The sequence below is a fragment of the Neorhizobium sp. JUb45 genome (assembly GCF_004343585.1).
Classification (GTDB): domain Bacteria; phylum Pseudomonadota; class Alphaproteobacteria; order Rhizobiales; family Rhizobiaceae; genus Neorhizobium.
The window spans coordinates 1,302,455-1,351,452 of sequence record NZ_SLYW01000001.1 but is presented as its reverse complement, the minus strand read 5'-3'; the positions used below and the strand labels follow the sequence as shown (position 1 = coordinate 1,351,452).

Sequence of the window (48,998 nt, the reverse complement as noted above, 5' to 3'; positions counted from 1 at the left end):
CTTCATCTGGCTGATCATCGACGCGTCCATGCCGCCGTATTTGGATCGCCATTTGTAAAAGGACGCCGTGCTCATTCCATGTTCCCGGCAAAGCTTGGGTACAGGAACACCGCCTTCTGCCTGGCGCAGGATGGCAAGGATTTGTGGTTCACTGAATCTGCTCGTCTTCATCAAAATCTCCTCGATCATAAAGCCCGAGAAAATTCTACTTTTGAAGTCCGTTATTCGGAGGGGGGATTACCAAACTGCCTATGTGGTACTACCTTGAGCTTCCAATCGAGGCTGGCGGGGTTTTAGGCAAATATGGCAGACAAGGGAAAGCAGCAAACTACCAATTGGTTGAACACCGCGTTTATTGCGTCCGGCATATATGTCGCTGGCTTCTTGATGTGGATCATCCCATCCGCGCCTTCCAATTTCTTTAGTCAACCAGAACCAAACGAAATAGGCGACTTCCTTGCGGGGCTTTTTGCGCCAGTCGCTTTCATCCTGCTCGCATGCGCCGTCGTAATGCAGCGCCAGGAACTGAAAGTCACGAGGGAAGAGCTTGCCGACAATCGTGAGGTTGTCGCAGAACAGCTAAAGCAGATACGTACCCAAACCTCGATGCTCGCTGATCAACAAGCCAAGGCTGAAGAAAGCGCCAGAAGGACCTATAAGCTAAACTTATATGACAAACGTTATGAACTGTATCTCGACTTCATAGCATTTGGCGAAAAACACGACAGCGCGCACTATATGAACGACGCTTATATGGAAATGCTCGACTTACATCAAAGATCGCTATTCATTTTCGATAAGGCGGTCTCGGATTGGTTCGGTGAGATTGCCGACGAGATTTACAATCACGAGCAATATCGAAACCAAGAGACATTCATTCAGACAACTGCGTCAGGTATAGAAGTGATGAAATTTCGTAGCGAGAAAGCGGAAAAAGAAATCAACTCGACGGAGGCGTGGCTATACGACCAATTTACGCTACTGGAAATTAGAGCGGAGAAGTTTGAGCCTTCCATGCGTGTCAGTGACGCATAAAACGTAAGCGGGCGTACGCAGTGAAACCACTAAGAGCCCGCGCTGAGAAATCTCAAATCTACTAGAACATCTATTACACGGCATGGGTTGGAAAGATATGGACCGTTCAATGTACGACGATCTGCCTGAAGATCATGAGAATGCCTTTGTCTATCTTGAACGACGTTTCAGAGAGCAGCTTGATGAGAGCTTGAAAGACAATGATCAAGGTAGCTTCGATGCATATGCTAAGCGGCGATATATGAGTGCCGTAAAAGCCGCAGCAACATCTCTCGACATTCCCGGCATAGCCGAATTTCCCATGCCTTCTAATGAGCGTGAGGTTTGGGCTGCGTTCGAAGATTTTGAAACAGACATTCTCAACCTGACTGTTCAGATTGAAATCAACCACGCTCGTAGACGCAAAAGATACAGTGTGGTTTTTGATGGCGCAGAACGAGAGCGTCTTCGACACTACATCGAACAGATCAGAGCAGTGGTCGAAAAATCCGACGCTCCGCAGGGGAAGCGCGATGCAATTTTTAAGAAGCTTGCCGACCTCACGCTCGAAATAGATCGCACTCGAACCCGGTATGAGGTTGTTGCCGACGCAGTTCTAAGCGTGGCGCGGCTAAGCGGTGACGTCGAACGTGAGGGATTAGAACCATGGTGGAAGTGGGTTAAGCTGATCTTTGGCGTAATTGACGACGCTAAAGATAAAGAACCGAAGCAAACGCTCCCTGCCCCAGAAGAGCGAAAACGCCTAGAAGCGCCTCGAAAGCAACTCCCCGCGCCCGAAAATAAGGGTTTTGAGAAATCATTTGACGATGACATCCCGTTTTGATGTCCAATCCAGCGCCTCATTGTTCGCCGCACTAAAATACAAACATAGAAAATCAAAATGAATAGCTTACAACAGTGGTACAATTACACTAATCCGAAACAGCGCATACTCATGTATACGGTATCTGGTTTTTTAGTACTTGCATGGGGTATCGGGCTGGTGCCGCTTGTCTTCCTTTTATATTTTCATTTCGGCAGCGAAAAGGAAGCCGTGGTCCATTACGATGACAACAACCCGCCGCCTAAAGGCTCGCCGGAGTACTATGATTGGGCGAACCGAGAAGGACGATGGGCTGATAGAAAATAGTTGCCGGACCTTGCACCCATCCGTCAACAACCACGTTTGCCGCGCCGCCGCTGGATCGCCCCGGAACTCTGTCCCGCCCGTTTTATCCATTATTATGAAATATCGAGCTTATTGCGAACCGATCGCAACTAGAATTCTGGCGACTCCATCGCTCACATTCCCCATTTGACGAGCGCGGTTTCTGCGGCTGGCTGGTCGTCTCGGATGCGCAATATCGTCTGTCTGGTCAGCCCGGTTTCCTTGGCGATAGCTGACGCCCCTGCCCCATTCGACAGCAGATCAATTACGGTCTGGAACTGATCGCGGCTGTAAGACGGCTTCTTGCCACGATACTTGGTCACATCGCCTTTGTTCGCCTCTATCCCGGCTCGCTGTGCTTCCTTGACGGCTTCGGCTTGCGCTTGGGCAGTCGCCGCCATGAACGCGATCAGCGCGTCTCTCACAGCCTTTTGGACAGGGTCTTTCGTTGCGCCATCAAACGTCATGTCGTTGATGACCGTGCGGATGATCACACCACGATTGATGAACGTCCGAATAGTGTCGGTGACGTCGTCATAGTTTCTGCCAAGCCGATCCACCCAACGGACGACAAGAGTGTCGCCGCGTCGAAGCATATCGAACAGTCGCTTGCCTTCTGTACGCTCAGCCAGTCGAGTGCTGACACCTGACACGCCATGGTCGGCGACTACTTTATCAATCACAAAGCCAGCCTTTTCAGCTTGGGTGCGTTGATGTGACAGGTCTTGTTCTGATGTTGAGACGCGAGCGTAAAGGATTGTTTGGGTCATAGCAGTCTGTCCGATTAGGTTCTGTCCACAGATAATCATGTCCGATGAACGAAAGCAACCCTTACGTACAGTTAAGTCGCCGCAATTGGACCGGATGCTAGATGTACGCTCGACTATGCCCGTACGGACAATGGGATGCGGCCAAGTCAGTATCGGTGGCCTTTCCCGCACGGCTTCATCTCCGCGCATGGCGCTGCACTCAAGCCGCCAGGTGACAGCCCGCCCCTACCCCCGGCTATAGTCCGCCGCCCACCCGAGGGCCGCCGGTCCACGTCCATACAAATTTTTGCCGCGCTGGAAGTTTGGCCACAAATTGCCCGGCCTCGCTGGCTTCCGAGGCTGCTTTCTGCTATGATCTAATTGCTGGAAAAACGTAGCGAAGTGAGCGCGCTGCCGCCGAGCCCGACAAGGGCGAACGTCAACCTACCGGCTCTGCCGAGCATCCCGCAGCAACCGGTATTGACCCAGCGAACCAATGAAATTTCGCCGCCTTCCGCCCGAATTGTTGGCCGAAAACCTTGCTATCCGGGGCCGTTTTTTCGCTCGCCCGTTCGAACGACATTGCCAACATCGCAATGACGAAACAGGCATCATCGTGGACGGCATCGCATCTCAGGCAGCTAATCAGAACGCGGCCCACGCAATCCAGCACCTCAAGTGGGTAGGCGGACAATCGCGATGGGTATTCGACATTCAGACGGCATTGGGAACCATCCTGCACCTGTCCGACCCCCGCCGCGAGACTTGGGAGTTACCCGACACACGGCCGACCCACGAGCTACTGGCTGCGGTTTATACGGCGCTCGGACACGCTATCCTATGGGGAACTTCAGATAGGCTTCTAGGTAAAATTGAGATCGAGCATTTGACTGAGGGCATGCTGGCCGCCGCGCGACTGGTCGAAGACATCGACAAAGAGAAATTCACCGGCGACCGATGCAAGGATGACCGCGCACGGGTGAAGTGTTTAATTCACTTCGCTCGGATTGCCGAACACCGCCAGGAAATCGCCAATCGCCGGCGTGATCGCGAACGCGGGATTTTCAAACAGACGTTTGGACCGGCTGAAGAAGCCGACATTTTCGGACCATCACCATGACCGGGGACGAGCCTCTTCAAGTCGCCATCTCCAATCTCGGTAACGCAGCCGAAGGCAACCAAGCTCCTTCTGCATGCGCTTATGCCCCACACGCCCTGATCGATCTCGCCAAGATTGGGACGCAGATCAGTCAGGCTGCCGGCCAGCAGCACTTCGACCCGGATGGAAACCCGCTATGATTGAAGCAGAACTCTTTGACGGAACGGTTCTGGAGTTCCCTGACGGGACACAGCAAGACGTCATCCTGCGGGTCGTTCGTCAGCAGACACAGCAGCGCCGGCAACCGGCCGCTGCAAGTGCCCCGACAGCGCCCGCGCCTGAACCTTCGTTGCAGGACATCATCAGCGGCACGCTCGGCATGAAGCCGTCGCCGATGAACGACCCCGCTGCGATCGAGAGCCCGGAGATGCGCAGCGACAGCACGAAGACGTGGGGCGATTACGGCGTTGACGCCGCATCGGCTGTCGGCGGTCTCGCGGACCAGACCGTTCGCGGCGTCGCCACCGGCTTCACGAACGTTCTCGGGCTGCCCGGCACGATCGGGCGCGGCATCAATTCGCTTGCCCGGTATGGCGCGGAGCAGGCCGGCGCGCCGGAAGCTGTCGTGAACGCAGCCGGCTATATCAACCCGGTCGGTCATCTGTGGCCTACCGGCGAGAACATGCAGCAGTTCGGCGACAGTGTGAACGAGGGGCTGGCCGGTATTCTCGGCATCGAGCCGCCGCGCACGGAGCCCGAGAACTTCCCGGAGCGTTTCGTCAACCGCGTCGGCGAAGAAGTCGGCGCGATGGCCTTGCCCGCTGCCGGCGTGATGGGCCTTGCCGCACGCAGAGGCTTGCCGGCGATCCGGGAAGGCAGCCGCATGTCGCGCATGTTCCTGGAACCCGCAGCGGTAAATCCGGCGAAATACGCGGCCAAGGAAACGGCTGTCGCCACCGGTGCCGGAACCGGCGCGGCTATCGCCAATTCGGCGGTTGACCGCGATACGACAGCCGGACAGTTCGCCGACGCGGGCGGTGCAATCACCGGCGCCACGCTGACGGGCATCGGCTCTTCTTTGGCCCGCAGCGGCGGCGAGTTGATCGGCGCGCTCTTCAATCGCAAGAACTATGTCGACGACGTGGTTCGCGATGCAGTCGTCGACCGGCTGGCGGAAGGCGCGGGACTTCAGACGGCCATCGGCCAAGCACCCGACACGGGCCCGTTGATCGAAGCCATAGAAGCAGGCCCACGCATCGGCCGTGTCGTTCCCGGCGTCGAAGAGACGCTGGCGGATCGCACCAAGAACCCCGGCATCGCGTCGCTGGAATACAGCCGGCAGACGGGGCCGAACTCGGGTCTGTTCAACACGCGCCGGCAGAACAACGCCGCCGCGATCGACGACACGCTGTCAGCCATGGCGCCGGAAGGATCGGCGTCGCAGCTCCGCAGCGAACTCGATCTGGAGCGCAATCGCCGCCTGATGGACGCCGACGTCATGGCGCGGAACGCAACCGACGACGCGGCCACGGCCGTCGCGCCGCTCACGCCAGCCGGAACGCCGGCTGCGCGCGGCAACACGATCCGTTCCGCGCTGGAGGAAGCACGCGAGAACGCCCGCGCGAGAACGGCTGACGCTTACGAAAACGCCAATGTATCGAACAACCGCATCGTTGCGAATGAGCTGGTCGACACGATCGACAATTCCATCTCTTATTTGACCGAAGCCGAACGCAATCTGCTGCCGGAAAGCCTGATCGACCGCGTCCGTCGCCTCGGCGGCGAGGAAGCAGCACCCGTCAATACCGGCATTCTCGACGCCAGCGGCAACCCAATCACACGCGCACCCGAACCGGCCGAGCCAATCCGCTTGAAGGAAGCGGCCGATCTGCGCACCGAACTGAACCGGCTGTCAGCAGCGGCCAGCGCGGACCCACGCGCCGAACGAGGCGGCCGCAACGCTGCTCGCGTCCTGTCCCAACTGTCGGACGATGTCGACGGCTTCATCATGCGCAGCCTGACGCCGGACGAGCGCGAGGCCTTGACGACGGCCCGCGGTGCGCGCTTCGACGAGGCGGAACGCTTCGGCCGGCAGGGCGATCCGGTTGCCTCGGCGCTTGCCCGCAACGAAGGCGGAATGCCTCGGATGCGCGATGAGAATGTCGCCCGGACCTTCACGAACACGCAGAACATGGACCGTCTGCTGGCGCAGGCCGACACGCCGGACGTGCGCAGCGCGATCCGAAATGAGCTGCTGTCAGGTGCCGATACGTCGCGGGCCGACCGGATCGAAGGCTTTGTCGCCGCCAACGGCGAACAGATCAATCGTTTCCCCGGTCTGCGCGACGAGCTGACCCGAGCAGCCGGCGCACGGACGGCGGAGGCCGACGCCACGGCTGCCCGCACCGGCCTTGAACGGGAGCTTGGCACGGCCGATCGCCGCGGCACCAGCACGGTCGGCAAATATCTGAATTACGGCGATGCGCAGTCGCCGCGCGCCATCCGCGAGGTCGTCAACGCTCCAGATCCGGCGAAGGCCGCTGACGAGCTGCTGAACTTCGTCGGCGATAGCCCGACAGCCGTCAGCGGCGCGCGCAAGACGTTTTGGGATTACATGGAAGGCCAGACGCGGCGCTCGGGCGAAACCACGGCAGGCACCGATGGTCGTCAGCCTTGGATGCCGAAGAACCTGAAACGCTTCCTCGACGATCCGAAGAACCGGGCCGTCGCGGATCGCTTCTATCGCGACAACCCGGAGCACATCGAGAACGTCCGCATCATCGCCGACGCGCTCCAGGGCCTCGACACCCGCAACGCTGGCCGTGTTCCGAACACGAGCGGCACGGCGCAGGGCGTTCTGCCCTCGGCTGAAACCATCGGCTCCCGCCTGTTCGCTTATCAGCGCGGTCAGGTCGGCGGAACGTGGTTGATCACCAGCCTTGCGGCGGTTGCCGGCCGGCGGGCGGTCAAGGGCGCGCGGGGCGAAGCGATCGAGCGGATGCTGGATCAGGCCCTGTTGAACCCGGACGACGCGGCGCTTCTGCTGCGCGACAACAATCCGGCGAACCGGGCGGCGCTCGCTCGCAAGGCGAAGCTGTGGTTCGGCAACGAAGCCAATACGATCATGAACGCCATGACCGGCGAAGAGAAGGACGACGAAACGATGGAGGCGATTGGTGGCCGCTGGCAGGCTAACCCAAGATTTTGATACTTAGACGGGCGCCGGCCGTGGGAACGGTTTTCCGGGACGGAGATCGCTAAATAGCCCTTCCTTCGGCGGCGGCGGTTAGCTTGCCTGATCTGTGCATATGAAGTAAGATTTCTGTGCTGGTAAATAGCGGACTCGAGCAACGCACCACCGCTTCAATCCGAAGCTAAGATCAACTTCTTCGCCCCTATCTCTCGTTCCACGATCGAGCTGCGCGAAGTTGTTTTGTGGTGCGATTTATGGCTCCGATAACGCCTCCGATGACGCCTTACAACCGTAGCTACTCCTTCGTGCACGGACCAATCCCAGGCATCCAGATCAACATCGAGCTGGATAACGTTGAACTGTCCGTGAATGAGACCATCGACGCGGTGAAAGACATCCGTCGATCCGACGGCGCGCTGAAGAACGGGATCGTGACCGTCGACAGCCTAGCTCCACCAGTTGCGGCCATGCTCGGAGCAAGTGCCGATGTCGATACGATTGCTTCAAATATCGGCAGCATCGTTGCAGTAGCCGGCATCGCTACCGAGATCGATGAACTTTACGGAGTTCGTGACAGCATTGTTAGCGTGGGCGTCGTCGCGGGTAGCGTGTCGGTAGTGGCTGCGGCATCGGTTAGCGTCGTCACAGTCGCGTCCAACATTGGTGCAATAAATTCGGTATACAACAATATTGCGGCGGTGCAGACGGCAGCGGCAAACGCGCAACTCGCGAAGGACTACGCGTCAAGGGCCGAGAATTCGGCTGTCGAGCCGGGCCTGTATTCGGCCTTTCATTGGGCGAAGAAGGCCGAAGGCTTTGCCGCTGTAGTTGATCCGACCAGCTATCTTCGAACAGATATCGCGCAGACGAAGACGCCAGCGCAGAAGGGCCAAGCCATCGCCAACATCGGCGGCGGCGTTCTTGCAGGCTTCCGAAACAAGATCATCAATGGTGATTTCGCCATCAATCAAAGAGGGACCTATCTTGGGTCTGCGACTGGCACACTGCGGTTTCTGTCTGACCGGTGGTCTACCGCAGCGGTTGGCTCCAGCGCCGAAATCGGATCGTTCCCGATACCGCCAGCGGATGTAGCCGCTGCTAGCGGTGGCGTGAATTATCACCGAGTGAATGTTGCGTCCGTAGTTGGGGCGGCAAACTGCGTTCTCGTTGGACAGCGGATAGAAGGCGTAAGGACGCTTGCCGGTAAAAAAGCGACTGTCACGTTCTATGCAAAAGCTGATGCAGCGAAGCCCATCGCTGTGGAATTCATCCAGTCCTTCGGAACGGGAGGATCACCATCGGCGCAATTCAACATTGCACCGCAGAAAGTTAGCCTCACGGCTTCATGGCAGAAATTCTCTCTTGTCTTTGATATCCCGCCCATAGCCAGCAAAACACTTGGTTCAGGCAATAATGATTTCTTGGGCCTGCAATTCTGGTTTGATGCTGGATCGTCGTATAATGACAGGTCAGGCAACCTTGGGCAGCAAAGCGGAAGCTTTGACATCACCCATGTGTCGGTTGTCGAAGGTGATGCCACGAAGGAAGATGACCCGTTCTCTTCGCGCCATATCCAGCAGGAACTGGCTCTGTGTCAAAGGTACGCTGGAGTTCGAGAAGTTAGCGGGCGTTTCCATGCGGATGCCGCGAACAGAATATATGAGTTTCCGTTTACCTACCAGCCGATGCGTGCAATTCCAACTGCAACAATCGTTGGTGCAGGCACTCCAGGCAATCTTGCAGCGCAGTTTATAGAGCGGGTAAGCCGATCTAGCGCGACATTCTCCCTCAGATCAGTCGGAGCTGGGGACACTTATGGGATCGGTTATGCCTATCTCTTTGACGCGGAGCTTTGACATGAACGTTATCGGCTACACCGAAAGCGGATTGATCCGCGTCATGTTTGAAGGGGAAGATGGCGAAAACATCGTTCCTGAGGACATGGGCAACCGCCACCGCCAGATGATTGCGGAGTGGGAAGCGGAAGGAAACACCATCCCGCCCTATGCGCCGCCCGCAATCGATCTCAACACCTACACGGCCACGAAACGTTGGGAGCGTGAGGTCGGCGGCATTGTCGTCGGCGGCCTCGATGTCGCAACCGACGACCGGTCGAAGATCATGATTTCCGGCGCTCGCATGAAGGCTGACAAGGATCCTGCCTTTACCGCGCAGTGGAAGTGCCCGGACGGAAGTTTCATCACTCTCGATGCCGCGACCATCATCCACGCCAGCGATGCGGTTCTTGACCACGTGAATGACTGCTTCTCGATCGAGGCCGATGTATTGGCCGCGATCGTCGACGGCTCGATCTCTACCTCGGCCGACGTAGATGCGGCCTTCGCCGTTCAGCTCTCACCTGAGAGTTTCCAAACCCGAATATAGCCCGGCTGCCGCAGACTCGGGATCAGGGGAAGAGTTTTTCGAACGCGAGACAGCTAGGTAGCGCGAATAATTTAGCTATCCCGCATTTCCCCACCTGTGCCCGCTGCCCTTCTGGAAGACGCCAGCGGGCTTTTCGTATCAGTATGTTGTAATTACAGTTTCCCGGGATATCTGTCGCGAAAAGCACGAGGACCACTTTGAGCAAAGACGTACCCGCTGAGACCTTAACGCGGCCACCAAACCGCAAGCCGCCAATCTGGCCTTGGGTTGTGGTGTTGATCCTCGTCATCGGCGGGATTTTGGTCCACCGCGAACTGACGTTGTTGTTTGACGACCTTCAGCGGACAGGCCGGGACTTGATCCAGCTTTTTGAGTGGCTGCTTTCGTTTTTCCCAGAAGCAGAGCGCGCGGGGCAGATCTAGCTGCCGTTTCCCTGCCTGCCATCGCACCACCGGTTGCCGACATTCGGCCAATGCTGCGCCAGCCCTTCATGGATCAGCACCTTGCCTGCGTCTCGACCGTCTGGAAGGATGACGCGAACCAGTGATCGACGGTCACTCGTTCGATCCTTCTTACCGTCGTCAATGATGCGATAGCCGCTGGCCATGAGCTGCTGCAGTCGGTGGGTCGCCTGCTTGCCGATCGCACGCTCTCGATCGCACTGGGCGCCCGATGTCTCCGGCGCATCAATATCCAGAAGGCGCATTTTCACGCCTCGCTGCCAAATGGTGTCGCCGTCCACGACGCAGGTGACCTTGCGGGCCGCTCGGTTTCCGCCAGAGCATGTGTCGATAGCCATGGCCGGTGTTGTTGCTGCCATCAGCATGGCAGCCGCAAGCAGCATGCGCATTCTCATTTAATCTTCCCCACCTGACCCGAGGCCTTAACCGGTTTCGGGTCTTTTTTTTTTATGGCAGACAAGACTCAACGATTACTCTCAGCAGTAATTTTCGCTGTCGCTATCTATCCAGGTGACGGCTTTCGCCCGCTTGAGTAACCAGAAAGCGGACTCCGCTAGCCGTAGGCTTTGAGCCTTGCTTGCAGGCGGTTCCAGCTTTTTTCGAGATCTGGAGCTAATGCGCTCCGACCTTACCGAGTTCACGCGCTTTCGCTTCATATCAGCCTCCGATAATACACGCAGCATTGTGCTATCGCAGTCTGAATTCAACTCTAAGACAGCTATATCGTTAAGCGGTAAGGTTAGCGCGAACGCATATCCAGTCTGTGCCCGCTGCTCTAATAAGGCGGCGGGTCTTTTTTCCGTTCAGAACAGCCGTTGATTTCCCATGCCCAGCAAACGTGGCGCTAGCCATTATTCATGATGCTGCGCGATTTTAGCGCATCCCCCTTGTTTTGGAGGGGAGCCCCAAATTTTGAATATGTTAATTTAGTTTAGCGTTGGTTGGGGGGGCGATTATGCGCAAAGTGGACAGGGTTGATCACGATCGCGGTCGGCGTATTCGTGCGGCACTAAAATCATTCAATTCTCACAAGATGATGAGTGTTGCCGCGGAATTGAATGTCAGCGCCGCAGCGTTGTCAAAATGGGTTCAGGGCCACCCCATGAGCGTTGACCATGCCTGCAGGCTGTCAGCATATCTGGGGGTCTCTCTGGATTGGATGCTCGCTGGGACTGTCTCCAAAGATAGCCCGCGCGCGCTGACTGGACTTGAACAAGATCTTATCGATCATCTCCGTGACCGGTCTCCGCAGGTTGCTGTTTTACTCAAAAATATCGTGCTCGAAATTCCAAAACATCAATAGGGGATGGCTATGCGTGGTGTTTGCGAAGACTTGACAGCGGTCAGAGAGCGCGCAGCGCGCCTCCGAGATAGCGAATTGCTCGTGTATCTCATTGAGATGGCGTTAGAGCAGGCGACCGAGCTTGCTCGATCTGAAGAGAAGAGGCAGTGTCCGCCTGTTTTTGCCGTTCGACCATCGCCTCAACCAGGCGTTTAGCATCACGTGGCGACGTGCCACGATCAAACTCGGCTCTCACTCTGGACATGATCAGCTTGTCTGGCGGCAACATCGTTTCTTCAGCGTCGCATAAAAATCTAGCCGAGTATATCAACAATCTGAACGAGTATGCTGACCACCGTAAGAGCGAAGCAGAACAGCAAGAGCGCCATGGTCAGCCAGTCGGTGCTCACAGCAATGATCCTTGTGGTTGTTCGATCGGCAGCAGTATGAGGCCATTTTCGGGTAGCGGACGCTGGAGGGCCTTGGCTTCTTCCCAAGGTGCTCGCATCCAGACATCGATTTCCTCCGCCGTCGTCAGGATCACCGGCATCGCCTTCGGGTGGATTGGCTTCACGACTGAGTTCGGATCACAGGTGAGGAAGCCGAACAGCTCGTGGGTGCCTTCGCGCGGCGTCTTTATAGAACCGCGCGTGCCGTCCCAGTCTGTCCAGATGCCGGCGAAGAAAGTTCGCTTCGCATTTATCGCTTCCGCGCCGGTCGCAGCCGATCGCCATTATCCGCCGCAGCTCAACGAATTCGGTCTTGTCGCCGAGCTTTTTCACGAGGGCTTTTCGATCGTATTCGCCGTATCGGTCGCACCGGTGGCAAACCATGTCGATTTTCTCGCCGCGAAAATCCTTGAGTGTCGGCAAGCTCACGAGGTAGCTTCCCTCGCGACTGCGGGTTGCAGACGCCATTCAGACGCGGGCGGGGAGCGTCCTTCAGCTTCCACGCGCTTGGTGAGAATAACGTCGGCCTTCCGCTTTGCAGCGCCGTAGCTCGGTGCGAGAACTGTGACGCGGCGCTTTCCTGCGGAGAAAACGAACCGCTTGTTTTCAGGTTTCACTCCGGTGGTGAACCCAGCGAAAAAGGCACGGCGGCAAACGGCTCTGTCCAGGCCCTCGCGCTCATCCGGGCGAAGACATGCCCACCAATTGTCGAATGCTGCTTCGTTTCGTTTTTGCATAGAGAACTCGATCGCGATGCTTTGTTCTCATTATGTTCCGTCTTGCGATAGAGTCAATCGGTCCCGTTTGAAGCCCGTGCATAAGGTAACCAAGTTTCGGAAGTGGCCTAGACTTTGCCTCCACTCCTTGCAATCATCGGGCGGGTAATAGTCGGGGGACTACACGTGAAATTTGTGACGACTGCGCGGCTCGGGGCTGCCGCATTGATGACGCTTGCGCTGGCCAGCTGTACAACAACGACGCCGGCCGATTTCCAGAAGAACCCGAAGGCGGTTCCGAAGGTCAGTCTTTGCCGTACTTTTCTGGAAAGCCCTGATCCGGTGTTCCGGCAACAGATCGCAGCAGAGCTGGAACGCCGCGGGATTGCATATTACGCCTGCCCGAAGATGGTTCAAGATCAGAACCAGGCGGGAGCAGTGTTGGCAGCCGTGGCGATCGGTGGCGCCGCTGTCGCTTACTGCTCAAACCATAACTGTGGAGGCGGCGGGGGCTACTACAATCCGCCGCCAACCTATCCAGGCAACTGCCGGTATTCTTGGCAGACAGCAGCCGACGGCACCCGCTGCGGCGACCGCAGCGCAGCGTCGCGTCCAGGTGGCTGGTAAGCAAAGCTGTAAAGGTGGAGCGGAGGTTTTCGGCCCCTTCCTTGCGCCGCACTGCCTGACGCATCATGCCCTCGCCTCCTTTTGAGGTTGGGGCATGATCGCCACGGCCTTGGAGCGAAATATGGCGAGAAGAACTTGGGTAGGTTGGGCCGTTGCGGGCGTAATGTTTTTGGGGTGGCTAGGCACCAATGACAAGGATAACGCCTCTACGTCAGCCCCGAAGCCCGCTGTTACTCCAACTCTACGTCAGATGTCGCCCAAGCCACAGATGCAGCCGCCAACTGCGTTGGATATTCCTGCATCTCAGCAGCCTCCCCCGTCGGTGACCGCACCCCACGCCCCTGCCCTTGAGCGGCTGTATACGACCGCGAACGTGCGAGTTCGATCTAGGCCTTCCGTCAGCGGGTCTATAATCGCCACTGTCCCGTCCGGGTCGGGGGTCGAGGCATCCACTGCTCAAGGTGAATGGCGGCGGGTGAAGTTCAGAACGTATGAGGGTTGGGTGAGCGGCGAGTTCTTGAGTTCGACGCCGCCGATTGCTCGAGAGAGCCGGCCCGGGCCGGCAACCCCCATCGCACCGCTTGTGCGCCAGTCGACCCCGAGTAGATCGGGCGAAGCGATGCGCGACCCATATGTGGGCACCTGCGATTGCCCGTACGACATGATGAGTAACGGGCGCCGTTGTGGAAATCGGTCAGCGTACAGCAAGCCCGGAGGTCGAAGCCCCCAGTGCTACTTCTAGCCAAGCCGGCATCGATGTCGATGGCTTTCCCAAGGGTGCAGACATTCGGGCGAAGTTCTTAGTCCGCAGGACCGTCCTCTGCGCTCTTGCAGACAAGGTGGAGAAAGGCGTATTCAAAGACGGGTTTCATCCGGCAACCGACAACGTCGGCAAGCCGATAGGAAGCATCTATGTCGATTATTCTGAGGGGGATGAGCTGATTTGATCGGCTCAAGTTGAATTATGATCCACGGAAACGCATCGATGCAAGCGGTTCAACAGGTACTCCGGAGGAAATTTCCGGACCTTGAGAATACCCCTGAAGGTCGGGAAAAGCTACAGGACACGGCTTTGTCTGTATTGCAGGAGCTGAGCGAGAACGGGCTGTCGATCGTTAATCGATCTGAAGCCGAGGCAATTCGTCGGTCGACGGGTGACAACACCTGAATTCCTGTCGCGCGACCTCGTCATGCGGCGACTGGCAAACGTTTTCGGTAATTTGTTTACTCACCGCCCCAAGGTATGGCTGGTTTGAGAAGTTTGGGTATAGGCAGGTTTCAAAAGATGCGGCGACCGAACGTAACTCAAATCGTCGCACTGACGAGCGTCGCATGGCTCGGACTTGCTTTGGCGCTAGCGCTTGTCTCGGGCTATCCTGAGGGATGCGATCAGGTTCTACCTTGTCTTGCTCTGAACGAGTGGGGTGACACCCTCGCTGGCGTTTTTGCGCCTCTTGCCTTCTTCTGGCTGGTGGCCGCCGTATTCATCCAATCGAAGGAATTGCAAGCTCAGCGCCTGGAGCTTCAAGCGACGCGCGATGAGATGCGCCACCAACGCAAGCTAATGGCTGCTCAGGCAGACGAGGCACGTAATCAGGCCGCATTCATCGGGGCGCAGACCGAGATTTTAGTCCGCCAAGACGCTGCCGCGCAAGGCGCGGCACGAAACGCGGATTTTGAGGGAGCTTTAGCTGATCTTGCAAACCTCGTCGACTTGAGGTGGAACGGCAAGAACTGGCTTTGGGGGACCGCTGAGAACGGAGAACGAGGACCGCTCAACTGGCGCACGACAAACAACGGTAGGGAAGAGATAATCCGCGATCTTACGCAGTTCTTGAGCAGGAAAACAGTGACGGGCCTTAAGTCGCCGTTCGGCATATCCTCACAAGAGTTGCAGGTCGCACGCGCAGTGCTGACCTACATTGACACAGCTTCGCAGGCAGCCGCGGACTGCAGCCCGCGACACGTCGCATTGCTAAGCCTTCTTGAAATCCCTACGCTCGTCAACGAGATCGAGCAGCTGATCGAGCAGACAGAAAGCATGATGCGCGACGTACCGTAGTGATCCTATTCCCCTCCAGGTTCCCACTGCACCGGCGATTGATGTCTGCAGACTGCAGCGGCGCATGGCTCCGCGCGGCTCAGGTCCACTGCGCCTGCAGTAATCATCCTCTTCTTGGCCGCGCCGTCAAGACGCCCCTTTTTGGCGCTTCATTTCCAGCACGACACCGGGCTTCCTCGGTCCGCAATAACTCGTCCAAGCCGACATGAGCTTCCGGCGCTTCTCCAATGCGTCGCCGCGCCGGTAAGCCCGCTCGGTCTCATCCCCAATGACATGCGCCAGCGCCGCTTCAGCAACTTCACGAGGGAAAGTGGTTTCTTCGCCCGCCCAATCCCGAAAAGACGACCGGAAGCCATGCACGGTGAAATCGATCTTCATCCGGCGCAGAAGCATGTCCATTGCCATGATCGACAGCGGCCGGCCTTCTTTCCACCCCGGGAAAACGAAAGCGCCAGGCCCGTCCTTGAGGCCAGCAAGCTCTGTAAGGATCTCGACAGCCCGAGGCGTCAGCGGGACGCGATGCTCACGGCCGGCCTTCATCCGTTCCGCCGGAATTATCCACACCGCCGCCTTCAAGTCGATCTCCCGCCACGTTGCGCCGAACGTCTCGCCGGTACGCGCGGCCGTCAGGATCGTGAACTCCAGGGCTCGCGCTGCCATCGCGTCACGCTCGCGCAGATCGGTGACGAACGCGGGAACATCCTCGTAGGGCATAGCCGCGTGGTGACCACGGGAAAGCTTCTTGCGTTTCGGCAGAAGGTTCGCCAAGTGCCCGCGCCACAGGGCCGGATTTTGCCCCGAGCGATGGCCTTTTGCGCTTGCGGCGTCCAGTACCCTCTCAATGCGGCCTCGCAATCGGCCGGCCGTCTCCGGCTTCGTGAGCCATATCGGCTTCAACACTTCCAGCACGTCGATGGTCGAAATCTCGTCGACCCGTTTCGGCCGCAGGGGCGCCGCGTATTCCTTCAGAGTCATTTTCCATTGGTCGAGGTGCTTCGCGTTTCTGAATTGCGGCGCCATCGCTGCGATAAAGGCGTCGGCTTCATCTCCGAACGTTGGGACGGCGACGGGTGCGCTGCTGTTCTTCGCTGCAATCGGATCGATGCCGGCCTGAAGGTTCGTCCGTGCCTCGCTGGCAAGTTCACGAGCGCGGGCAAGCGTGACCGACTTTAAGCCGCCCAATCCCATTTCGCGTAGCTTGTCATCGCGCCGATACAGGAAGACCCAACGCTTCGCGCCACTTTTGTCCACGACCAGATATAGGCCGCCGCCGTCGCCGTGCCGGCCTGGCTTAACGATTGATGCCACGCCTCGCGCGCTCAGTTTGTTCAATGCGAGAGCCATATCCACCCCAACGATTACCCTAACAGATGACCGCTATTCTATGGGGCAGCATGGGAGATGTCGATATGGGTAAATCTCTAAACAACTGAGAAAATATGGCTTTTACGGATGAAATGGGAAACCATGGTTCGATAGTATGGCGGACACCTCTTCCGCCAAATGTTTTCCCAGACGTTGAAATAAAGTGGGCAATTATGAAACCGGCGGCGGTTAAAGCCCGGTCCGCCGCGTAGCTCGTGCGGAGCGAGCGCGGCGACAGAATGCCATCAACTTTGCGCTATGTCATTGAGATGACATGGTGCCGGGCCGATATTCCGATTGTTGTTTTATCGATAAACAAGATTGGAAGAGACAGATGACGAAACGTATTTTTGCATCACCGGGTCGCTATGTTCAGGGCAGTGGCGTGATTGCGGAACTCGGGACCTATCTGGCGGAATTTGGCGACAATGCCTTCCTCGTGTCCGACGATATCGTCTGGGGTCTGATCGGCGCTCAGGTCGAGGCTTCCGTTACCGGCAAGACGCAGTTTACCCGCGAAGGTTTCGCCGGCGAAGCTTCTGTCAACGAGATCAAGCGACTGGCAGATGCGGCGCGCAAGGCCGGATCCAAGGTCGTGGTCGGTCTCGGTGGCGGCAAGACGCTCGATACCGTCAAGGCCGTCGCCGACGAGTTGAAGCAGCCCGTGGTCATCGTGCCGACCATCGCATCCACCGATGCGCCCTGCAGCGCGCTCTCCGTCATCTATTCCGACGAAGGCGTGTTCGAGGAATACCGCTTCTATTCGAAGAACCCGGATCTGGTTCTGGTCGATACCTGGATCTGCGCGCAGGCGCCCGCGCGTCTGTTCGCATCCGGCATCGCCGACGGCCTTGCTACCTATGTCGAGGCGCTTGCCGTGCAGCGTTCCAATGCCAAGACCATGGTCGGTGGCGCCTCCTCGATTGCCGGCATGGCGATTGCCGAAGCCTGCGAAAAGACGCTGCTCACCTATGGTTTCAGTGCCTACAAGGCCGTCCAGCAGAAGCTGGTGACACCGGCCGTCGAGGCCGTCGTTGAAGCGTCGACGCTTCTCTCCGGTCTCGGTTTCGAAAATGGCGGTCTTGCCGGTGCGCATGCCATTCACAACGGCTTTACCGCGCTGCACGGCGAAATCCACAACCTGACGCATGGCGAAAAGGTCGCCTACGGCACCCTCGCCCATATGGTTCTCGAACAGCGCCCGGACGAAGAAATCGCCGAGTATATCGAGTTCTATCGCCTGATCGGCATGCCGACGACGCTGCAGGAACTGCATCTGGAAGGTGTCAGCCGCGAAGACCTGCTGAAGGTCGGTGAACTCGCCAATAGCGAGGCCGATACGCTGAGAAATCTGCGTTCCGATTTCACCGCCCAGGAAGTCGCCGATGCCATTCTGGCTGTCGATGCGCTCAGCCAGGCTGTGTAATCGGCAGTAGACGGCCTGATGTTGTTTCGGCAGAAAAGAGATATGGGCGCCACTCGGCGCCCATACGTGTTTCTGGCGAACGTTATCAGGCCAGAGGAGGGCGCGACCACCCTACCCTCGTACATGTCCCGTCGTGCTGAAATATCTGTTTTTACGGCAGAAAAACATGTCTTGCCGCGGTCGTGATGCGCTGATTTTTGATGAGTTTTCAAGCCTTGCGGTTGATCAAGTGACCCTGAGAGGCCATAAGCGACACGCCGCCTTGCGGCTTTCGCAAAGGAAAACGGCCAATCTCCGCTGCGCATTGCGGGCGGTAAGGATGGCGGTGCCTCGCGGCATAATCAGGCATTTTGAAAGGTTCTATCGATGGATGGCGTGACGATCTCACTGTTCCTGCTGCTGGCTGTCGTGGTGAGCGGCATGTTGGCGCGCCTGTCGCCTGTCGCCATTCCTTTGCCGCTGGTGCAGATCGCGCTTGGCGCGCTGATCGCGGTCGCCACCGGCTCTGCCGTCACCCTCGACCCGACCCTGTTTTTCCTGCTTTTCCTGCCGCCGCTATTGTTTCTGGATGGCTGGCGCATTCCCAAGGAAGGCCTGTTTCACGACCGCGGCACCATTCTGGAACTGGCGCTCGGACTTGTCGTTTTTACCGTGCTCGGTATCGGCTTTTTTGTCCATTGGCTGGTGCCTGCCATTCCGCTGTCGGTCGCGTTCGCACTCGCCGCCATCCTGTCGCCCACCGATCCGATCGCAGTTTCCGCCATTTCCGCCCGCGTGCCGATCCCCAAGCGGCTGATGCACATTCTCGAAGGTGAATCGCTGCTCAACGATGCGTCCGGCCTCGTCTGCATGCGTTTTGCGGTGGCAGCGACCGTGAGTGGCACGTTTTCGGCCGGCGATGCGGTTCTGACCTTCCTTTATGTGGCACTGGGAGGCGTTGCCATCGGCCTTGCCGTGACGCTCGCCGTCACCCGCTTCAAGGATCTCGTCTCGCGAAAGCTCGGCGAGGAAACTGGAGCGCAGATCCTCATCAGTATCCTCATTCCATTCGGCGCCTATCTTGCCGCCGAACACCTGCATTGCTCCGGTATTCTCGCCGCCGTCGCTGCCGGCATCGCCATGAGTTATGAAGAGGTTCGCGGCAAGGTACTGGCCGTCACGCGTGTGCGCCGCGCCGCCGTCTGGGACACGGTGCAATTCACCATGAACGGCATCATCTTCGTACTGCTGGGCGAACAGTTGCCGGGCATCATTTCCGGTGCCGCCAAGGTTGTCAGCGAGACAGGCCATTTGCATCCGATCTGGCTGGTATTTTATGTGGTCGCCATCAATGTCGCGCTGGCTGTGTTGCGCCTCACCTGGGTCTGGGTGTCGCTGCGTTTTACGCTGTTCAAAGCCGCTCGCAAGGGCCAGGTGATCCGCAAGCCCAGCTGGCGGCTGGTTGTTGCGATGTCGCTTGCCGGTGTGCGCGGCGCCATCACGCTTGCCGGTATTCTGACCCTGCCGCTGGCGCTGGATGACGGCTCGCCCTTCCCTGCCCGCGATCTGGTCATCTTTCTGGCCGCTGGGGTGATCATCGTTTCGCTGGTTGCCGCAAGCGTCGGCCTGCCGTTCCTCTTGAAAAACCTCGAACTGCCGCCGGAGCCGTCACATCAGCGCGAGGAGGACGAAGCCCGTATCGCGGCGGCCGAAGCAGCCATCAAGGCGATCGAGGCAACCCAGCACCGCATGGGTGAAGGCCGAAATGATGCGGATCTCTATTCCGATGTCGGTGCCCGCCTGATGGAGCTTTACCGCCAGCGTATCGATGGCCGCTCGAAGACGGAAGACGAAGGAAATCAGGTGCGAAAACTCGAGGAGATCGAGCGGGTCTTGCGGCTGGCCGCCGCGCGCGCCGAACGCGAACAGATTTTCAGAATGGTGCGTGCGCGCAAGATTCGGGAGGAGACCGCGCGAAAAATCGTGCGTGATATCGATCTGACCGAGGCAAGGCTGACCGCCGCAACGTGAGCAGGACGTCGCGGCGGACAGATGCAGATGGCGGGCAAGCTTCCCTGCCCGCCCCGGAAATCAGTCTTTACGCTTCATGACGCCATAGACGATGTTGCGGTTCTTGCCGAAGAACACGCTGGTCTCGTAGTCGCCACCTTCCGAGCATGCGTGGATGATGTTCCACATGTCGGCTTCCGAGCGCAGCAGCAGCTGCCAGTTCATGAAGGTCTCGATGTAACCGTCCACGACAATCGGGTAGGAATAGTTGGCAAACAGGAATGTGCCGCCCGGCTTCAGCATGTCCAGCGCACGCTGGGTAAGCTTGATGGCCACCTTGTCGACCAGATAATCGTAAAGACCGGACGCATAGACGAGATCGAACTGACCCGGATCGATACGCTTTGCCAGAACCTGGCGGACCGAGCCATCGATCGCTTCGACGCCCATTTTGGCGTAATCGCGGGTAATGGTGCCGATGCTGACCGGATCCTGATCAAGCGCCACATACCGCTTCAAGCCGCCATTCTTGGCCGCCTGCGAGCATTCGACCTCGCGAAGATGGCCGGCGGCAATGCTGAGCACTTCCGTTTCAGGCCCCTTCTCTGCCGCCACTTCATCAACGAAGCGTGCCAGAATATCGCGGCGGTCCCAGTTGGCCTGCGAGGATGGTGCGGTGCTGGTATATTCGAACAGTGCCCGGCCGCGCTCGGAGGCACCGGCAATCATGTCCGAAACGCAGTCGTGGCGATAGATGAGATCGAGCAGGCTGGCATCGCCGGAGTAACCGCGCGGCTTGTCCCACGACCAGCGTGTCAGCGGGTCTTCGAGGAAATAGGCGGCGACGGGATGGTTCTGGATGAACGGAACGAGGTCCTGCCAAACGCTCTGATGCAGCTTGCCACGCAGCTCGTGCAGGGAGAGCGTGACGCGATCAATGATGGCGGTCGGATTGTCGTTCTTTTCGAACTGCTGGCGAGCAAGCTCCAGCAGAATCGATAGTTCGCCCTTCCCCACGGCGAACTGGCGATCGAAATCCTCTGCCTTTTCCACCGACATCTCATCGGCAATCTGTTTTGGTGTGATGAGACTGTGGCCGTCGAATTGCAATTTGATTTGGTTCACGTGACATACCCCACTGCTAACGTGAATGAATTATTAACGACCTCAATCAAACACGATACATCTAAAAACGCACCATAGATCTGCATTAATGATTAACTATCGAAATCCATGACTGGCACATTGGTCGTCTTGACCATTGAAGATTCAAGAAAAGTTAAGTGCCTTACCCGTAAATTTACGGGATGTGAGCTGCATGGCGGAACGGATCTGCCGGCTCACCGAAGGTTCTGTTAGGAAATTCGCAATTTCCGAAATGGACCAAGTTTATAGGACAGTGCATGAAGCACACATTTGCCGACGCCATTGAAACTGATCTTCAGAAGTCGCTGGAGCGACCGACGTCGTTGGAGTTGCGTGCGCTTTACCGGGAAGCCGACGAAAAGGCGCGCGCCACCGCCACCCGCAAGGGGCTGTGGATCGCCGTCCTGTCTTATCTCGGATATTCGGCGACGGACTTCCTGATGATCCCTGACGTAGCGATGCAGACCGCTGTCGCGCGCCTGCTCGTTTCGGTGTTGTCGCTTGCCGTGCTCGAACTGCTGATCATGCTGAAGGTGCATGCGCGCTGGCTGGACCGCACGAGCGCGGTAGCGCTGGTGGTGGCCTATGCGGCATGGCTGGTACCGGCCCTGCACACCACCCATGCCGAGAGCCTGTCCTATTACATGATTTTTGGCGCCATCTTCATGATGGGTGCCAACCTCTTCTTCAATTTCCCCTTCCTGCTGTCGATCGTGTCGTCAGGGGCCATTCTCGCGTCCTTCCTGGCATCGCTGATATTCTTCTTCCCGCTCGACAGCGCCTATGCCTTCGCCTTCACCACATTCTATCTCTCCTGCTTCGTGTTCACCTCCTATGTGAACTGGAAGCTGAATGTGGAGCGCTACCACGTCTTCCTGAATGCGCATGAGGCAAAGCTGCGCCAGACCGAGGCCAACGAGCGCGGTGTTGCCCTGCTGCGCATGTCCAACACCGATTATCTGACCGGTCTCGATAACCGCCGTGCCGTCGATCAGCGGCTGCGCACCTATTGGAATGAATGGCAGGGCGCAGGCCGCGGTTTTGCCGCCATGCTGGTCGATGTCGACTTCTTCAAGAAATACAATGATGGCTATGGCCATATCCAGGGCGACCACTGCCTGATCACCGTTGCCAATACCATCCGCGAGGCAGTGGAGCCGCTTGGCGGTTCGATTGGCCGTTACGGCGGCGAAGAATTCATCGTCCTTGCCCGTGTCGACAGCCGCGCCGATGTGGCAGCGCTTGCGGAAAAAATCCGCGCGACGATCGAAAGCCTCGGTGTCCCGCATGTCGAGCGACGTGACGGCACTGCCATCGTCACCGTCAGCGTCGGTGCCGCCTTCACGCGTGACCATATCGGCGCCAAGCTGGAAAAGATGATCCACGAGGCCGACCGGGCGCTTTACAGCGCCAAGGCGCATGGCCGCAACTGCGCCCGCGTGTTCGATCCGAGCGATCCGCATACCAGCGACGAGAGCGAAAATATCGCCGCGCTGCTGAAACTGGCGATCAACCAGAACCTCGTGTCGATGGTCTACCAGCCGCTGGTGGATCTGAAGACCGGCAGGCAGGACGCCGCCGAAGCGCTGATGCGCCTAAAGACGCTGGACGGCGACAATATCTCGCCGACCCTGTTCATCCCCATTGCCGAACGCACCGGCATCATTCTCGAACTGGGCAAATGGTCGATCCGCACCGTCTGCCGCGAAATGCTGGTGTCCAACCAGGCGGATGTCGTCAGCGTCAACGTCTCGCCGATCCAGTTGCGCACGCCGGGCTTTGCGGCAAGCGTCGCGGCTATCCTTGGCGAAACGGGCGTTTCCGGCAATCGGCTGGCCTTCGAGATCACCGAAGGTCTCGATATGGAAATCCATTCCGACGTGCTGCGCTGCATCAGCGACCTGAAGACGCTCGGCATCCGCATCTGGCTCGACGATTTTGGCACCGGCTTTGCCGGTCTGTCATGGCTGCGTCTGATCGATTTCGATACCGTCAAGATCGACCGCTCCTTCCTGCACGACATCGACACCGAACGCGGCCGTATCATGCTCGGCGATATAGTCGATCTGGTGCGCCACCGCGGTCCCAACATCCTTGTCGAAGGCGTGGAAACGGAAGAGCAGTTGCAGTGCCTGCGCGACATGAATATCGATTTTGCGCAAGGCTATCATGTCGGCCGACCGGTCGCCGCGGCAAGAACCGCCGCCGTCCCGCGTGCCCTATCGCGCTGAGCGACGCCAGCCCGGACGAAAACCCGGTTTCGCCCCTTGCGAAACCGGCGCCATGAAAAAGCTCAGCGCCGCGAACGGTAAAAGCAGTGCAAAGCTCGCCAAAAGCCCAAAAGTTTCGGCAACGAAACCAAGCACCGGCGGCACGCCGATCGTCGAAAGCATCAAGGTCAGCGCCAGTGCTGCCAGATTGTCGGCAGGCGCGCCCTTGCCGCGTTCGATCGTGGTTGCCACCGCCAGCGGGTAACCGAGCGCAATGCCGCAGCCGATGACGAAGAACGCCACGCCTGTCAGCAACAGGCCGGGTGTGACCAGCATTCCGCACAGGCCGGCAATCACCATCAGCGCCGAACCACGCACCAGCGTCATCGTACCGTAACGCTGCCGTAACCAATCGCCGCAGAGCCGTGTCAGGCCCATGCCAAGCGTGAAGCTCGCATAGATGATGCCGGCCGTCGCCGCATCCGCGCCGGCGCGTTCCTGCAGGAAAAAGATACCCCAGTCGTAGATCGCGCCTTCGGTGATGCAGATGCCGAACACCATGACGCAGACCAGAAGAATGGTGCGGTCGGGCAGCACGAAAATCGTCGATCGTTTCGCATCCGGCCTTGTTTCGGGGGCGGAACTATCCTTTGGCGTGATGCGCAGAATGATCAAGCAGGCGACCAGAACCAGAGCCGAGGCCACCGACTGGTGAATGAACGGGGAGACCTCCCTCGCCGCCACGAAACCGGATGCCAGCGATCCCAGCAGCAGGCCGACGGACCAGAAGCCATGGCTGCGCGACAGCACTTTTACGCCGGTGCGCCTCTCCGTACCCGTGGCAATCATGTTGGTAGCGACATCCATGATGGTGCGCAGAAAACCGTAGACGATGAACAGCAGGAAGAACGGCATGATCGGGGCGATGGTGATCAGCGGCATGATGACCGCGCACAGTGCCAGAAACAGGGTCGCGGTAATCCGTGGCGTCAGCCGTTCGGTGATGCGCCCGGCCACAGACAGCGCCACCAGCGTGCCGATCGGCGCTCCCAATAGTGACAGGCCCAGAACCGCCTTGTCGACGCCAAGGCCGGCTTGAATGGCAGGCAGGCGGGTGAACAGCGAAACGAACAGGATCGAATTGCAGAAGAAGATCAGCGCGGGAGGCGCGAGCGTGGTCATGTCATCATTCCGGGAATCAGTATTTTTGACCGTATTCGCATCGCAAGATGAACACGGCAAGACAGCGGCTTGGCAGGGCTGCCATACGCAAACGGCAGGTGATAGCCGGATCAGCACAGGAATCTTTGCCTGCGCATCTTCACCTTTTCTGAAATAGCGCTAGCCTGACCTCCTGTCACTGGAGAAAGCCGATGCACGTTCGATCCATGCTTGTTGCAGTGTGTGCCCTCCTTTCATCCCTCGCCCCGGCCTTTGCCGAGGACCCCGTAGCTGACGCGCAGGCGATCATCAGCGAACAGATTGCCGCCATGAAGGCGCAGGATGCGGGCAAGGCCTATTCCTTCGCCGCCCCCGGCATTCGCGGGCTTTTCCCGGATGAAAAACGTTTCTTTGCCATGGTTCAAAAGAACTACGAGGCGATTTTTCACGCCGGAAACTATGCCTTCGGCCGCTCAAAGCTCGTCGGCGGCGGCGAACTGGTTTTGCAGGAGGTGATGATCACCGGCCCCGGCGGCAAGGACTGGACGGCGATCTACGAGATGCGGCTGATGGATGACGGCAGCTACAAGGTGAACGGCGTGCGCATGCTGAAGAACACGGCTAGTACCGGGATTTAGGTTTGCCAAGACGGGTACTTGTGAATTCGGGTGTAAAATTCTGAAATTCAATCATTGCCTGTATTTTCAGTTTTGTCATTATACCGTGCATGCGCAAAGGCTATGTCTACATTCTGGCATCAAGGCGTAACGGAACGCTCTATACCGGCATGACCAGCGACCTGCCGGGACGATTATATGATCATCAGAATGAGCTGACACCGGGCTTCACCAGTCGTTATGGTGTGAAGACACTTGTCTGGTTCGAGGAACATGATCTGATCGTAGATGCCATCCGTCGGGAAAAGACGATCAAGAAGTGGCCGCGAGCGTGGAAGCTCAATTTGATCGAGACGATGAATCCGGACTGGGAGGATATCGCCAACTATCTGCATGGCTTGTGATCAGATCAAAGCGGCTGATTTCGCGTCTTGGCGTTTCCTCTCCACCGTCATTCCTGTGCTTGTCACAGGAATCCAGTAGCGCCGCGTCTGCGGCGCGCTAGACTCGCGAACGGCAAAGCGAAGAAGAGTTCTTTCACCACGCAGACGCGTGGTGGCTGGATTCCTGTGACGAGCACAGGAATGACGCAGAGAAGAGAGCACACACCCGCAAAGCTCCGGGAGTTTTTGAATGTTACCAAGGACGGAGTCTGCAACATGATCGGAGCGACGCACCGGCGACGGAAATACTCAGAAGCTGCTGTCCGCCAACATCTCCTCGGCCTCGTCCCTGTCCAGCCCGATGACCCGACGGCAGAGTTCCAGGCTGAACCCTTGCCGTGCCATGGACGACAGTTCCTTGAGTGTCCGCTTTTCGTCCGCCTCGCCGCGCCGATAGGGGCCGAAACCACGCTTGCGAGCATAGGCAAGGGCCGCACGAACATCGTCGGCGTCTTCGAGCGCGATCGATGCCGTCTCCGAATCGATGCCTTTCTCCTGCAGCTTGCGCTGGATCATCCGCTTTGAACGACCGCTGCGCACGCCGGAGCGAACCTTCGTCTCTGCATAATTCTGGTCATTGAGCGCGCCCAGCGTCTGGCCGAATTCGAGCGCAGTTGTCGCCAGAACCTGCAGATGTTCTTCGGAAATATCCTCGAACTTCTGCCTGGCCTTGCGCTTGATGGCGTCGGACAGTTCGCGTTCCGACATCATCCGGCGCGACAGTCGGTAGAGGGTGGAGTTCTTGGCCCATGACAGCATGCGCGGCGTGACGCCGACCGGTTGATCCTGTTCGTCCTCGCCGCTCATCGCCGAAAAACCTCAGAGCTTGTCGATATCGCCCTTGGCCCAGGCTTCCTGCGTTTCCGCATAAAAATCCTCAAACCGGCCCTCGGCGATAGACTGACGGATGCCCTTCATCAGGTCCTGATAATAGTGAAGATTGTTCCACGAGAGCAGCATGCCGCCCAGCGCCTCGTCGGAGCGGACAAGGTGGTGCAGGTAGGCGCGCGAATAGTCACGCGCCGCCGGGCAGCTCGATTCCTCGTCGAGCGGGCGCATGTCTTCCGCATGGCGGGCATTGCGGATGTTGACGCGGCCACGGCGGGTAAAGGCCAGACCATGACGGCCGGAACGGGTCGGCATGACGCAGTCGAACATGTCGATGCCGCGCGCCACGGATTTCAGAATGTCGTCCGGTGTGCCGACGCCCATCAGGTAACGCGGCTTTTCGGTCGGCAGAACCGGCAGTGTGGTTTCCAGCATGGACAGCATCACGTCCTGCGGCTCGCCGACTGCAAGACCACCGACCGCATAGCCCTTGAGGTCCAACTGCTTCAGGCCTTCGGCGGAACGGACACGCAGAGCCGGAATATCACCACCCTGCACGATACCGAACATCGCCTTGCCCGGCTGTTCGCCGAAAGCAACGCGGCAGCGTTCCGCCCAGCGCAGCGACATTTCCATCGCCCGTTCGATTTCCTTCGGTTCGGCCGGCAGCGCCACGCATTCGTCGAGCTGCATCTGGATGTCGGAACCGAGCAGGCCCTGGATCTCGATCGAGCGTTCCGGCGACATGTGGTGCAGCGAACCGTCGACATGGCTCTTGAAGGTCACGCCCTGCTCATCCAGCTTGCGCAGACCCGAAAGCGACATGACCTGAAACCCGCCCGAATCGGTGAGGATCGGGCCGTCCCAGCGGATCAGCTTGTGCAGGCCGCCGAGGCGGGCGACGCGCTCCGCACCGGGCCGCAGCATCAGGTGATAGGTATTGCCGAGAATGATGTCGGCACCGGTATCCTTCACCTGATCGAGATACATCGCCTTGACGGTGCCGACAGTGCCGACCGGCATGAAGGCCGGGGTGCGGATCGTGCCTCTGGGCATCGACACTTCGCCGAGACGCGCGCCGGCATCGGTCTTTTTCAGGGTGAATTGAAAGTTTTCGGTCATCGGGGCATCCGGTGCAGCAGGCTGGAATCGCCATAGGAATAGAAACGGTAGCCGGTATCGATCGCGTGGGCATAAGCGCGCTGCATGGTCTCAAGGCCCGCAAAGGCGGAGACCAGCATCATCAGCGTCGATTTCGGCAGGTGGAAATTGGTCATCAGCAGATCGACCGCCTTGAAACGGTAACCCGGCGTGATGAAGATGCCCGTGGCATCGCTCCAGGGATGGATGAGGCCGTCGTCAGAAGCGGCACTCTCGATCAACCTGAGCGAAGTCGTGCCGACACAGACGATGCGCCCGCCCCTCGCCTTCACGGCATTCAAGGCTTCTGCGGTCTCAGCGCTGACATGGCCGATCTCAAGGTGCATCTTGTGGTCGTCGGTATCGTCGGCCTTGACCGGCAGAAACGTGCCGGCGCCGACATGCAGCGTCACGAAATGGCGTTCGATCCCTGCAGCGTCGAGACGCGCAAACAGATCGGGGGTGAAATGCAGGCCGGCGGTCGGGGCCGCAACAGCACCCTCCTCGCGCGCATAGATGGTCTGGTAGTCCTTTCGGTCCTGCTCGTCCTCGGGCCGTTTGGCGGCGATGTATGGCGGCAGGGGGATGTGGCCGGACCCCATGATCGCTTCGTCGAGCGCCGGGCCGGAGAGATCGAAGCGCAGGGTTACTTCGCCGCCCTCGCCCTTATCCTCGACCGTCGCCATCAGCGAACCGATCAGGCAGGTATTGGCGTCGGATTTGCCGAATTCGATGCGATCGCCAACCTTGATGCGTTTTCCCGGCTTGGCAAAGGCCTTCCAGACGTCCGGTTCGGTGCGCATGTGCAGCGTCGCCGACACCTGCTGGCCGCCCGCACCGTCACGGTGGCGAATGCCTTCCAGCTGCGCCGGGATGACTTTTGTGTCGTTGAAAACCAGCGCATCGCCGGGTTTCAGAAAATCCACGAGATCACGCACCACGTGATCGGCAAGTTCGGGTTCGTTACCCGGCTTGACGACGAGCAACCGTGCGCTGTCACGCGGATTGGCGGGCCGCAATGCGATATTGTCATCGGGGAGATCGAAGTCGAACAGGTCTACACGCACCGTCCGGGGCCTTTCAGAAAAAGCGAAACGCCCCGATCCGTTGCCGGGGCGTTTCTGGTCTGCTTATGAATGAAAAATCAGGCTGCAGCGTCGGCTGCAACGCGGATCGAAACGATCGAATCCGGGTCCTGAACAGGCTCGCCCTTCTTGATCTGGTCGATGAAGTCCATGCCTTCGATGACCTGACCCCAGACGGAATACTGCTTGTTCAGCCAGGGAGCGTCGGTGAAGCAGATGAAGAACTGCGAGTTGGCCGAGTTCGGGTTCTGCGAACGGGCCATCGAGCAGGTGCCGCGCACGTGCGGAACAGCCGAGAATTCAGCCTTCAGGTCCGGCTTTTCAGAGCCGCCCATGCCGGCGCGCGACGGGTTGAAGCTTTCGCCGCCCTTCTTGCCGAACTTGACGTCGCCCGTCTGGGCCATGAAGTCAGGAATGACGCGGTGGAAAACAACGCCGTCATAGGCCTTTTCGCGGGCCAGTTCCTTGATGCGTGCAACATGCTCAGGCGCGAGGTCCGGCAGAAGCTGGATGAGGACCTTGCCCTTGGTGGTTTCGACGATAAGGGTGTTTTCCGGATCTTTGATCTCAGCCATGGTATTCTCCTTGGTGTTTTAGCTTGGGGCTTTCGCCCGGATTGTCTGCTGCCGGAAACCCGGCGGCGGTATTGTCTGCAGTCAGATTGCTGGCCGCCAGATTACTGACCAACAGTGACCTTCAGCATGCGGTCGGGGTCGGAAACCTCGCCATTGCTGCCGGCACCCTTCTTGATCTTGTCGACATTTTCCATGCCGGACACGACCTTGCCGACGACCGTGTACTGGCCGTCCAGGCTTGGGTATTTGGTGAACATGATGAAGAATTGTGAGTTGGCCGAGTTCGGGCTCTGCGAGCGGGCCATGCCGACCACGCCACGTTCGAACGGCGTGCGCGAAAATTCGGCCGGGATATCCGGCAGGTCCGAACCGCCCATGCCGGCACGCGCCGGGGCAAAGCTTTTGCCTCCCTGCTTGCCGAACTGAACGTCACCGGTCTGGGCCATGAAGCCATCGATCACGCGGTGGAAAACGACATTGTCATATTCACCCTTGGCGGCCAGCGCCTTGATCTGGGCAACGTGTTTCGGGGCCAGTTCCGGCATCAGTTGCACGACAACCGGACCGTCCTTCAACTGGATGGTCATGGTGTTGGCATTGCTCGCGGCAAAGGCCGGGGCAGTAAAGGAAGCGGCCATCATGGCGCCGGCAAGGGCAAGGTGAAGCAGTTTCATCCTGGGCTCCGTTTGATAAACGATCAGCGTTTCAGCTTGGTAGTCAGCGCGTCGTGGACGGCAGCCGGCACGAATGTGCTGACGTCGCCGCCCATCGAGGCGATTTGTCGAACCAATGTGGCGGTTATGGGCCGCGAGGCAATGGCTGCCGGCAGGAAAACTGTCTGCACATCGGGTGCCATCTGTGCATTCATCCCGGCCATCTGCATTTCATAGTCGAAATCCGTGCCGTCACGCAGGCCACGGATCAACAGGCTTGCGCCATGCGCGCGTGCAGCGTTGATGACCAGACCGTCAAAACTCACGACGGAAACATTTTCGGCCTTTTGCGGCAGCGCATCGCTCAGAGATCGGCGGATCAGCTCCGCCCTCTCCTCGAAGCTGAACAGCGGCGTCTTGCCCGGATGCACGCCGATACCCACGATGACCGTGCCGGCGACATTGAGCGCCTGCACAAGCACATCGAGATGCCCGTTGGTCATCGGATCGAAAGATCCCGGGTAAAAAGCAGTGGTCATCGTGCCCGCGGTTTTGGGTTTTACAGCCATAAAAGTCACCGCCTTTTGTCACGGACGGCCGCCATTCGCAAGGCGGCCAGCGCCTGAACGGTAAATGAACACGCTGTTCAAGAGGGTTTCAGGCGCCCCATGTTTTTATCGATCCTGCAGAGACGGATGGAACGGTCCCGAAGTCCTGCCGCAGGAGTAAAAACATGCTGGTTGTTCTCGTCGTCACCGCCATCGGCCTCTCGCTTCTGGCTGAACTCGTCCTCACCGTGGACATGGATGACGCCAGAGGGATTTGAATCCTGAACGCCAGATGAACGGCCTCTTCAGGGAGGCTTCAGAGGGGGAGTATTAAAAATCCCTCAACAATGCGGAACCAGCATGCTCATTGCATGTTTACATAAAAGAAGGAATTCGGAGATGTTTGCGAAGAGAAATTCGGCAATGCCCGACAAGATCACCATGATCAGCGTTGTGTGGACCGCCATGATCGCAGTCATGATGACTGCAACTGTCACTCTTTACAACGACAAGTCCGACACGACTGCGACCAATTACACGGAGATGACCGGCACTTACCAGGGCGTCTCCTACTACTGAGGCCTTTAGGCCCGGAAAGGTATGAGATGTTCTTGACGATGACCATTCTTGCCGGGCTGATCAGCACCATGTTTGTTGCCACAGTCATGTCCTCGATTGCCGAGCTCCGCAGAGAGCGTGAGGATATCGAGGATTTTGCCCGCCGCCACAGGGCATTCTGAGGCCACCAATTCTGAACAAAAAGCCGGGTGAAATTTTCACCCGGCTTTTTTGCGTCTTCAGTCCTGAATGTTTGCGTCACTAATCCTGAATGGTGCGGAGTCTACACAATCACTCGATGAAACATAAAAGAAAAAGGCCGGGATCTCTCCCGGCCTTTTGCGTCTTATTCTTCGCTCGGTGCGTCGCCCTCTGGGGCGCCGCCTTCCGGCGTCTCAGCTATGGCGCCTGCTTCGGTGGTAACTTCACCCGGCAAGTCGCCTTCTTCCTCTTCACCTTCCGGCTCGCTGATGCGCTCGACCGATACGACCTTCTCGCCCTTGCCGGTGGAGAAGATGGTGACGCCCTTGGTGGCGCGGCTGGCGATACGAATGCCATCGACCGGTACGCGGATCAGCACGCCGCCGTCGGTGACGAGCATGATCTGGTCCTTGTCCTCAATCGGGAAGACGGCAACCTGCTCGCCGATTTCCGAAGTCTTCGAGGTGTCGGTGGCGCGTATGCCCTTGCCCCCACGACCCGATGTACGGAAGTCGTAGGACGAAGAACGCTTGCCAAAACCCTTTTCGGAAACGGTCAGAACGAACTGTTCGTGTGCCTTGAGGTATTCGTAGCGTTCGTCGGACAGCTGTCCTTCTTCCACCACTTCCTCGCCAACGAGAGCGATATCCTCTTCATCGACACCGGCGGCGCGACGTTCGGCGGCAGAACGCTTCAGATAGGCGGCGCGCTCCCAGGGCTCGGCATTGACGTGGCCGACGATCGTCATCGAAATGATGCGGTCGCCATCGGCCAGATTGATGCCGCGCACACCGATCGAGTTACGGCCGGCAAACACGCGCACTTCATCGACCGGGAAGCGGATCGCCTGACCGAGCGCGGTCGTCAGCAGAACATCATCGCCCGGAATGCCGAGATCTTCGTTCGGTGCCGTGCAGGTCTCGACGGAGAGGATTTCGTCGCCCTCTTCCTCGAGCTTCATGGCGATCTTGCCGTTGCGGTTGACCTGAACGAAGTCGGACAGCTTGTTACGGCGAACCGTACCGCGCGTCGTCGCGAACATCACGTCGAGGTTTTCCCAGGTCGCCTCGTCCTCGGGCAGCGGCATGATCGTGGTGATGCGTTCGCCGGATTCCAGCGGCAGCATGTTGATCAAAGCCTTGCCGCGAGACTGCGGCGTGCCGATCGGCAGGCGGTAGACCTTTTCCTTGTAGACGATGCCACGCGAGGAGAAGAACAGAACCGGTGTATGCGTGTTGACCACGAACAGACGCGAGACGAAATCCTCGTCGCGTGTCGCCATGCCGGAACGGCCCTTGCCGCCGCGACGCTGGGCGCGATAGGTCGCCAGCGGCACGCGCTTGATATAGCCGAGATGCGAAACAGTGACGACCATGTCTTCACGGGCGATGAGGTCTTCATCGTCCATGTCGAGGCCGGCATCCATGATCTGCGTGCGGCGCGGTGTGCCAAACTCGTCACGAACGGCAGCAAGCTCGCCCTTCACGATGGTCTGGATGCGAACGCGCGAAGACAGGATGTCGAGATAATCACTGATCTCGGCGCCGATCTTGTTCAACTCGTCGGCGATTTCATCGCGGCCGAGTGCGGTCAGGCGGGCCAGACGCAGTTCGAGAATGGCGCGGGCCTGCTCTTCGGAAAGATTGTAGGTCGCGTCCTCGTTGATCCTGTGGCGCGGATCATCGATCAGGCGGATCAGCGGCTCGACGTCATGGGCCGGCCAGCGGCGGGTCATCAGCTGTTCGCGGGCGGTCGCCGGATCGGGCGCGCGACGGATCAGTGCGATGACTTCGTCGATATTGGCAACCGCAATCGCGAGGCCGACCAAGATATGGGCGCGTTCACGTGCCTTGCGCAGAAGATATTTCGTGCGGCGGCTGACGACTTCCTCGCGGAAGGAAACGAAAGCGCGCAGCATGTCGAGCAGGATCATCTGCTCCGGCTTGCCGCCGTTGAGCGCCACCATGTTGCAGCCGAACGACGTCTGCAGTGGCGTGTAACGGTAGAGCTGGTTGAGGATGACATCCGCATTGGCATCGCGCTTCAGCTCGATGACGACGCGGTAACCCTGGCGGTCGGATTCGTCGCGCAGGTCGGAAATGCCCTCGACGCGCTTGTCCTTGACCAGTTCGGCCATCTTTTCGATCATCGTCGACTTGTTCACCTGATAGGGAACTTCGGTGATGATGATCTGTTCGCGATCACCGCGCATCGGTTCGATGGTGGCAAGGCCACGCATCATTACCGAGCCACGGCCGGTTTCGTAGGCCGAACGGATGCCGTTCTTGCCGAGGATCATGGCGCCGGTCGGGAAGTCGGGACCCGGAATGATTTCCATCATTTCCGGCAGTTCGATCGCCGGGTTATCAATCAGCGCGATACAGCCATTGATGACTTCAACGAGATTGTGCGGCGGAATGTTTGTCGCCATGCCGACGGCGATGCCGCCTGCGCCATTGACCAGCAGGTTCGGGAACTTCGCCGGGACCACGACCGGCTCCGACATGGTGCCGTCGTAGTTGTCACGGAAATCGACGGTTTCCTTGTCGAGGTCGTCGAGAAGCGCATGCGCGACCTTCTCCAGACGGCACTCTGTATAACGCTGGGCGGCCGGCGGATCACCGTCGATCGAACCAAAATTGCCCTGACCGTCGATCAGCGGCATGCGCAACGACCAGTCCTGCGCCATACGGGCCAATGCGTCATAGATCGCAGAGTCACCATGCGGATGGTATTTACCCATCACGTCACCGGTCACGCGGGCGCTCTTGACGTATTTCTTGTTCCAGTCGAGCCCCAGCTCGTTCATCCCGTAGAGGATACGGCGATGCACCGGCTTGAGGCCGTCGCGGACGTCGGGAAGCGCGCGGCTGACGATAACGCTCATCGCGTAATCGAGGTAGGACCGCTGCATTTCCTCCATGATCGAAATGGGTTCGATGCCTGGTGGCAGCTTTCCGCCGCCGGGTGTGCTTTGATCAGTCAAATCGGTTAGGATCCTGTTCGGAATCAGTTGACGTTTTTATAGCGGAAGGCGACCGCCAACGCCAATTTTGGAACCTGTTGTGAACAGGCTTTTACGACATATCGACAGCCGTAGCCATCGTCGTTTGTGGAGATCGTCCGCAAATGGGGTTTTCTCCGGGCTGCGGCTGTCCTAACAAGCTTTCAGGTTTACGGCAAGCATGCAGGAACAAGGCTTTAGATGGTAACGATCGACACGATCCTGAACGCACTGACGACGCTGCTTGTCACGCTCGATCCGCCGGGGCTCGCCCCGCTGTTCGTCGGGCTGACGGTCGGCATGGATGCAGCGCAGCGCCGCCACGTCGCCATGCTTGGCACAGTCACGGCTTTCGGCATCCTGGCAGGCTTTGCGCTTGTCGGCGCGCAACTGCTGGGTTTTCTCGGCATTTCCATGGGGGCTTTCCGCATCGCCGGTGGCCTGCTTCTGTTCTGGATCGCCTTCGAGATGATTTTCGAGCGCCGCAACGACCGCAAGGAAAAGACCTCGGAAACCGCGCTGACGGTCGATCACATCCGAAATCTCGCGATCTTTCCGCTGGCTTTGCCGCTGATTTCCGGACCTGGTGCCATTTCCGCGACCGTGCTTCTGGCCGGCAGTTTTCACGCGCCGCTGGAGCGCGCCATCCTTATCGGTGTCATCGGTGTCGCCATGCTGGCCGTGTTTGCCGCACTGATGATCGCCCCTGCCCTCGATCGTTTTCTCGGCGTCACCGGCCGTGCACTGCTGACCCGCCTGCTCGGCGTCATCCTGGCGGCACTATCGGTGCAGTTTGCCGTCGATGGCATCCGCTCGGCCTTCAATCTTTGAAGGTTTGGGCGTTTTCTTTTCAGCCCTTACCGACATGAAAAAAGGCGCCTCGCGGCGCCTTCTTGATCAGAACGGGATATCGTCGTCCAGGTCTCGCGAGAAACCGCCGCCGCCAGCATTGCCGCCGGAAGGCTGGCCACCACCACGATTGCCGCCGCCGGAAGACGGACGGGCGTAATCGTCGCCACCGCCGTAACCACCACCAAAGTCGCCACCGCCGCCGCCATAATCATTGCCGCCAGCGGAACTGCCACGACCACCACCGCCACCGAAGCCGCCACCACCTTCGCCGCCACGGCCGTCGAGCATGGTCAGGGTCGAGTTGAAGCCCTGCAGCACGATTTCCGTCGAATAACGATCCGCACCCTGCTGGTCCTGCCATTTGCGGGTCTGCAGTGCGCCTTCGATATAGAGCTTGGCGCCCTTCTTCACATACTGTTCGACGACCTTGCAGAGACCTTCGTTAAAAACGACGACGCTGTGCCATTCGGTCTTTTCCTTGCGCTCGCCGGAATTGCGATCACGCCAGCTTTCAGACGTCGCGATGCGCAGATTGGCGATCGGACGACCGTCCTGGGTCCGGCGGATTTCGGGATCGGCGCCGACGTTTCCGATCAGGATCACCTTGTTGACGCTACCTGCCATGATATTCTCACTTTCTACGCCACGTGACGCGGCTTAAAAATCCAATGCCGGCACCATAGACTATAGCCGCGGCCCGGTGGGACCCTTCCGATCCTTTAATCCACAGCGATTTCCCGAAATGCCGCCAAATGGGCGGATTGTTTCAGGCTGAAGATTGTTCTTTATTTGTTCTATTTTATTCCTATAGTCATGTCAAACGAATCGGGAACGACGGTTTGACCTTTGTCGTTTCCATCTCGACACCGCCGAATCAATCACTACATAGGGAAACTTCCCTCCCATCAGGCTTTGGTAATGAGCGAACTCAAGACGATCTCCATTCGTGGCGCGCGTGAACACAATCTCAAGGGCATCGACCTCGATCTTCCGCGCAATTCGCTGATCGTGATGACCGGCCTGTCCGGGTCAGGAAAGTCGTCATTGGCTTTCGATACGATCTATGCGGAAGGCCAGCGCCGTTATGTCGAGAGCCTGTCGGCCTATGCCCGCCAGTTCCTCGAAATGATGCAGAAGCCGGATGTCGACCAGATCGACGGTCTGTCGCCGGCGATCTCGATCGAGCAGAAGACGACCTCGCGCAACCCGCGCTCGACGGTCGGTACCGTTACCGAGATCTACGACTACATGCGCCTTCTGTTCGCGCGTGTCGGCGTTCCCTATTCGCCGGCCACAGGCCTGCCGATCGAAAGCCAGACGGTCAGCCAGATGGTCGATCGCATTGTCGCTTACGAGGAAGGCACGCGTCTTTATATTCTTGCGCCGATGATCCGTGGCCGTAAGGGCGAGTATAAAAAGGAACTCGCCGAACTGATGAAAAAGGGCTTTCAGCGCGTGAAAGTCGATGGTCAGTTCTACGAGATCGCCGACGTTCCGCCGCTCGACAAGAAATACAAGCACGATATTGACGTCGTTGTGGACCGTCTCGTGGTGCGCTCCGACATCTCCGCTCGTCTGGCGGACAGCCTGGAAACCTCGCTGAAACTGGCCGATGGTCTTGCTGTCGCCGAGTTTGCAGACAAGCCCCTGCCCGCCAATGAAACCGCAGCCGGCGGCTCGGCCAACAAGTCGCTCAACGAAACACACGAGCGTGTGCTGTTTTCGGAAAAATTCGCCTGCCCCGTTTCCGGCTTCACCATTCCGGAAATCGAACCGCGCCTGTTCTCGTTCAACAACCCCTTTGGCGCCTGCCCGACCTGCGATGGTCTCGGCTCGCAGCAGAAGGTGGATGAAAACCTGATCGTGCCGGAACCCGGCCGCACCCTCAAGGATGGGGCGATTGCGCCTTGGGCCAAATCCTCGTCGCCCTATTACAACCAGACGCTCGAGGGCCTCGGCAAGGTGTTTGGCTTCAAGCTGTCCGACCGCTGGGAAAAGCTGTCGAAGGAAGCGCAGACAGCGATCCTCAAGGGCACCGAGGAAAAAATCGAGTTCAATTACGCCGACGGCGCGCGGTCCTATAAAACCACCAAGAATTTCGAAGGCATCGTGCCAAATCTCGAGCGCCGCTGGAAGGAAACCGACAGCGCCTGGGCACGCGAGGAAATCGAGCGGTATATGTCGGCAGCGCCCTGCCCGGCCTGCGCCGGTTATCGCCTCAAGCCTGAAGCGCTGGCGGTGAAAATCAACAAGATGCATATCGGCCAGACCACCGAAATGTCGATCAGGGTGGCGCGTGACTGGTTTTCGGCTCTGCCCGAGCATCTCAATGCCAAGCAGAACGAAATCGCCGTCCGTATCCTCAAGGAAATCCGTGAGCGCCTACAGTTCCTGAACGATGTCGGTCTCGATTATCTCAGCCTGTCGCGTAATTCCGGCACGCTGTCGGGTGGTGAAAGCCAGCGTATCCGGCTCGCTTCGCAGATCGGCTCCGGCCTGACCGGCGTGCTTTACGTTCTCGACGAGCCGTCGATCGGCCTGCACCAGCGCGATAATGCCCGACTGCTCGAAACGCTGAAACACCTGCGCGATATCGGCAACACGGTCATCGTCGTCGAGCATGACGAAGATGCCATCCTTACCGCCGATTACGTCGTCGATATCGGCCCCGCCGCCGGCATTCATGGCGGCACGGTGGTGGCCGAGGGCTCGCCGCAACAGGTCATGGCCAATCCGAAATCGCTGACCGGCAAATATCTGTCCGGTGAACTCGGCGTTGCCGTGCCGGCCGAACGGCGCAAGCCCAAGAAGGGTAAGGAAATCAAGGTTGTCGGCGCGCGCGGCAATAACCTGAAAAACGTCACGGCGGCCGTGCCGCTCGGCGTCTTCACGGCGGTGACGGGTGTATCGGGCGGCGGCAAGTCCACCTTCCTGATCGAAACACTCTACAAGTCGGCTGCCCGCCGCGTCATGGGCGCGCGCGAGATCCCGGCCGAACACGATCGCATCGATGGTTTCGAACATATCGACAAGGTCATCGATATCGACCAGTCGCCGATCGGCCGCACGCCGCGTTCAAACCCGGCCACCTATACCGGTGCCTTCACGCCGATCCGTGACTGGTTTGCGGGCCTTCCCGAGGCCAAGGCGCGCGGATATGCGCCCGGCCGCTTCTCGTTCAACGTCAAGGGCGGCCGCTGCGAAGCCTGCCAGGGCGATGGCGTCATCAAGATCGAGATGCATTTTCTGCCCGACGTTTACGTCACCTGCGACGTCTGCCACGGCAAGCGCTACAATCGAGAAACGCTCGACGTACATTTCAAGGGCAAGTCGATCGCCGACGTGCTGGACATGACCGTCGAGGAAGGCGTCGAATTCTTCTCGGCGGTTCCTGCGGTGCGCGACAAGCTGCAGGCGCTGTTCGAGGTTGGTCTGGGTTATATCAAGGTCGGCCAGCAGGCGAACACACTGTCCGGCGGTGAGGCGCAGCGCGTCAAACTCGCCAAGGAACTGTCGAAACGCTCCACCGGCCGCACGCTCTACATTCTCGACGAACCGACCACCGGCCTGCATTTCCACGATGTGGCCAAACTTCTGGAAATGCTGCACGAACTGGTCAATCAGGGCAATTCGGTGGTGGTCATCGAGCACAATCTCGAAGTCATTAAGACGGCTGACTGGGTGATCGATATCGGCCCCGAAGGCGGCACGGGCGGTGGCGAAGTGGTCGCTCAAGGCACGCCGGAGCAGATCGTCAAGGAAAAGCGCTCCTATACCGGTCATTTCCTCAAGGAACTGCTGGAGCGGCGCCCGGCCAAGAAGGTTGAGGCGGCGGAGTAATCCGCCGTAACCACGATATGGTAAGCTGATCTCAACGGGAGGCACTGATGAGCAATTCGGGCATGATCCGCACCGGCATCGGCGGTTGGACTTTTGATGCTTGGGAAGGCACGTTCTATCCCGAAAAGCTCGCCAAGAAACGGCAGCTCGAATATGCGTCGAGCAAGCTTTCCGTCATCGAGGTCAACGGCACCTATTACGGTTCGCAGAAACCGGAAACCTTTGCCAAATGGGCGTCTGAAGTGCCGGACGGATTTATCTTCTCGCTGAAGGCCAGCCGCTTCACCACAAACCGCAAGATTCTCGCAGAGGCATCTGAATCGATTGATAAATTCCTTAATCAGGGACTGGTCGAACTAGGGGATCGTCTGGGGCCGTTGCTCTGGCAGTTCGCGCCGACGAAAAAATTCGAACCGGACGATTTCGAAGCCTTTCTGAAACTCCTCCCGAACACGCTCGAAGGTCTGCCGCTGCGGCATTTGGTCGAGGTGCGCCACGACAGTTTCAAGGTGCCGGAATTCGTCGCTCTGCTGGAGAAATATAATATCGCGCCGGTCTGCGCCGAACATTTCGATTACCCGATGATTGCGGATGTCACCGCGGATTTTGTCTATGCGCGGCTGCAAAAGGGTTCGGATGAAATCCCCACCTGTTATGCCGAGGACGATATGAACGCCTGGGCAAAACGGCTGAAGACATGGGCGGCAGGCGGCGTGCCGGATGATCTGCCGCTGGTGGATGCCGGTCGCAAGGTCGAGAATAAGCCGCGCGATGTGTTTGCCTTTTTCATTCACGAAGGCAAGGTCAACGCGCCGCAGGGCGCAATGGCCATGGCCGAACGCTTGAAATAGCGCTTAGCGGAACGTCACATCGGCATGGTCGGCCAGATCTTCTGCCGTCATGCCCGGCCCTGCCCGCCTGGCCGCCTCGCCGTGAAGATAAACGCCCGCCGCCGCGGCCTCGAAGGCCGGAACACCTTGCGCCAGCAATGCGCCGATCATGCCGGCCAGCACATCACCGGAACCGGCAGTGGCAAGCCATGGCGGCGCATTGTCGTTGATGTAGGCGCGTCCATCCGGTGAAGCGATGACACTGTCTGCGCCTTTATAAATGATGACGGCATGGGCGCGGACTGCCGCAGCCCTCGCCTTTTCCACCTTGCCGAGCTTCTGGTCGGCGGCGATGTCGGGAAAAAGCCGCGCAAATTCTCCCTCATGCGGCGTCAGCACCAAATGTGTTTCACCGTTTCCGAACGCATTGAACAGCGTCTCCGGCTCATCCTTGAAGGACGTGATGCCATCGGCATCCAGAACCAGCGCCTTGTCCTTCAGTATCGCCACGAAATCCCGCGCGCGGTTTCCCACGCCAAAACCGGGCCCGAGCACACAGGCCGCAATCTTCGCGGTTTCAAGCCATTCGTCCAAATCGGATATCGTTTGAATTTGCCGAAGCATGACCGCCGTCAGCGCCGCGGCATTGACCGCCATGGCGTCCTCCGGCGCGGCAACCGTCACCAGTCCGGCGCCGCTTTTGAGGCCCGCCTTGGCTGAAAGACGCGCGGCCCCGGTATGCGAGGCCCCGCCGGAAAACACCACGAGATGGCCGCGCTTGTATTTGTGGGTTTCGGTGGCAAGCCGCGGCAGATGTGAAGCCCACAAGGCAGGATCGTTTTTCAGGATATCTCCGGCATGCGCAGCAACGATCCTGTGCGGAATGCCGATGTCGAAAACCTCCAGTTCTCCGCAGTATTCCCGACCCGGCATAAGCAGATGCCCCGGTTTCCTTGCCATGAAGGTAATTGTGCGCTCGGCCCGAAACGCCGCACCCAGAATTTGACCGCGCAGGCCGCAAATGCCGGAGGGCAGATCGACGGCGAGAACAGGCAGTCTTGCCTCACCGACCGCCGAGATCACATCGCCAACCTCCGTCGGCAAAGGACGTGAAAGGCCGGCTCCAAACAGCGCGTCTATGATCACGTCGCCCTTGAGCGGCCGGTATTCGCCCAGTTGCCGTTTATCGATCGGGCATGCCACCGCAGCGCGTCGTGCATCCCCCTTCAGTGCCGCCTCTAACGCCAACTCATACACGCGAACCACTGAGCCCGATTCGGCGAGCACGCGCGCCGCCACATATCCATCGCCGCCATTATTGCCCGGGCCGCACAGAACCACAAAGCACTCCGCCTGCGGGTAATGTTTCAAGGCAAGCGCCGCAACCGCCTGCCCCGCACGTTCCATCAGCGCGTAAGACGGAATGCCGCAGTCCGCTGATGCGGCATCAACGGCGGACATTTCTTCAGGTGTCAGAATAAGTGTGCTGATGTCGGTCATGACCCATGTTGACTCGTCTTACCCGATAAAAACAATGGGTTTCTTTTTCGGCAAATGCATCAAAAATAATCATATGCATAATTATCAAGCATCCGATCGTCTTCGGAGGCGCTAATTCAGTGCGAGAAGATATCCCTCGCATGGTAATGACCAACTTCTTGCACGGCACCACTTTCACCACACAGCCCGGAAACCCGCCCTTGGCTCGGGCCATCACTTAAGGCTAGGATATTTAAGGCATCATCGCACTTGGATTGGCATGATACCTGCATTATCAAGGGCTGGCGGGGAGTGCCCGCTCTCAGGGAGAAGCGGAGAGATATTTTCTCATGAAAAAGATCGAAGCGATCATCAAGCCCTTCAAGCTCGACGAAGTGAAGGAAGCCCTTCAGGAAGTCGGCTTGCAAGGCATCACGGTGACCGAAGCAAAGGGATTTGGCCGGCAGAAAGGCCATACCGAGCTTTATCGCGGTGCGGAATACGTGGTGGATTTTCTGCCAAAGGTGAAGGTCGAGGTCGTACTCGCAGACGAGAATGTCGAGTCGGTCATCGATGCCATCCGCAATGCGGCCCAGACTGGACGCATCGGCGATGGCAAGATATTCGTTTCGAACGTGGAAGAAGTGGTGCGTATCCGCACCGGCGAAACCGGTATTGACGCGATTTAATAACGTCCGGTCCAACCAAGGACCGGCACCTCATCATTCTCACACCCAAGGAAAGATCCCATGACGACCGCAAGCGACATCATGAAACAGATCAAGGAAAACGACGTCAAGTTCGTGGACCTGCGCTTTACCGATCCAAAGGGCAAGCTGCAGCACGTCACCATGGACGTTGTCGCCGTGGATGAGGACATGTTCGCCGATGGCGTCATGTTCGACGGTTCCTCGATCGGCGGCTGGAAGGCCATCAACGAGTCGGACATGGTGCTGATGCCAGATCCGGCCACGGTCCACATGGACCCGTTCTTCGCGCAGTCGACCATGGTCGTCATCTGCGACATTCTCGATCCGGTTTCGGGCGAAGCCTATAACCGCGATCCGCGCGGCACCGCCAAGAAGGCAGAAGCCTATCTGAAGGCGTCCGGCGTCGGCGATACCGTCTACGTTGGCCCCGAGCCTGAATTTTTCGTCTTCGACGACGTCAAGTACAAGGCCGATCCGTACAATACGGGCTTTAAGCTGGATTCGTCGGAACTGCCGTCCAACGACGACACCGATTACGAGACCGGCAACCTTGGCCACCGTCCGCGCGTCAAGGGCGGTTATTTCCCGGTTCCTCCGATCGACAGCCTGCAGGACATGCGTTCCGAAATGCTGACGGTCCTGACGGAAATGGGCGTCGTCGTCGAAAAGCACCACCACGAAGTGGCTGCCGCCCAGCACGAGCTTGGCGTCAAGTTCGACACGCTGGTGCGCAACGCCGACAAGATCCAGATCTACAAGTACGTAGTGCACCAGGTCGCCAATGCCTATGGCAAGACGGCAACCTTCATGCCGAAGCCGATTTTCGGCGATAACGGCTCGGGCATGCACGTGCACCAGTCGATCTGGAAAGACGGCAAGCCGACCTTCGCCGGCGACGAATATGCCGGCCTGTCGGAAAGCTGCCTGCATTACATCGGCGGCATCATCAAGCATGCCAAGGCCATCAACGCCTTCACCAACCCGACGACCAACTCCTACAAGCGTCTGGTTCCGGGTTATGAAGCACCGGTTCTCTTGGCTTACTCGGCCCGCAACCGCTCGGCGTCGTGCCGCATTCCGTTCGGCACAGGTCCCAAGTCCAAGCGCGTAGAAGTGCGCTTCCCTGATCCGCTGGCGAACCCCTACCTCGCCTTTGCCGCCATGCTGATGGCCGGCCTCGACGGCATCAAGAACAAGATCCATCCGGGCAAGGCCATGGACAAGGATCTTTACGACCTGCCGCCGAAGGAACTGAAGAAGATCCCGACCGTCTGCGCATCCCTGCGTGAAGCGCTCGAAAATCTCGATCGCGACCGCAAGTTCCTGACCGCCGGCGGCGTCTTCGACGACGACCAGATCGACGCTTATATCGAACTGAAGATGGTCGAAGTGATGCGTTACGAAATGACGCCGCACCCGGTCGAATTCGACATGTACTACTCGGCCTGATCCGCCGGATCCGATAACGCAGGCGGCTTCGGCCGCATGCCGCAAACGGCGGGACAAAATCCCGCCGTTTCTCGTTTCATCTCGTCTCAGCCATTTCGGCGCCATTCCTTTTCCGGTGCACCATGCCCGATCAATCCAAACCCGATCCTGCACGCCCGCTCGATTGGCTGATTTTCGCCCTCGTGCCGCTTTTCTTTTCCACCAACATCATTTTCGGCCGCGGCATCATTGGTGACGTGGCGCCCTATACCACCGCCTTTCTGCGCTGGACCGGCTCGACGCTGGTGACACTGCCCTTCATTTTCGCCGATCGCCGCGCAGTCTGGACCTTCGTTAGCCGTCATTTCTGGCTCTGGCTGGTGCTGGGCGGACTTGGCATGGGCATTTGCGGCGGTGTCGTCTATTGGTCGCTGAACTACACCACGGCCGCCAACGGCACGCTGATTTACACGACGTCGTCGCTGTTCATCATCCTGTTCCAGTGGATGTTCGCCGGCCGAACCATTGGCATCCGAGAACTGACGGGCATGGCGATCGCTTTCGCCGGCGTCATCGTCATCGTATTGCGCGGAGATCTCTCGGCACTGCTGCATCTCGATTTCAATATCGGAGATTTCGGCATCCTGATCGCGGCGATATCGTTTGCGACCTATTCGATCCTGCTGCGTCAGCCGGCGTTACAGGAGCTGCAGCCGCTGTCACTGTTCGGCATCATCGCGTTGTCGGGTGCGCTGGTTCTTCTGCCGCCGACCATCTACGAATTTTTCACCGATGGCCCTCTGCCGGATGAGCCGATGGATTGGGCAAAAATCGCAGGCATGGTGGCCTTTGCCTCACTTGCCGCGTTTTACTGTTTCCAGCAGACTGTGCGCGTGTTCGGTCCGGCTCAGGCGGGTGTCACGCTCTATCTCATGCCACCGGTTTCGATCGTCATGGCCATCGTCTTTCTGGGCGAAAGTTTTGCCACCTATCATGCCATCGGCATTCTGCTTGTGCTGGGTGGCGTCATTCTGGCGACCATGCCGAAGAAAGCCAGAGCGAGCTGAAATTCGCGGAATTTTCGCCTTTTAGGGAGCCTTTTCAGCGCTGAAGCATTGCCCTTGTAGCGTGGGAACAGAGTGACCACATAATGTTGCGAAAGGAAGTTCGCGCCATGAAACAACGCAACGCAAAATTCACCATCGGCGAAGTCGTTCGCCACAAGGTTTTCCCGTTCCGGGGCGTCGTGTTCGATGTGGATGCCGAATTCGCGAATACCGAGGAATGGTGGAACGCGATTCCGGAAAATATCCGCCCGAACAGGGACCAGCCCTTCTACCACCTCCTCGCCGAAAACGACGAGCAGGAATATGTGGCCTATGTCTCGGAGCAGAATCTGGAGCATGACGACAGCGAACAGCCGCTGCGCAGCGACAACGTCATGCGGATCTTCGATCGCAGCCCTTCCGGGGAGCTGAGGCCGAAGGCGATACTCGCCCATTAGGTGTCTGAAAAGCTGTTCAACCTCAAAAAAGGGCGCCATGACGGCGCCCTCAATATTTTTCAATCAAGCGGTTGAGCCCTCATTTCTTGAGGCGTTCTCCGAGAAGATTGAGATATTCGCTGTTATCGCTGCTGCTGGCAGCCTGACTGCATGAAACCTTGTAGTTCGGGTCGAGACCCTTGCGAACACACATGCCGATTTCCCAGCCCTTGGGGATTTCGGTCAGATCGACATCCTTCCATTTTGGGTGTCCGGTCCGGCGCAGCTCGTCGATATTATCGACAATCAGGCTGGTGACATCCGAAACCGCCTTGCAGGAACTGTTGTAATAGGCGTTCTTGCCGGTGCCATACTCGTAGGTCATCAGCAGTGTCTTGACCGCGACCGTCTGCACGGCGGTTCGCTGATACGGATACATACCTGCCGGGATCGTCACCGTCTTGTAGCTTGCCCGCAGCAATTCATCTGTGATCGGCACCAGATGAAAAGTACTGTCGATCCGCTTATCGGCCAATGCTGCCACCGGCGCTCCGGCGACGCGGATCATTGCATCAATCTCGCCCTGTCTTAAAAGCTCGATCATCTCGTCTGTGGTACCGGTAACACGCTCGGCGACGGGGATGCGCAGAATATCGAACATCAACTGCGATGTCAGATAGGCCGTGCTGTCTTTCTCACCGACGCCAATGCGTTTTCCGCGCAGATCCTGCAGGGTGCTGATGTTGTCAGGTGCCAGAACATGCACTTCGGCATCAAACAGCGGGAGCATGATACGCATACCCTGAACCGCTTCCTTGACGTCGGCATTCTGCCCCTTGTAGCTGCTCAAATAATTCAAGAGGTCGCCGTCAACGATGCCGAACTGGGTGTTATGGCGATTGCGAACCCCAAAAAAGCTTTCCAGCGCGCCTTTGGATGCCACAACACTCAAAGGCAAGCCGCATCTGTCGCCAAGCCCGGCGATATCCTCGGCGATCAACCCCTGTGTTGAACCTGCGCCTGCCGCCATGATGTGGCGCTCGGCTTCCTGCGCTGACGCGACCTGGGAACCAAGCGCGCCGATCAATGCCAGACCAATTAATTTAAGTGTTCCAAATCTCACGGGAGTCCTCGTAATTTTCCTATTGTTTCCGTTGCCGTCATTGCAGTCCTTGGCGCGGTCACGTCCGGCGCCCCGTCACGGTCATTCCTTTTTGACGTAGTGTCGCAGCGGAGTAGGCGCTCGTTGCGTCGTATTCCCGCGGGCAGGTATGACCTGCCAATCTCACTTGCGCCCGTTCCCGGTCGACTGCATGACAATGCCGATGCGTATCTGAGAAAGGCCGGCGCCTTCAGAAACGGGCACCGGCCTTTGCCGCTTCAAAACTATACGGAGCGTCTACTGACGCAGGCGATTGCGCAGCAGATCGAGATACTGCTGGTTATCGGCACTATCGACCTGTTCGGTGCAGCTGACCTCATAGGTCGGCTCCAGGCCCTTGCGCACGCAGGAGCCCACTTCCCAACCTTTCGGGATTTCCGTCAGATTGAGTGTCTTCCATTTCGGATGGTGACCGACACGGCGAAGCTCGTCCAGATTGCCAACGATCAGGTTGGTGAAATCAGCCACCGCCTTGCAGGAGTTTCTGTAGTAGGCGTTCTTCTCCGAACCATATTCATAGGTCATCAGCAGCGTCTTGCTAGCGATTGTCTTGATGGGTTCTCTCTGGAATGAATAGGTGCCCGCCGCCAGCGTTACCGGCTTGTAGCTGGCATGCAGAACGTCATCGGTGATCGGGACCATATGGAATGAATTGTCCAGCCGTCCGTCCGTGAACATCGGCATCGGGGCATTGCCCACCTTCAAGAGCGCATCGATCTCGCCCTGGCGCAGCAGTTCGATCATCTCATCGGCCGAGCCTGCAACGCGTTCAGCGACCTGAATGCGCAGGATGTCGAGAATAAGCTGCGAGGTCAGGTAGGCCGTGCCGTCCTTCTGGCCGACGCCAAGCCGCTTGCCGCGAAGATCCTGCAGGCTGTTGATGCCGGCGCGTGCAACGACGTGCACTTCGGCATCGTAGAGCGGCAACATGATGCGCATGCCCTGAATGGCCTGTTTCACATCATCGTTGCTTCCGCGGTATGCGGAGAGGTAATTGAGAATATCGCTATCGACGATGCCGAACTGCGTATTGTGTCGGTTCCTGACGCCGAAAAAGTTTTCCAGCGACCCGTGTGAATCAACGACATGCAGCGGGAGACCGCATTTGTTACCCAATTCGGCGATGTCGCGCGCAATCAAGGTCTGACTGCCGCCTTCCATGGACGCCATGATGTTGCGATCCGATTCTTGCGCCCGGGCCATGCCGGGCAAAAGACTGCCGATCACAGCCAGAGCGAACAAATTGAGTGATGCTAACTTCAAGAACATTCCCCCTTAGTGACGCGGTAGATCAGCAATCGCTATCGAGATCCCTAACCAGGTTTCTGAGTGGTACGACGGGCACCGGGTTTCCGAACACCTTTTCAAGGCTCACGGTCACGCAAGCACCTGCCGTCAATTCATCTTTCAGGCCGCTCCGCTGCGAAGCCGTCAGCGTATCCAGGCCTGTCGCCCTGGACAGCGCGGTTTCGACGTCCGAACCACTGCGAGGGGCGCGGGCGGAACGCGAATCCGACAAGCTTGCCGTCGTTTCGGATTCCATCTCGTCCCTGCGGTCCGACAGGGCCGCGCTACGGCTTGCCGTGTCCTCGATGATCCGCTGGAGAGCAATAGAGTCATCGCTGGCGGCGGATGACTGCGGGCGCGCGCTGGTTTGCGTCTGGGAAGAGAAACCCGGCGCAGACGTATTTGTCGGCGCGGCGTAGGAAAGCGCATCCTGGCTCGGCTGAGCCGGCTCGGATACGGTCACGGCCGTTGCCACGCGGTTCGCCGCAGGCTCGGGTTGCTGCCGAATTCTTTCGAGTGCGGTCGCGGTTTGCTCCGCCGCCTGCTCTGCCTGAGCGCGGCGGCGGGATTCATCACTCACCTGATCGCGAAGTGCCTCGACCTGCATCTGCAGTTCGGCGGCTTTAGAGGCGGCTTGACGTGCCTCCTCTTCCCACCTGTTTGTCTCGGTCACGGAGCGAGAAACGACACCGTTCTTCGCATTTTCATTGGCAACCGGAGCCGGGATCGCCAACGCTGCGGTTTCCGGCCGACGTTGATCGAAGAAGCTCATGACTGCGGCACCTGCGATAAACGCAACAGGCACGGCCATGCTCCAGGTGACCGCGCTGAATCCCAGAAATTGATGGGCGCCGCCCTCGACTTCTTCTACTTCATCCCAACGAGTACGCACTGCAAAACCTTTTTTCCGATTGGGGAGTGTTGTACCGATATGTTACTTATTCAGCAACTTCGAAAGGCCACATTCACTCGTAAAATACTTATTTAGCGTAAACGAGGTTAGTGCCACCCTGTTGTTTCAGGGAAACTTAATGTAGATTCAGTAAAGATTTGGAAATGCTTCGCGCAATGGTATGATAAACAATGGCATAGCAGCTTATGGTTGCGATAAAGACTATAGATAAGCTCTACTTCATGACGCTACTACGTTCTGCGCTTAGGTCAAACCTGATTTTTCTAGTGCTCCACTATGTTCATCCTGCGCAGGCGGGACGAGATGGAGAACAAATCGTTAAATCTGAAAAATGCATCCGATTATAGAGTGCTGGGTAAATATACCCTGCGCGTTGCTTCAGCATCATCTATGGCGTGGCATCACACGATGTGAGGCCGTACGTTGCCAAGTGCTAGAGAACGTTTGAGCTAATTTGCACCATTCTGCCGGAGCAGGTTTTCGTCAGGGCAGAGGTGATCGGCGAAGTGCATGCCTTCCGGTAGGTTCGAGCCGATCGCCTCTGATCCTGGCGGAAAAATGCCCAGCCCCTCGGGGGGGGCTTACGCGGGCCGCCTAAGCCAACAGAATGATGCAAATTAGCTGCGACGTGCTTTGGAGACAAAAAAAGAGGCGCCCGCGAGGACGCCCCTTTATCATAAACGCTTCGACATCATGCGATGCCAGAAGATTACTGACCCTGCTTGGCCGCGTTCTGCGCGTCCTCAAGCTTCTTGCGGGTCTCTTCAGCCTTCTTCTGCATGCCTTCCTGCAGCGAACGCTGGCTTTCGGCAACCTGCGATTCAGAAATCGCCGGGCCATCGAAAACGCCGGTGAAACCG

Annotated in this window: 45 protein-coding genes and 1 pseudogene (1 of these 46 cut by a window edge); 26 read left to right on the top strand and 20 right to left on the bottom strand. The window is 58.3% G+C overall.

What is annotated here, in order from left to right:
* Nucleotides 1–171 (bottom strand): transposase (locus EDF70_RS06650; RefSeq protein ID WP_132272496.1); only part of this gene is annotated, 171 nt, incomplete at its 3' end.
* A 132-nt stretch (nt 172–303) separates the two neighbouring features.
* Here EDF70_RS06650 and EDF70_RS06645 point away from each other — a divergent pair.
* Nucleotides 304–1,035, top strand: a complete 732-nt coding sequence (locus tag EDF70_RS06645) for a DUF948 domain-containing protein (protein ID WP_132272495.1) — start codon at nt 304–306, stop codon at nt 1,033–1,035.
* Between the two features lie 109 nt (nt 1,036–1,144).
* Complete coding sequence (locus EDF70_RS06640) at nt 1,145–1,858, top strand: hypothetical protein (RefSeq protein WP_132272494.1); 714 nt, start codon at nt 1,145–1,147, stop codon at nt 1,856–1,858.
* 458 nt (nt 1,859–2,316) lie between these two features.
* Here the strand turns inward: EDF70_RS06640 and EDF70_RS06635 are convergent, their stop codons facing one another.
* Nucleotides 2,317–2,952, bottom strand: coding sequence for a recombinase family protein (locus tag EDF70_RS06635; RefSeq protein WP_132272493.1), 636 nt, complete (start codon nt 2,950–2,952; stop codon nt 2,317–2,319).
* Nucleotides 2,953–3,427: 475 nt separating this feature from the next.
* On the opposite strand from EDF70_RS06635, the gene EDF70_RS06630 reads away from it, so the two are divergent.
* The 6 genes from EDF70_RS06630 to EDF70_RS06605 all read left to right on the top strand — a co-directional run bounded on the left by EDF70_RS06630 (nt 3,428) and on the right by EDF70_RS06605 (nt 10,030).
* Nucleotides 3,428–4,051, top strand: coding sequence for a hypothetical protein (locus EDF70_RS06630; RefSeq protein WP_245519058.1), 624 nt, complete (start codon nt 3,428–3,430; stop codon nt 4,049–4,051).
* Nucleotides 4,048–4,230, top strand: a complete 183-nt coding sequence (locus EDF70_RS06625) for a hypothetical protein (RefSeq protein ID WP_132272492.1) — start codon at nt 4,048–4,050, stop codon at nt 4,228–4,230. The genes EDF70_RS06630 and EDF70_RS06625 overlap by 4 nt, the downstream gene beginning before the upstream one ends.
* Nucleotides 4,227–7,238: a hypothetical protein gene (locus EDF70_RS06620; RefSeq protein ID WP_132272491.1), complete on the top strand. Its 3,012-nt coding sequence runs from the start codon at nt 4,227–4,229 to the stop codon at nt 7,236–7,238. Before EDF70_RS06625 ends, EDF70_RS06620 begins: the two co-directional genes overlap by 4 nt.
* Before the next feature lie 260 nt (nt 7,239–7,498).
* Nucleotides 7,499–9,079, top strand: coding sequence for a hypothetical protein (locus tag EDF70_RS06615; protein ID WP_132272490.1), 1,581 nt, complete (start codon nt 7,499–7,501; stop codon nt 9,077–9,079).
* Between the two features lies 1 nt (nt 9,080).
* Nucleotides 9,081–9,608: a DUF4376 domain-containing protein gene (locus tag EDF70_RS06610; protein ID WP_165931947.1), complete on the top strand. Its 528-nt coding sequence runs from the start codon at nt 9,081–9,083 to the stop codon at nt 9,606–9,608.
* Nucleotides 9,609–9,805: 197 nt separating this feature from the next.
* Entirely contained in the window at nt 9,806–10,030 is a 225-nt protein-coding gene (locus EDF70_RS06605; RefSeq protein ID WP_132272488.1) for a hypothetical protein, read from the top strand.
* Here the strand turns inward: EDF70_RS06605 and EDF70_RS06600 are convergent.
* The gene (locus EDF70_RS06600; protein WP_165931946.1) at nt 10,027–10,452 is read right to left on the bottom strand and encodes a thermonuclease family protein; all 426 of its coding nucleotides are present in this window, start codon (nt 10,450–10,452) and stop codon (nt 10,027–10,029) included. The two genes, EDF70_RS06605 and EDF70_RS06600, sit on opposite strands and share 4 nt — an antisense overlap.
* Nucleotides 10,453–11,024: 572 nt before the next feature.
* Between EDF70_RS06600 and EDF70_RS06595 the strand changes: the two genes are divergently transcribed.
* Entirely contained in the window at nt 11,025–11,372 is a 348-nt protein-coding gene (locus tag EDF70_RS06595; protein ID WP_132272486.1) for a helix-turn-helix transcriptional regulator, read from the top strand.
* Nucleotides 11,373–11,757: 385 nt separating this feature from the next.
* Here EDF70_RS06595 and EDF70_RS06590 read toward each other — a convergent pair.
* Nucleotides 11,758–12,036: pseudogene (locus EDF70_RS06590) on the bottom strand (SOS response-associated peptidase family protein); the annotation flags it as partial.
* A gap of 666 nt (nt 12,037–12,702) precedes the next feature.
* Between EDF70_RS06590 and EDF70_RS06580 the strand changes: the two are divergent.
* From EDF70_RS06580 to EDF70_RS06570, 3 genes are all read left to right on the top strand, one after another.
* Entirely contained in the window at nt 12,703–13,143 is a 441-nt protein-coding gene (locus tag EDF70_RS06580; RefSeq protein ID WP_245519057.1) for a hypothetical protein, read from the top strand.
* A 683-nt stretch (nt 13,144–13,826) separates the two neighbouring features.
* Complete coding sequence (locus EDF70_RS29920; protein ID WP_165931904.1) at nt 13,827–14,090, top strand: hypothetical protein; 264 nt, start codon at nt 13,827–13,829, stop codon at nt 14,088–14,090.
* Between the two features lie 338 nt (nt 14,091–14,428).
* The gene (locus EDF70_RS06570) at nt 14,429–15,205 is read left to right on the top strand and encodes a hypothetical protein (RefSeq protein ID WP_132272484.1); all 777 of its coding nucleotides are present in this window, start codon (nt 14,429–14,431) and stop codon (nt 15,203–15,205) included.
* Nucleotides 15,206–15,331: 126 nt separating this feature from the next.
* On the opposite strand, the gene EDF70_RS06565 is transcribed toward EDF70_RS06570, so the two are convergent.
* Complete coding sequence (locus tag EDF70_RS06565; RefSeq protein ID WP_132272483.1) at nt 15,332–16,549, bottom strand: site-specific integrase; 1,218 nt, start codon at nt 16,547–16,549, stop codon at nt 15,332–15,334.
* Between the two features lie 355 nt (nt 16,550–16,904).
* On the opposite strand from EDF70_RS06565, the gene EDF70_RS06560 reads away from it, so the two are divergent.
* Nucleotides 16,905–17,996, top strand: a complete 1,092-nt coding sequence (locus EDF70_RS06560; protein ID WP_132272482.1) for a glycerol dehydrogenase — start codon at nt 16,905–16,907, stop codon at nt 17,994–17,996.
* Nucleotides 17,997–18,362: 366 nt separating this feature from the next.
* Nucleotides 18,363–20,006 carry a Na+/H+ antiporter gene (locus EDF70_RS06555; protein WP_132272481.1) on the top strand — a complete coding sequence of 548 codons (1,644 nt, stop codon included), beginning with the start codon at nt 18,363–18,365 and terminating at the stop codon, nt 20,004–20,006.
* 60 nt (nt 20,007–20,066) lie between these two features.
* Here the strand turns inward: EDF70_RS06555 and EDF70_RS06550 are convergent, their stop codons facing one another.
* Nucleotides 20,067–21,110 (bottom strand): class I SAM-dependent methyltransferase, encoded by a 1,044-nt coding sequence (locus EDF70_RS06550; protein ID WP_132272480.1) that lies wholly within the window; start codon nt 21,108–21,110, stop codon nt 20,067–20,069.
* A 278-nt stretch (nt 21,111–21,388) separates the two neighbouring features.
* Between EDF70_RS06550 and EDF70_RS06545 the strand changes: the two genes are divergently transcribed.
* Nucleotides 21,389–23,362, top strand: coding sequence for an EAL domain-containing protein (locus EDF70_RS06545; protein WP_132272479.1), 1,974 nt, complete (start codon nt 21,389–21,391; stop codon nt 23,360–23,362).
* On the opposite strand, the gene EDF70_RS06540 is transcribed toward EDF70_RS06545, so the two are convergent.
* Nucleotides 23,351–24,523, bottom strand: a complete 1,173-nt coding sequence (locus tag EDF70_RS06540) for an MFS transporter (protein ID WP_132272478.1) — start codon at nt 24,521–24,523, stop codon at nt 23,351–23,353. The two genes, EDF70_RS06545 and EDF70_RS06540, sit on opposite strands and share 12 nt — an antisense overlap.
* Before the next feature lie 191 nt (nt 24,524–24,714).
* On the opposite strand from EDF70_RS06540, the gene EDF70_RS06535 reads away from it, so the two are divergent.
* Both EDF70_RS06535 and EDF70_RS06530 read left to right on the top strand, forming a co-directional pair.
* On the top strand, nt 24,715–25,140 hold the full coding sequence (locus EDF70_RS06535) for a DUF4864 domain-containing protein (RefSeq protein WP_132272477.1): 426 nt from the start codon (nt 24,715–24,717) through the stop codon (nt 25,138–25,140).
* 89 nt (nt 25,141–25,229) lie between these two features.
* Nucleotides 25,230–25,523, top strand: a complete 294-nt coding sequence (locus EDF70_RS06530) for a GIY-YIG nuclease family protein (protein ID WP_132272476.1) — start codon at nt 25,230–25,232, stop codon at nt 25,521–25,523.
* Between the two features lie 288 nt (nt 25,524–25,811).
* On the opposite strand, the gene EDF70_RS06525 is transcribed toward EDF70_RS06530, so the two are convergent.
* The 6 genes from EDF70_RS06525 to coaD form a co-directional block, all read right to left on the bottom strand.
* On the bottom strand, nt 25,812–26,369 hold the full coding sequence (locus EDF70_RS06525) for a regulatory protein RecX (RefSeq protein ID WP_245519056.1): 558 nt from the start codon (nt 26,367–26,369) through the stop codon (nt 25,812–25,814).
* Between the two features lie 12 nt (nt 26,370–26,381).
* Nucleotides 26,382–27,512, bottom strand: coding sequence for a tRNA guanosine(34) transglycosylase Tgt (gene tgt / locus EDF70_RS06520; protein WP_132272475.1), 1,131 nt, complete (start codon nt 27,510–27,512; stop codon nt 26,382–26,384).
* A complete protein-coding gene (gene queA, locus EDF70_RS06515) occupies nt 27,509–28,597 on the bottom strand; it encodes a tRNA preQ1(34) S-adenosylmethionine ribosyltransferase-isomerase QueA (RefSeq protein ID WP_132272474.1) in 1,089 nt (362 codons plus the stop codon). Before queA ends, tgt begins: the two co-directional genes overlap by 4 nt.
* A gap of 77 nt (nt 28,598–28,674) precedes the next feature.
* Entirely contained in the window at nt 28,675–29,190 is a 516-nt protein-coding gene (locus EDF70_RS06510) for a peptidylprolyl isomerase (protein ID WP_132272473.1), read from the bottom strand.
* A 101-nt stretch (nt 29,191–29,291) separates the two neighbouring features.
* The gene (locus EDF70_RS06505) at nt 29,292–29,864 is read right to left on the bottom strand and encodes a peptidylprolyl isomerase (RefSeq protein ID WP_132272472.1); all 573 of its coding nucleotides are present in this window, start codon (nt 29,862–29,864) and stop codon (nt 29,292–29,294) included.
* 23 nt (nt 29,865–29,887) lie between these two features.
* Nucleotides 29,888–30,382, bottom strand: a complete 495-nt coding sequence (gene coaD / locus EDF70_RS06500) for a pantetheine-phosphate adenylyltransferase (protein WP_132272589.1) — start codon at nt 30,380–30,382, stop codon at nt 29,888–29,890.
* A 408-nt stretch (nt 30,383–30,790) separates the two neighbouring features.
* On the opposite strand from coaD, the gene EDF70_RS06495 reads away from it, so the two are divergent.
* The gene (locus EDF70_RS06495; protein WP_132272471.1) at nt 30,791–30,970 is read left to right on the top strand and encodes a hypothetical protein; all 180 of its coding nucleotides are present in this window, start codon (nt 30,791–30,793) and stop codon (nt 30,968–30,970) included.
* A 32-nt stretch (nt 30,971–31,002) separates the two neighbouring features.
* Nucleotides 31,003–31,131 carry a hypothetical protein gene (locus EDF70_RS30625; RefSeq protein ID WP_281033542.1) on the top strand — a complete coding sequence of 43 codons (129 nt, stop codon included), beginning with the start codon at nt 31,003–31,005 and terminating at the stop codon, nt 31,129–31,131.
* A 164-nt stretch (nt 31,132–31,295) separates the two neighbouring features.
* Here the strand turns inward: EDF70_RS30625 and gyrA are convergent, their stop codons facing one another.
* A complete protein-coding gene (gene gyrA / locus EDF70_RS06490; RefSeq protein WP_132272470.1) occupies nt 31,296–34,136 on the bottom strand; it encodes a DNA gyrase subunit A in 2,841 nt (946 codons plus the stop codon).
* Nucleotides 34,137–34,355: 219 nt separating this feature from the next.
* Here gyrA and EDF70_RS06485 point away from each other — a divergent pair, with 219 nt between their 5' ends.
* The gene (locus tag EDF70_RS06485; protein WP_132272469.1) at nt 34,356–34,985 is read left to right on the top strand and encodes a MarC family protein; all 630 of its coding nucleotides are present in this window, start codon (nt 34,356–34,358) and stop codon (nt 34,983–34,985) included.
* Between the two features lie 66 nt (nt 34,986–35,051).
* On the opposite strand, the gene EDF70_RS06480 is transcribed toward EDF70_RS06485, so the two are convergent.
* Complete coding sequence (locus EDF70_RS06480) at nt 35,052–35,630, bottom strand: single-stranded DNA-binding protein (protein WP_132272468.1); 579 nt, start codon at nt 35,628–35,630, stop codon at nt 35,052–35,054.
* A 294-nt stretch (nt 35,631–35,924) separates the two neighbouring features.
* On the opposite strand from EDF70_RS06480, the gene uvrA reads away from it, so the two are divergent.
* Together uvrA and EDF70_RS06470 are read left to right on the top strand one after the other, a co-directional pair.
* On the top strand, nt 35,925–38,846 hold the full coding sequence (gene uvrA / locus EDF70_RS06475; RefSeq protein ID WP_132272467.1) for an excinuclease ABC subunit UvrA: 2,922 nt from the start codon (nt 35,925–35,927) through the stop codon (nt 38,844–38,846).
* A 47-nt stretch (nt 38,847–38,893) separates the two neighbouring features.
* Nucleotides 38,894–39,697, top strand: coding sequence for a DUF72 domain-containing protein (locus EDF70_RS06470; RefSeq protein WP_132272466.1), 804 nt, complete (start codon nt 38,894–38,896; stop codon nt 39,695–39,697).
* 3 nt (nt 39,698–39,700) lie between these two features.
* Here EDF70_RS06470 and EDF70_RS06465 read toward each other — a convergent pair whose 3' ends face one another.
* Nucleotides 39,701–41,176, bottom strand: coding sequence for an NAD(P)H-hydrate dehydratase (locus EDF70_RS06465; protein WP_132272465.1), 1,476 nt, complete (start codon nt 41,174–41,176; stop codon nt 39,701–39,703).
* A 329-nt stretch (nt 41,177–41,505) separates the two neighbouring features.
* Here EDF70_RS06465 and EDF70_RS06460 point away from each other — a divergent pair, with 329 nt between their 5' ends.
* From EDF70_RS06460 to hspQ, 4 genes are all read left to right on the top strand, one after another.
* A complete protein-coding gene (locus EDF70_RS06460; RefSeq protein WP_132272464.1) occupies nt 41,506–41,844 on the top strand; it encodes a P-II family nitrogen regulator in 339 nt (112 codons plus the stop codon).
* A 60-nt stretch (nt 41,845–41,904) separates the two neighbouring features.
* Entirely contained in the window at nt 41,905–43,314 is a 1,410-nt protein-coding gene (gene glnA / locus EDF70_RS06455) for a type I glutamate--ammonia ligase (RefSeq protein ID WP_132272463.1), read from the top strand.
* Between the two features lie 122 nt (nt 43,315–43,436).
* Nucleotides 43,437–44,360 (top strand): DMT family transporter, encoded by a 924-nt coding sequence (locus tag EDF70_RS06450; protein WP_132272462.1) that lies wholly within the window; start codon nt 43,437–43,439, stop codon nt 44,358–44,360.
* 107 nt (nt 44,361–44,467) lie between these two features.
* The gene (gene hspQ, locus EDF70_RS06445; RefSeq protein WP_132272461.1) at nt 44,468–44,797 is read left to right on the top strand and encodes a heat shock protein HspQ; all 330 of its coding nucleotides are present in this window, start codon (nt 44,468–44,470) and stop codon (nt 44,795–44,797) included.
* A 79-nt stretch (nt 44,798–44,876) separates the two neighbouring features.
* Here hspQ and EDF70_RS06440 read toward each other — a convergent pair whose 3' ends face one another.
* The 4 genes from EDF70_RS06440 to EDF70_RS06425 form a co-directional block, all read right to left on the bottom strand.
* Nucleotides 44,877–45,899 (bottom strand): TAXI family TRAP transporter solute-binding subunit, encoded by a 1,023-nt coding sequence (locus EDF70_RS06440; protein ID WP_165931944.1) that lies wholly within the window; start codon nt 45,897–45,899, stop codon nt 44,877–44,879.
* Nucleotides 45,900–46,175: 276 nt separating this feature from the next.
* Complete coding sequence (locus EDF70_RS06435; RefSeq protein WP_132272459.1) at nt 46,176–47,207, bottom strand: TAXI family TRAP transporter solute-binding subunit; 1,032 nt, start codon at nt 47,205–47,207, stop codon at nt 46,176–46,178.
* Nucleotides 47,208–47,229: 22 nt separating this feature from the next.
* Nucleotides 47,230–48,117: a hypothetical protein gene (locus EDF70_RS06430; protein ID WP_132272458.1), complete on the bottom strand. Its 888-nt coding sequence runs from the start codon at nt 48,115–48,117 to the stop codon at nt 47,230–47,232.
* Between the two features lie 730 nt (nt 48,118–48,847).
* On the bottom strand, nt 48,848–48,998 hold the 3' portion of the coding sequence (locus EDF70_RS06425) for an invasion associated locus B family protein (RefSeq protein ID WP_132272457.1). Its footprint extends 485 nt past the window's final position; only the last 151 of its 636 coding nucleotides appear in the window; the start codon falls outside the window, past its right edge; its stop codon occupies nt 48,848–48,850.

Coding starts and splice junctions, on each gene's coding strand:
- EDF70_RS06645 (WP_132272495.1), top strand. CDS start 304: ATGGCAGACAAGGGAAAGCAGCAAACTACCAATTGGTTGAACACCGCG.
- EDF70_RS06640 (WP_132272494.1), top strand. CDS start 1,145: ATGTACGACGATCTGCCTGAAGATCATGAGAATGCCTTTGTCTATCTT.
- EDF70_RS06635 (WP_132272493.1), bottom strand. CDS start 2,952: ATGACCCAAACAATCCTTTACGCTCGCGTCTCAACATCAGAACAAGAC.
- EDF70_RS06630 (WP_245519058.1), top strand. CDS start 3,428: ATGAAATTTCGCCGCCTTCCGCCCGAATTGTTGGCCGAAAACCTTGCT.
- EDF70_RS06625 (WP_132272492.1), top strand. CDS start 4,048: ATGACCGGGGACGAGCCTCTTCAAGTCGCCATCTCCAATCTCGGTAAC.
- EDF70_RS06620 (WP_132272491.1), top strand. CDS start 4,227: ATGATTGAAGCAGAACTCTTTGACGGAACGGTTCTGGAGTTCCCTGAC.
- EDF70_RS06615 (WP_132272490.1), top strand. CDS start 7,499: ATGACGCCTTACAACCGTAGCTACTCCTTCGTGCACGGACCAATCCCA.
- EDF70_RS06610 (WP_165931947.1), top strand. CDS start 9,081: ATGAACGTTATCGGCTACACCGAAAGCGGATTGATCCGCGTCATGTTT.
- EDF70_RS06600 (WP_165931946.1), bottom strand. CDS start 10,452: ATGCTGCTTGCGGCTGCCATGCTGATGGCAGCAACAACACCGGCCATG.
- EDF70_RS06595 (WP_132272486.1), top strand. CDS start 11,025: ATGCGCAAAGTGGACAGGGTTGATCACGATCGCGGTCGGCGTATTCGT.
- EDF70_RS06570 (WP_132272484.1), top strand. CDS start 14,429: ATGCGGCGACCGAACGTAACTCAAATCGTCGCACTGACGAGCGTCGCA.
- EDF70_RS06565 (WP_132272483.1), bottom strand. CDS start 16,549: ATGGCTCTCGCATTGAACAAACTGAGCGCGCGAGGCGTGGCATCAATC.
- EDF70_RS06560 (WP_132272482.1), top strand. CDS start 16,905: ATGACGAAACGTATTTTTGCATCACCGGGTCGCTATGTTCAGGGCAGT.
- EDF70_RS06555 (WP_132272481.1), top strand. CDS start 18,363: ATGGATGGCGTGACGATCTCACTGTTCCTGCTGCTGGCTGTCGTGGTG.
- EDF70_RS06545 (WP_132272479.1), top strand. CDS start 21,389: ATGAAGCACACATTTGCCGACGCCATTGAAACTGATCTTCAGAAGTCG.
- EDF70_RS06540 (WP_132272478.1), bottom strand. CDS start 24,523: ATGACCACGCTCGCGCCTCCCGCGCTGATCTTCTTCTGCAATTCGATC.
- EDF70_RS06535 (WP_132272477.1), top strand. CDS start 24,715: ATGCACGTTCGATCCATGCTTGTTGCAGTGTGTGCCCTCCTTTCATCC.
- EDF70_RS06530 (WP_132272476.1), top strand. CDS start 25,230: ATGCGCAAAGGCTATGTCTACATTCTGGCATCAAGGCGTAACGGAACG.
- EDF70_RS06525 (WP_245519056.1), bottom strand. CDS start 26,369: ATGAGCGGCGAGGACGAACAGGATCAACCGGTCGGCGTCACGCCGCGC.
- tgt (WP_132272475.1), bottom strand. CDS start 27,512: ATGACCGAAAACTTTCAATTCACCCTGAAAAAGACCGATGCCGGCGCG.
- EDF70_RS06510 (WP_132272473.1), bottom strand. CDS start 29,190: ATGGCTGAGATCAAAGATCCGGAAAACACCCTTATCGTCGAAACCACC.
- EDF70_RS06505 (WP_132272472.1), bottom strand. CDS start 29,864: ATGAAACTGCTTCACCTTGCCCTTGCCGGCGCCATGATGGCCGCTTCC.
- coaD (WP_132272589.1), bottom strand. CDS start 30,382: ATGACCACTGCTTTTTACCCGGGATCTTTCGATCCGATGACCAACGGG.
- EDF70_RS06495 (WP_132272471.1), top strand. CDS start 30,791: ATGTTTGCGAAGAGAAATTCGGCAATGCCCGACAAGATCACCATGATC.
- EDF70_RS06485 (WP_132272469.1), top strand. CDS start 34,356: ATGGTAACGATCGACACGATCCTGAACGCACTGACGACGCTGCTTGTC.
- EDF70_RS06480 (WP_132272468.1), bottom strand. CDS start 35,630: ATGGCAGGTAGCGTCAACAAGGTGATCCTGATCGGAAACGTCGGCGCC.
- uvrA (WP_132272467.1), top strand. CDS start 35,925: ATGAGCGAACTCAAGACGATCTCCATTCGTGGCGCGCGTGAACACAAT.
- EDF70_RS06470 (WP_132272466.1), top strand. CDS start 38,894: ATGAGCAATTCGGGCATGATCCGCACCGGCATCGGCGGTTGGACTTTT.
- EDF70_RS06465 (WP_132272465.1), bottom strand. CDS start 41,176: ATGACCGACATCAGCACACTTATTCTGACACCTGAAGAAATGTCCGCC.
- EDF70_RS06460 (WP_132272464.1), top strand. CDS start 41,506: ATGAAAAAGATCGAAGCGATCATCAAGCCCTTCAAGCTCGACGAAGTG.
- glnA (WP_132272463.1), top strand. CDS start 41,905: ATGACGACCGCAAGCGACATCATGAAACAGATCAAGGAAAACGACGTC.
- EDF70_RS06450 (WP_132272462.1), top strand. CDS start 43,437: ATGCCCGATCAATCCAAACCCGATCCTGCACGCCCGCTCGATTGGCTG.
- hspQ (WP_132272461.1), top strand. CDS start 44,468: ATGAAACAACGCAACGCAAAATTCACCATCGGCGAAGTCGTTCGCCAC.
- EDF70_RS06435 (WP_132272459.1), bottom strand. CDS start 47,207: ATGTTCTTGAAGTTAGCATCACTCAATTTGTTCGCTCTGGCTGTGATC.